The sequence below is a fragment of the Polyangiaceae bacterium genome, assembly GCA_020633235.1.
Taxonomy (GTDB): Bacteria; Myxococcota_A; Polyangia; order Polyangiales; family Polyangiaceae; genus JACKEA01.
In genome coordinates this window covers 1-57671 of record JACKEA010000005.1, presented here as the reverse complement: position 1 = coordinate 57671, position 57671 = coordinate 1, and the positions used below count along the sequence as shown (strand labels likewise).

General features: G+C 68.1%; 49 protein-coding genes (1 of these 49 running past the window's edge). 24 read left to right on the top strand and 25 right to left on the bottom strand.

The window, feature by feature from the left end; all coding sequences use genetic code 11:
* Window positions 1–174: the 5' portion of a signal peptidase II gene (lspA, locus tag H6717_26060; protein MCB9580522.1), read on the bottom strand. Its footprint begins 627 nt before the window's first position; only the first 174 of its 801 coding nucleotides appear in the window; it begins with the start codon at window positions 172–174; its stop codon lies off the left edge, out of view.
* 406 nt (window positions 175–580) lie between these two features.
* On the opposite strand from lspA, the gene H6717_26055 reads away from it, so the two are divergent.
* Both H6717_26055 and H6717_26050 read left to right on the top strand, forming a co-directional pair.
* Window positions 581–3007 (top strand): DEAD/DEAH box helicase, encoded by a 2427-nt coding sequence (locus H6717_26055; GenBank protein MCB9580521.1) that lies wholly within the window; start codon window positions 581–583, stop codon window positions 3005–3007.
* Between the two features lie 45 nt (window positions 3008–3052).
* On the top strand, window positions 3053–3799 hold the full coding sequence (locus H6717_26050) for an FHA domain-containing protein (protein ID MCB9580520.1): 747 nt from the start codon (window positions 3053–3055) through the stop codon (window positions 3797–3799).
* On the opposite strand, the gene H6717_26045 is transcribed toward H6717_26050, so the two are convergent.
* Entirely contained in the window at window positions 3800–4192 is a 393-nt protein-coding gene (locus tag H6717_26045; GenBank protein ID MCB9580519.1) for a DUF4377 domain-containing protein, read from the bottom strand.
* A 234-nt stretch (window positions 4193–4426) separates the two neighbouring features.
* Between H6717_26045 and H6717_26040 the strand changes: the two genes are divergently transcribed.
* The 6 genes from H6717_26040 to H6717_26015 all read left to right on the top strand — a co-directional run bounded on the left by H6717_26040 (window position 4427) and on the right by H6717_26015 (window position 12520).
* The gene (locus tag H6717_26040) at window positions 4427–4882 is read left to right on the top strand and encodes an IS5 family transposase (protein MCB9580518.1); all 456 of its coding nucleotides are present in this window, start codon (window positions 4427–4429) and stop codon (window positions 4880–4882) included.
* Window positions 4843–5199, top strand: coding sequence for a transposase (locus tag H6717_26035; GenBank protein ID MCB9580517.1), 357 nt, complete (start codon window positions 4843–4845; stop codon window positions 5197–5199). The genes H6717_26040 and H6717_26035 overlap by 40 nt, the downstream gene beginning before the upstream one ends.
* Window positions 5196–6590 (top strand): transposase, encoded by a 1395-nt coding sequence (locus H6717_26030; protein MCB9580516.1) that lies wholly within the window; start codon window positions 5196–5198, stop codon window positions 6588–6590. The genes H6717_26035 and H6717_26030 overlap by 4 nt, the downstream gene beginning before the upstream one ends.
* Window positions 6591–6619: 29 nt before the next feature.
* Window positions 6620–8308, top strand: a complete 1689-nt coding sequence (locus H6717_26025) for a M12 family metallopeptidase (protein MCB9580515.1) — start codon at window positions 6620–6622, stop codon at window positions 8306–8308.
* 133 nt (window positions 8309–8441) lie between these two features.
* The gene (locus H6717_26020; protein MCB9580514.1) at window positions 8442–10544 is read left to right on the top strand and encodes an IPT/TIG domain-containing protein; all 2103 of its coding nucleotides are present in this window, start codon (window positions 8442–8444) and stop codon (window positions 10542–10544) included.
* Window positions 10544–12520 carry an IgGFc-binding protein gene (locus tag H6717_26015; protein MCB9580513.1) on the top strand — a complete coding sequence of 659 codons (1977 nt, stop codon included), beginning with the start codon at window positions 10544–10546 and terminating at the stop codon, window positions 12518–12520. The genes H6717_26020 and H6717_26015 overlap by 1 nt, the downstream gene beginning before the upstream one ends.
* Before the next feature lie 19 nt (window positions 12521–12539).
* On the opposite strand, the gene H6717_26010 is transcribed toward H6717_26015, so the two are convergent.
* Both H6717_26010 and H6717_26005 read right to left on the bottom strand, forming a co-directional pair.
* On the bottom strand, window positions 12540–14327 hold the full coding sequence (locus H6717_26010) for a hypothetical protein (protein ID MCB9580512.1): 1788 nt from the start codon (window positions 14325–14327) through the stop codon (window positions 12540–12542).
* Window positions 14315–15514: a hypothetical protein gene (locus H6717_26005; protein MCB9580511.1), complete on the bottom strand. Its 1200-nt coding sequence runs from the start codon at window positions 15512–15514 to the stop codon at window positions 14315–14317. Before H6717_26005 ends, H6717_26010 begins: the two co-directional genes overlap by 13 nt.
* A gap of 198 nt (window positions 15515–15712) precedes the next feature.
* Here H6717_26005 and H6717_26000 point away from each other — a divergent pair, with 198 nt between their 5' ends.
* A complete protein-coding gene (locus H6717_26000; GenBank protein MCB9580510.1) occupies window positions 15713–16132 on the top strand; it encodes a hypothetical protein in 420 nt (139 codons plus the stop codon).
* Complete coding sequence (gene cyaY, locus H6717_25995) at window positions 16129–16458, top strand: iron donor protein CyaY (GenBank protein MCB9580509.1); 330 nt, start codon at window positions 16129–16131, stop codon at window positions 16456–16458. Before H6717_26000 ends, cyaY begins: the two co-directional genes overlap by 4 nt.
* Here the strand turns inward: cyaY and H6717_25990 are convergent.
* Window positions 16434–18053: a hypothetical protein gene (locus H6717_25990; protein MCB9580508.1), complete on the bottom strand. Its 1620-nt coding sequence runs from the start codon at window positions 18051–18053 to the stop codon at window positions 16434–16436. The genes cyaY and H6717_25990 overlap by 25 nt on opposite strands.
* An 18-nt stretch (window positions 18054–18071) precedes the next feature.
* Window positions 18072–18935 carry a hypothetical protein gene (locus tag H6717_25985; GenBank protein MCB9580507.1) on the bottom strand — a complete coding sequence of 288 codons (864 nt, stop codon included), beginning with the start codon at window positions 18933–18935 and terminating at the stop codon, window positions 18072–18074.
* A 160-nt stretch (window positions 18936–19095) separates the two neighbouring features.
* Between H6717_25985 and H6717_25980 the strand changes: the two genes are divergently transcribed.
* A complete protein-coding gene (locus H6717_25980; protein ID MCB9580506.1) occupies window positions 19096–20268 on the top strand; it encodes a class I SAM-dependent methyltransferase in 1173 nt (390 codons plus the stop codon).
* A gap of 92 nt (window positions 20269–20360) precedes the next feature.
* On the opposite strand, the gene H6717_25975 is transcribed toward H6717_25980, so the two are convergent.
* Both H6717_25975 and H6717_25970 read right to left on the bottom strand, forming a co-directional pair.
* A complete protein-coding gene (locus H6717_25975; GenBank protein ID MCB9580505.1) occupies window positions 20361–23000 on the bottom strand; it encodes a PQQ-like beta-propeller repeat protein in 2640 nt (879 codons plus the stop codon).
* Between the two features lie 40 nt (window positions 23001–23040).
* Window positions 23041–26757 (bottom strand): isoleucine--tRNA ligase, encoded by a 3717-nt coding sequence (locus H6717_25970; GenBank protein MCB9580504.1) that lies wholly within the window; start codon window positions 26755–26757, stop codon window positions 23041–23043.
* 200 nt (window positions 26758–26957) lie between these two features.
* On the opposite strand from H6717_25970, the gene H6717_25965 reads away from it, so the two are divergent.
* Window positions 26958–28703, top strand: coding sequence for a Na+/H+ antiporter (locus H6717_25965; protein ID MCB9580503.1), 1746 nt, complete (start codon window positions 26958–26960; stop codon window positions 28701–28703).
* A 9-nt stretch (window positions 28704–28712) separates the two neighbouring features.
* Window positions 28713–29753: a hypothetical protein gene (locus H6717_25960; GenBank protein MCB9580502.1), complete on the top strand. Its 1041-nt coding sequence runs from the start codon at window positions 28713–28715 to the stop codon at window positions 29751–29753.
* 1 nt (window position 29754) lies between these two features.
* Here H6717_25960 and H6717_25955 read toward each other — a convergent pair whose 3' ends face one another.
* The 4 genes from H6717_25955 to H6717_25940 form a co-directional block, all read right to left on the bottom strand.
* Window positions 29755–31248, bottom strand: a complete 1494-nt coding sequence (locus H6717_25955; protein MCB9580501.1) for a hypothetical protein — start codon at window positions 31246–31248, stop codon at window positions 29755–29757.
* Window positions 31249–31344: 96 nt separating this feature from the next.
* Entirely contained in the window at window positions 31345–32718 is a 1374-nt protein-coding gene (locus tag H6717_25950; protein ID MCB9580500.1) for an ATP-binding protein, read from the bottom strand.
* A gap of 65 nt (window positions 32719–32783) precedes the next feature.
* Window positions 32784–34193, bottom strand: coding sequence for a hypothetical protein (locus H6717_25945; GenBank protein MCB9580499.1), 1410 nt, complete (start codon window positions 34191–34193; stop codon window positions 32784–32786).
* A gap of 92 nt (window positions 34194–34285) precedes the next feature.
* Entirely contained in the window at window positions 34286–35986 is a 1701-nt protein-coding gene (locus H6717_25940) for a winged helix-turn-helix transcriptional regulator (GenBank protein MCB9580498.1), read from the bottom strand.
* A 118-nt stretch (window positions 35987–36104) separates the two neighbouring features.
* Here H6717_25940 and H6717_25935 point away from each other — a divergent pair, with 118 nt between their 5' ends.
* Genes H6717_25935 through H6717_25925 form a run of 3 tightly spaced genes read left to right on the top strand, consistent with a single transcriptional unit; the run spans window position 36105 to window position 38024 of the window.
* Window positions 36105–36671, top strand: a complete 567-nt coding sequence (locus tag H6717_25935) for a hypothetical protein (protein MCB9580497.1) — start codon at window positions 36105–36107, stop codon at window positions 36669–36671.
* 60 nt (window positions 36672–36731) lie between these two features.
* Window positions 36732–37340, top strand: coding sequence for a hypothetical protein (locus H6717_25930; GenBank protein ID MCB9580496.1), 609 nt, complete (start codon window positions 36732–36734; stop codon window positions 37338–37340).
* Window positions 37341–37361: 21 nt separating this feature from the next.
* A complete protein-coding gene (locus H6717_25925; protein ID MCB9580495.1) occupies window positions 37362–38024 on the top strand; it encodes a hypothetical protein in 663 nt (220 codons plus the stop codon).
* Here H6717_25925 and H6717_25920 read toward each other — a convergent pair.
* From H6717_25920 to H6717_25875, 10 genes are all read right to left on the bottom strand, one after another.
* Complete coding sequence (locus H6717_25920; protein MCB9580494.1) at window positions 38018–38455, bottom strand: response regulator; 438 nt, start codon at window positions 38453–38455, stop codon at window positions 38018–38020. The two genes, H6717_25925 and H6717_25920, sit on opposite strands and share 7 nt — an antisense overlap.
* The gene (locus H6717_25915) at window positions 38452–39051 is read right to left on the bottom strand and encodes a thiamine phosphate synthase (GenBank protein ID MCB9580493.1); all 600 of its coding nucleotides are present in this window, start codon (window positions 39049–39051) and stop codon (window positions 38452–38454) included. Before H6717_25915 ends, H6717_25920 begins: the two co-directional genes overlap by 4 nt.
* Window positions 39048–39293 (bottom strand): hypothetical protein, encoded by a 246-nt coding sequence (locus H6717_25910; protein MCB9580492.1) that lies wholly within the window; start codon window positions 39291–39293, stop codon window positions 39048–39050. Before H6717_25910 ends, H6717_25915 begins: the two co-directional genes overlap by 4 nt.
* Window positions 39294–40038: 745 nt before the next feature.
* Entirely contained in the window at window positions 40039–40386 is a 348-nt protein-coding gene (vanZ, locus tag H6717_25905; GenBank protein MCB9580491.1) for a VanZ family protein, read from the bottom strand.
* Between the two features lie 239 nt (window positions 40387–40625).
* Entirely contained in the window at window positions 40626–41840 is a 1215-nt protein-coding gene (locus H6717_25900; protein ID MCB9580490.1) for an MFS transporter, read from the bottom strand.
* Entirely contained in the window at window positions 41837–42616 is a 780-nt protein-coding gene (locus H6717_25895; GenBank protein ID MCB9580489.1) for a thiazole synthase, read from the bottom strand. The genes H6717_25900 and H6717_25895 overlap by 4 nt, the downstream gene beginning before the upstream one ends.
* Window positions 42617–42689: 73 nt before the next feature.
* Entirely contained in the window at window positions 42690–43484 is a 795-nt protein-coding gene (locus tag H6717_25890; GenBank protein ID MCB9580488.1) for a chemotaxis protein, read from the bottom strand.
* Window positions 43481–43978 (bottom strand): chemotaxis protein CheW, encoded by a 498-nt coding sequence (locus tag H6717_25885; protein MCB9580487.1) that lies wholly within the window; start codon window positions 43976–43978, stop codon window positions 43481–43483. Before H6717_25885 ends, H6717_25890 begins: the two co-directional genes overlap by 4 nt.
* 575 nt (window positions 43979–44553) lie before the next feature.
* Complete coding sequence (locus H6717_25880) at window positions 44554–45363, bottom strand: hypothetical protein (GenBank protein ID MCB9580486.1); 810 nt, start codon at window positions 45361–45363, stop codon at window positions 44554–44556.
* Between the two features lie 435 nt (window positions 45364–45798).
* Window positions 45799–46737, bottom strand: coding sequence for a toxin-antitoxin system YwqK family antitoxin (locus H6717_25875; GenBank protein MCB9580485.1), 939 nt, complete (start codon window positions 46735–46737; stop codon window positions 45799–45801).
* 164 nt (window positions 46738–46901) lie between these two features.
* Between H6717_25875 and H6717_25870 the strand changes: the two genes are divergently transcribed.
* From H6717_25870 to H6717_25860, 3 genes are all read left to right on the top strand, one after another.
* Window positions 46902–47183 (top strand): hypothetical protein, encoded by a 282-nt coding sequence (locus tag H6717_25870; GenBank protein ID MCB9580484.1) that lies wholly within the window; start codon window positions 46902–46904, stop codon window positions 47181–47183.
* Entirely contained in the window at window positions 47180–48199 is a 1020-nt protein-coding gene (locus H6717_25865; GenBank protein ID MCB9580483.1) for a hypothetical protein, read from the top strand. The genes H6717_25870 and H6717_25865 overlap by 4 nt, the downstream gene beginning before the upstream one ends.
* A gap of 1312 nt (window positions 48200–49511) precedes the next feature.
* Window positions 49512–50309 (top strand): ABC transporter ATP-binding protein, encoded by a 798-nt coding sequence (locus H6717_25860; protein MCB9580482.1) that lies wholly within the window; start codon window positions 49512–49514, stop codon window positions 50307–50309.
* 32 nt (window positions 50310–50341) lie between these two features.
* On the opposite strand, the gene H6717_25855 is transcribed toward H6717_25860, so the two are convergent.
* The gene (locus H6717_25855; protein ID MCB9580481.1) at window positions 50342–51037 is read right to left on the bottom strand and encodes an N-acetyltransferase; all 696 of its coding nucleotides are present in this window, start codon (window positions 51035–51037) and stop codon (window positions 50342–50344) included.
* Between H6717_25855 and H6717_25850 the strand changes: the two genes are divergently transcribed.
* From H6717_25850 to H6717_25840, 3 genes are all read left to right on the top strand, one after another.
* The gene (locus H6717_25850) at window positions 51036–51731 is read left to right on the top strand and encodes a hypothetical protein (protein MCB9580480.1); all 696 of its coding nucleotides are present in this window, start codon (window positions 51036–51038) and stop codon (window positions 51729–51731) included. The genes H6717_25855 and H6717_25850 overlap by 2 nt on opposite strands.
* Before the next feature lie 354 nt (window positions 51732–52085).
* Window positions 52086–52700 (top strand): Uma2 family endonuclease, encoded by a 615-nt coding sequence (locus H6717_25845; GenBank protein MCB9580479.1) that lies wholly within the window; start codon window positions 52086–52088, stop codon window positions 52698–52700.
* 254 nt (window positions 52701–52954) lie between these two features.
* The gene (locus H6717_25840) at window positions 52955–54787 is read left to right on the top strand and encodes a choice-of-anchor L domain-containing protein (protein ID MCB9580478.1); all 1833 of its coding nucleotides are present in this window, start codon (window positions 52955–52957) and stop codon (window positions 54785–54787) included.
* A gap of 211 nt (window positions 54788–54998) precedes the next feature.
* On the opposite strand, the gene H6717_25835 is transcribed toward H6717_25840, so the two are convergent.
* Complete coding sequence (locus H6717_25835; GenBank protein ID MCB9580477.1) at window positions 54999–55916, bottom strand: polysaccharide deacetylase family protein; 918 nt, start codon at window positions 55914–55916, stop codon at window positions 54999–55001.
* A gap of 168 nt (window positions 55917–56084) precedes the next feature.
* On the opposite strand from H6717_25835, the gene H6717_25830 reads away from it, so the two are divergent.
* The gene (locus tag H6717_25830; GenBank protein MCB9580476.1) at window positions 56085–56861 is read left to right on the top strand and encodes a hypothetical protein; all 777 of its coding nucleotides are present in this window, start codon (window positions 56085–56087) and stop codon (window positions 56859–56861) included.
* 152 nt (window positions 56862–57013) lie between these two features.
* Window positions 57014–57394 (top strand): hypothetical protein, encoded by a 381-nt coding sequence (locus tag H6717_25825; protein MCB9580475.1) that lies wholly within the window; start codon window positions 57014–57016, stop codon window positions 57392–57394.
* Here H6717_25825 and H6717_25820 read toward each other — a convergent pair.
* The coding region (locus tag H6717_25820; protein MCB9580474.1) for a hypothetical protein at window positions 57391–57671 on the bottom strand (281 nt) is incomplete at its 5' end. The genes H6717_25825 and H6717_25820 overlap by 4 nt on opposite strands.

Genomic DNA, 57671 nt, shown 5'->3' with positions numbered 1-57671 from the left:
CGGCCGGCGGCGCAGCTCGTCCAGCGTGAGCTCGGGCTCCGCTTTGACGGGTTCCACCGCTAGCGGAGCCGCGGCCTCGGGGGCGGCCACCACGGGATCCGCGGGCTCGGGCTGCGGGGCTTCGGGCTCGACGGCCTCTTCTGCGGGGCGCGCCTCGTCGATCGGGTCGCTCATCGGGGGCGCTTTCCTACGACAGGTCGCGGCCGAGGGCCAGTCGCTCGCGTGCCAGGTCCCGGAATCTCATGCCTTTCGAGCAGCTTCCCGCTCCCGATGCTCGAATGCGCCAGCGAACTGCTCCAACTCCGGTTCGGTCATCCCCACCGCTCTCCAAAGTGCCAACGGATTCACGCAGCGTGCCCACGGGCAACGCCCGATCACCAACGCAGACCCCAACCCGCCGTTTCATAGCGGCGTCGGTTCCTTCTTCGGTCTCACTCGCTGGGGCAAACCGTTCCTCGTCGAGCATGAGTCCCCGCTCGTCTTGCCCAGCATCGGCGAGCTCGCCGAGCGGCTGCCCAAACCCAACCACGATTCTTTGATTCGAGTTGCCGCCAGCTGCGCATCTGTTTAGCCTTTCGCCATGCCGGAGGCTCCCTGGTCGCATCCCGTGGGCATCGACGCCGTGGTGTCAGAGTGGCTGTCGAGCGGCAGCGTGCGCGAGTGCTTCACGGCGGATCACACGTCCCCGGCCCAAGGCGCCACCAGCGCCCCCCTGCCCCAAGACCTCGCGCCATCGCTGCGGCGGGCCCTCGCTCAGCGCGGCATCACCGAGCTGTACTCGCACCAGGCCCAAGCCATCGCCGAAGCGCGAGCCGGGCGCCACGTCGTGCTCGCCACGCCCACGGCCAGCGGCAAGAGCCTGTGCTTCCACCTACCGGTGCTGCAGGCGCTGTCGGAGGACCCGACCGCCAGCGCGCTGTTCCTGTATCCCACCAAGGCGCTGTCGCGCGATCAGGAGCACAGCCTGCGCGAGCTCATCACCGAGGCGGAGCTGGGCGTCGCCGCCACCGTGTACGACGGCGACACGCCGGGGGACGCGCGCCGCGTGGCTCGCGAGCGCTGTCGCATCGTGCTGACCAACCCGGACATGCTCCACGCGGGCATCTTGCCGAATCACGCCAAGTGGGTCGCCACCTTCCAGAACCTGAAGTACGTGGTGCTGGACGAGCTTCACACCTACCGCGGCGTGTTCGGCTCCCACATGGCCCACGTCATCGCGCGCCTCAAGCGTATTGCGCGATTCCACGGCTCGGATCCGGTGTTCATCGCGGCCACGGCGACCATCGGCAATCCCCGCGAGCACGCCGCGCGGCTGTTCGGCGTGGACACCGTGGCGCTGGTCGACCAGAGCGGCGCGCCGCGCTCCAGCCGGCGCTTGTTCGTGTACAACCCACCCGTCGTGAACGCCGAGCTCGGCATTCGCGCCAGCGCCCTCAAGCAAAGCGTGAACCTGGCGGCCACCCTGGTGCGTGCGCGGGTGCCCACCATCGTGTTCGGCCCCAGCCGCAACAGCGTGGAGGTCATGCTCAAGTACCTGCGCGCCAAGTGTGGGGACGTCGCCGGCGCCGACGCCATCATGGCCTACCGCGGCGGCTACTTGCCGGAGACCCGGCGCGCCATCGAGCGGGGCCTGCGCGAAGGCGAGATCTTGTGCGTGGTGGCCACCAACGCTCTCGAGCTCGGTATCGACATCGGTGATCTCGACGCCGTCGTGTGCGCCGGCTACCCGGGCAGCGTCGCCGCGACCTGGCAGCGCTTCGGCCGGGCCGGCCGCCGCGGGGACGGCAGCATCGCGGTGATGGTGTGCGGCAGCTCCGCGCTGGATCAGTACCTGGCGCGGGACCCGAGCTACTTGCTGGGCGCCCCCGCGGAAGAAGCGCGCATCGATCCGGCCAACGTGGAGGTCCTGGTCCAGCACCTGAAGTGCGCGGCCTTCGAAGCGCCCTTCGAGCTCAGCGCCGCGGGCCCGCGCCCCGCGCACCCAGAAGCCGCCCAGGGCGAGGCTTACTTGTCCCTCGACGCCCGCTCCACCCGGAACGCCCTCGACTATTTGGCGAGCCACGGCCTGGTGCACGAGAGCGGCGGCGTCTACCACTGGGCCGGCGAGGCGTTCCCCGCCAATCACGTGTCGCTGCGCAACATCGGCTGGGACAACTTCGTGATCATCGACGTCGCGACGGACAAGAGCATCGCCGAGCTCGATTGGCGCGCGGCGCACACCATGCTGCACGAGCAAGCCATCTACCAGCACGACGCCGAGCAGTTCCAGGTGGAACGGCTGGACTACGAGAACCACAAAGCCTTCGTGCGCAAGGTGGCGCCGGACTACTTCACCACTGCCCTCACCTATCGCACCGTGCAGGTGATCGAAGAGCACGACCTGCGCGCCTTCGGCAACACGCGCATCGGCCTGGGCGACGTGAAAGTGGAGGAGAAGGTCACCGGGTACAAGAAGATCAAATTCTTCACCCACGAGAACGCCGGCTACGGCGACGTGCACTTGCCCGAGATCCAGATGCACACCGTCAGCTTCTGGCTCACCCTGCCGGAAGCCGTGATCGACGCCCTGGGCAAGCCGCGAGCAGCGGTGGTGGATGGCCTTCGCGGTCTGGGCCGCGCCCTGGAAACCGTGAGCACGCTCTCCCTGATGTGCGATCCGCGAGACATCGGTCAGACCCTGGGAGACGGCGGGACCGAGGGCGTGGCTCCAGGACGAGATCCCTTCGGGGGCCGGATCGGCGGCTTCGACCCCACGGTGTTCCTGTTCGACGCGCAGCCCGGCGGCGTGGGCCTCGCGCCGCGCATCTTCGAGCGAGCCGGCGAGCTCTGCGACCGCGCCCGAGCCCTGATCGAGGGCTGCCGCTGCGAAGGCGGTTGCCCAGCCTGCGTGGGGCCGACGGAAGACGGCGGCTCTCGCAAACGCATGGCGCTGGACATCCTGGTGGCTCTCGACCTCCGGGACCGGAGCCCGGCCCCGCCGCGTGCGCTTCAAGGCAGTGGAGCGTGAGGGCCGACACGATGTAGGCTCTCCGGCACAGCCCCGAGGGATGCCATGAACGATCGCCGCCAGCCGCGGCAGTTCTACTGCGACGACAACGTTTGGTACGAGCTCGAGCGTGCGGCCTATAGCCGCCGTGTCGCGGTCGACGACCTCATCAACGACGCGCTCCGCGCCTACGTCTCGCAGTCACTCACGCCAGCGCCACCGCAAGGCGGTTATCCGCCTCCTGGCCCCCACCCGCCTCCCGGTCAACACGCTCCGCCGGGACCGCACCCGCCGCCCGGGGGTCGTGCGGGTCCGCATCCGCCGCCGGGCCAGCACGTGCCGCCGCCGCCGCCACCGCCGCCGCAGTACAGCCGCCCCGCGCCGCCACCGCCGCCGCAGCCGCGCCAGAGCTACGCGCCGCCACCACCGCCACCGCCACCGCCGCCGCCGGCAACGCGTCCGCCGCCCGGTCCACCGCAGCGCGCCTACACGCCGCCACCGCCGCAAGCTCCGCCGCAGGACGCGCCCACCTACGCCCTGTACCTGCACTACAACGGACAGCGTTTCACCGTCGCACAGGCGAAGTTCGTCATCGGCCGCAGCAAGAAGATGGCCGATCTGCCCATCGACGACACCAACGTGTCACGCCAACACGCCAACGTGGAGTGGCACGGCGGCCACTACTACGTGGTGGATCTCGGCTCCACCAACGGCATCGAGTTCCAGGGCCAACGCGTGCAGCGCAAGGCCGTGGCCGAGGGCGACATCTATCGCATCGCCGGCCACGACATCTACTGCTCGTTCCGCGGGTAGCTACTTCTTTTCCTGCGAGACGATCTTCACGAGCTCGTAGCGCACGGACGATCCATCCGCCGGGGGATGGGCGTCGCTCGAGACCCGCACGCGGAGCTCGTAGGCGAAGCCCTCCTGGTAGTCGAAGCCCTTGATGCGCGAGTACAGCAGCGTCCACTCGCCGTCGGCGCTGTCCCGCACCTGCAAGCACTTGCGCGGTCCCTCGCCTTCGCAGTCCGCCTGCGTCTCCTTCACGAACAGCGTCTTCTCCATCGCGCTCGGAGCCGGACCGGCTTCCGCCTCCGCCGGGGTGGAGGCCGTGGGTGGGGGCGGCGTCGGGTCGCTGCTCGCGGGCGGGTCGGGCACCGTGGCCTCCGGGGGCTTCGGGTCACAGGCCAGGGCAGCGAGCCCCATGAGAGCCATCAGCATACTGCGCATCGCAGGCAATCTACCGCACTTCAATGGTCTGTCCCTGTTCTCCGTCTGACGTAGGACCCCGGATTTTCTTTTGTTGGTCCGGCGCGGCCACACCGCGGTCCGGAAGATCCGCTAGAGTCTGTTGACAGTTTCTGGATGGGATTGGTGCTGAAATCCTGCCTCGATGAGAATTGAGCTTGACATGCGTTCAGTTATTGATAGGCTGCGCGAATGGGGGTTCGAGTCGCGCTTTCCGACGCCGAGTGGGCACGCATCGCGCCGTTGGTTTCCGCTCTCACGTCACGTTGTCCAAAGGGCGACGATAATCGTCGCTTCATCGAAGCAACGCTGTGGATCCTACGGACGGGCGCACCGTGGCGAGACTTGCCGGCGGAGTATGGGAAGTGGGGCAGTGTGTATCGGCGCTTTCGGCGCTGGGCGCTGGCGGGTCGCTGGCACCAGCTTCACGAAGTGCTGCAAGTGCGGCCTTCCGATGACCTGTTGATGGACAGCACCATCGTGAAAGCGCATCCACATGCGGCGGGCGCGCTGAAAAAGGGGGCGGGCAATCATCAGAAGGTCTCGGCCGCTCTCGCGGTGGCTTTTCCACAAAGGTTCATGCGCTCGTTTCGGCCGAGGGCGCGCTGGTGCGCTTCATCGTCACGGGAGGCGAGGCGGCTGACGTGACGCAGGTGAATGCACTCGTCGTGGAGCGGGGTACGGGACAGGCTGTCATCGCTGACCGGGCCTACGACAGCAATGCCGCACTGGCGCATATCCAGGCGTCAGGGTTCGAGGCGGTCATCCCCTCGCGCAGGAATCGCAAGGTCCAGCGCGAGCTCGACCGCGACAAGTACCGGCTCCGCAACACGGTGGAGCGCTGGTTCGGGCGAGTGAAGGCGTTTCGCCGCGTGGCCACGCGCTACGAGAAAACCACGCGGAGCTACGCCAGATTCGTGATTCTTGCGGCTGCTCGCGTTGCTCTCACGGTGTGGCCCGGGTGACTCGGCACACCACCTTCAGCTTCACGCTCCAGCCGACGCGCGAGCAGGAAGAGCTGCTCCGGCGTCACGTGGGAGCGGCGCGCTTCGGCTTCAATCAGTGCCTGCGCTTCGTCATCAACGCGCTCGAGGCCGAGGAGAAGCCGCCGTGGTCGGGCTTCGATCTCATCAACGACTTCAATGAATGGAAGCGGTCGGAGCGAGCCGGGGTGGACGAGGACGGGCGCGTGGGGCTCTCCTGGCGTACCGACGTCGTCCAGCAGGTGTTCGAAGAGGCAGCGGTCGACTTGGGGCGGGCGCTGCAAGCCTTCTCGGCGGGTCGCAAGGGAGAGCGCTCGGGTAAGCCTCCCGGCTTTCCCCAGTTCAAGAAGAGGTCGGAAGCGCGGCAGTCGTTCCGCATCCGCAACAAGAAGAACGAAGTCCGCGTTGGCGAGGGCGACCCGCGTTCCGTGCGCCTGCCGAAGCTCGGCAGCATTGCCGTCCGGGAATGCACGCGCCGGCTGCGCCGCATGTTGAAGAGCGGCCGAGCCAAGGTGCTGTTCGCCACGGTCAGCACCCGCGAGGGCGGCCGCTGGCGCGTGACCTTGAACGTCGAGGCCGCCGAGCTGCATCCCGCGCGGCGCCACGGCAGCGCAGAGGCTCCGCCGGTCGGCATCGACCGCGGGCTCAAGACCTTTGCGGTGCTCGCCAGCGAAAGCGGTAGGCAGGTCGAGCACATCGAGAGCCCGCGCCCGCTCCGCGCCGCGCTACCGAAGCTGCGGCGCAAGAGCCGCAGCCTGTCCCGGAAGCAGCCGGGCTCTCGCAATCGGCACAAGGCCCGCGCCCAGCTCGCGCGCGTGCACCAACGCATTCGCAACATCCGACACGATTTCACCCATCGCCAATCGAGCCGACTGGCCCAGACCCACGGTCACTTGGTCATCGAGAAGCTGAGTATCTCGGGGCTCATCAAAACCCGACTCGCCCGTGCCATCGCGGACAGCGCCTGGGCGCTGTTCGGAGCGCAGCTCGCCTACAAGGCGAAGTGGTACGGCGCAACGCTCACCGTGGCTGACCGCTTCTACCCCAGCACGCGCCGATGCAGCGCGTGCGGGACCATCGGCGAGCGGCTCGACCTCGGAGAGCGCATCTTTCACTGCAGTAGTTGCGGTCACGAGGCCGACCGCGATGAGAACGCTGCCGTGTGCTTGGCTCAGTACCCTCGCGTACTCGGCCAAGGAGACTGGCCTCCCGTCGCCGCGAAGCACGCGGAGACGCAAAACGCCTGTGGAGAGGGAAGCTCTGGCGAACCACCGCTCTTGGTGGTCCGTGAAACTACCCTCGTCGAAGCAGGAAGGGCCTATGCCCAACGCCCGAGAAGGGCGGTGTTGGCCAAAACTGTCAACACGCTTTAGTCTTCCGCGTAATATCCAGGAGACCAAAAATGAAGCCCCTCGCCCGCGGCGCTGCGCTGCTCACCCTGCCCCTCCTGTTCGCCGCTTGCACCATCAATACTGGCCAGACCAACCAGCGCGCACAGTACGCACCCACGGCGCCCCCTCCTGACAGTTCCCCACCTGGCCCCCGCTCCCCCCTCTCGGCCGAGGGCTATCAGCTCCAGGCCCCGCGCCAGGTGGTCACGGCGCCGCTGTTCCTGCCCGGCAGCGCGGTTCGCCAGCTGGTGAGCTACCAGGTGGTCAACGGTATGGCGGTGATGGAGGGCGACATCTTGCTGGGCCCCGCTCAGAACGTCGCCATGCTCTACGCCATGCCACGCACCTCCCCCTTCGGGGTGAAGGGTGCGGTCACCTTGAAGGACAGCTCCAGCCTGTGGCCCAAGGGGGACATCCCCTACGTGATCGACGCGAGCGTCTCGCAGTCCCAGTCGCAGAACATCGCCTGGGCCATCGGCCAGGTGAACGAGACCGAGCTCAACGTCCGCCCCCGTACCAGCGCGGACAAGGACTACGTGCTGTTCAAGGACTCCGGCAGCGACTGCAGCTCGTACATCGGTCGCATCGGCGGCGCCCAGCCGATCCAGGTCGCGGACTGCGGACGCGGCAGCATCATCCACGAGATGCTGCACGCCGCGGGCTTCTATCACGAGCAATCGCGCGGCGATCGCGACGACTTCATCACCATCGCGTGGGACGAGATCAGCCCGGCGTACAAGTCGAACTTCGAGAAGCGTGACGGCCGTGGTCAGGACATCGGCGCCTACGACTACTCCAGCATCATGCACTACTCGTCCAAGGCCTTCAGCAAGTCGGGCAAGGCCACGATCATCCCGAAGCAATCTGGCGCGACCATCGGTCAGCGCGACGGTCTCTCGAACGGCGACCGCGCCGCCATCAGCACGCTGTACGGCACCGGCACGCCCACCACCACCACGCCGCCCACGACGACCCCGCCGCCCACCACCACGCCACCCACGACCACCCCGCCGCCGACCACCACACCGCAGCCTTGGAACGGTTCCTTCGCTGGTGACTACACGTCGGACCGCGGCAACGTCAGCTGCAAGCAGAGCGGCGCCACGGTGAGCTGCCAGTACCCGGGCGGCATGTTGCTCTGCTCCGCCAACGGCACGAACCTCGACTGCGGTTGGAGCGGCGGCGGCCAAGGCCGCGCCCAGTTCGTGCGCCAAGACAGCGGCGTCCTCGCCGGCACCTGGGGCGACTTCTTCTCCTCCAACAGCCGCGGCAAGTGGGATCTGGTCCCCGCTGGGGCGCCAACCACGACGACGCCACCGCCCACGACCACCACCCCGCCCACGACCACGCCGCCCCCCACGACCACGCCGCCGCCGACCACCACGCCGCCACCAGCGACGGGCGCGGTCTCCCTCTCGGGCAACTACTCGAGCACCCGCGGCCCCATGGCCTGCACCGAGGCCGCCACCACCCTGACCTGCAACTTCACGCCGGCGCAGGGGGTGAGCGGACGGCTCGACTGCAACAAGGACGGCAGCGGCCTCAACTTCAACTGCAGCTGGAGCACGTTCTTCCCGCAGCCGGGGGCCGGCCGCGCGGTGCTCAGCCGCAAGAGCACGTCCGACAAGAACCTCACCGGCACCTGGGGCTACCTGTACTCGCCCACGGGTGGCGGGCAGTGGAACGCCTCGCCGCAATAGCGCGCGACGGCCGCTCCGTTCCGGGACTCGCGCCGGACCAACAATCCCTCGGCCCTGGGGCTGGTACAAAAGCCCCGGTTCGATGGGGCATCGAGTTGCACCCTGGGGGGCCTGGCCCTAGCCTTCACGGGCTGTGGGGCGCTCGAGCGACAACCTGATCCGCGTGGCGCTCCTGGCCCTGGCCGGCGGCGCGGTGCTGGCCCCGGGGTGCATCGCTCGGGACACCGGCAAGTTCGAGAAGCAGTACCTGGACGACGCCGGATCGCCACCGCCGAACCTGGTCGACTCCGGCGTGGGTTTCGGGGACGCCAAGGGCGACGTGCCGGTGAGCGATCCCCACGCGGTGCTGGGCGTGGAGCCACCTCACGGTCCCTGGAACGGCGGGCAGCTGGCGTTGGTGCGCGGCAACGGCTTTTCGAGCGACGTGCGTGTGTGGTTCGGGGACAAGGAGATCCCGCAAACGGACGTCGTCCCGGTCGATCCCAAGCGCGTGCAGGTGGTGGTGCCTCAGGGAGACGCGGGGGCCGTGGACGTGCGGGTGCGAAACGGCAACGACGGCTCCACCGAGCGGACGCTGACCGGCGGCTACACCTACGATGAGTTCTATGCCGAGCCGGCGAGCGGGCCGACCAGCGGGGGCACCATCATCACGCTCCACGGGCAGGCCACCCAGTGGACGGCGGGCACCGAGGTGTTCGTCGATCTGAAGCCCTGCGCCACCACCACCGTGCTCGGCCCCACGGAGATCGAGTGCACCACGCCGCCTGGCACCCCGGGCGTCAAGTCGTTGCGGGTGAAGACGCCGGATCTGGTGAACGTGGACGTGCTCGACGCCTTCACCTACGGCGACAGTGAGAACGGCTACAAGGGCGGCCTGAGCGGCCAGCCGTTGAAAGACCAGATCAAGGTCTTGGCGTTGGACTCCTACGAAGGCGCCGCCCTGGAAGGCGCAACGGTGATCGTGGGGGACGACCTTTCGACCGCCGCCGTGAAGAAGACGGACAGCGGCGGCGTCGCGGTGGTGCAGCAAAAAGGCCTCGGGCCGAAGCGCACGGTGACGGTGGCCATGAAGTGCTTCTCGCCCATCACCTTCGTGGACGTCCCGGTGGACACCGTCACCGCGTACCTCGATCCCGTGCTCAGCCCCAAGTGCGCGTCCGAAGGCGATCCACCGCCGGTGGGCGGCTCCGGGTCGCTCTCCGGGGCCGTCACCGGACAGCTCTTGTGGGACGGCAACAAGGAGTTCGAGCGCGCGGGCTGGACCAACGTCCCCGCCCCGCAGAGCGAAGACGAAAAGCGCGTGGCGTACGTGTTCCGCCTGGCCAGCGATCCCACCAACGAGTTCCAGCTGCCGAGCGCCGGCGCCGCCGTGACACCGGAGTCGACGGGCAACGTGGGCTTCGACTACCAGCTCACCGTCGGCGGCGGCAACGTCACGCTGTACGCGCTGGCCGGCCTCGAGAACCGCAAGCTGTCGCCCCCCAAGTTCATCGCCTACGCCATGGGCATCGCCAAAGGCGTGTCCTCCAAGCCCGGCCAAGTCACCAGCGACGTCTTCATCAAGGTCGACATTCCCCTCGATCACGCGGTGGCGCTCGACGTCACCGGTCCCACGCCCACGACCAAGGGCCCGGACCGCATCGTGGCGTCGACGGCGGTGCGCGTGGGCGAGCAGGGCTACGCCATCTTCCCGGTCGGCAAGCAAACGAAGCTCTTGCCCATCTCCGGGAACATCAACTTCATCGGCTTGCCGCCCCTCACGGAAGCGCTGAACGGCAGCCAGTACGTCGTCTCCGCCGAGGCCGTCACCGGCGTGGCGGAGAGCACGCCGCGGTCCGTCACCGCGGCGCTGGCCACCACGGTGTCCGGCCCCGCCATTCCCATTAGCGACTTCGTCGAGGTGCCCAAGCTCTTGATCCCCGCGGACAACGGCGCTTGGACGGGCACCGAGCTCGCCTGGGCCTGGCTCCCCGGCGGCGAGAGCGTGGACCTCTCCGTGCTCACGCTGTCCACCGGCGGCGGCCTCGTGAACTGGACCGTGGCGGCGCCCCCCGGCGTCACTCAAACCAAGCTTCCGGATCTGTCCCAGCTCGGCCTCGGCCTCAGCGGCCCCATCACCATCGGCGTGAGCGTGGCGCACATCGTGGACTTCGACTACGGCTCCCTGCGCTACCGCCAGCTGGGGGATCGCGGCTGGAACGCCTACGCCACCGACGTCTTCTACGCGCACCTCTGATGCAGAAGCTCTCGTCCGTCGCCCTGTTCGGCTTGGCGCTCGCCGCGAGCTGCAGCTTCGACCGTGGAGATCGCTGGCTGGTGCAGGAAGTGAAGCCGCCGCCGCCGCTGTGTACCGTCGGCGATCAGCGGTGCTCCGGCGGCCTGCAGGAATGCCAGAAGCTCGGCGGCAAGCTGACCTGGGTCACCCTGGACGACTGCAAGGCCCAGGGCCTGGTGTGCGTGCCGGGGCTGTTCCAGTGCAAGACCTGCGTGCCGAACGCCGGCTCCTGTGACGGCCAGACCACCCAGCAGTGCGACGCCAACGGTGACGTGATCACGCCCGGCAAGACCTGCGACCCGACGACGGGCAGCGCCTGCCGCTCGGGCAGCTGCATCGATCTGTGCAGCCAGGCGCTACAACAGCGCAGCAACGTGGGCTGCGAGTACTGGGCGGTGGATCTCGACAACGCCAACGTCAGCGCCTCGCTCAACGCGGCCGCGCAACAGTTTGCCGTGGTGGTGAGCAACCCGCAGCCGGACGTGACCGCCAAAGTGAGCATCGAGCAGGACGACTCGTTGCCGGGGGACGCAAACGCTCCCTTCGAGGTCGCCAACGCGAGCATCCCGCCGCTGTCCCTGCGCGTGTTCAAGCTCGGCCCCCGCGAGGTCGATGGCTCTCCGGAGGGCAGCTACGACCATGGCACCCACACCGCCCTCACGCGCCACGCCTACCGGCTGACCAGCGATTTTCCCGTCGTGGCCTACCAGTTCAATCCTTTGGAGAACGTGAACGTGTTCTCCAACGACGCCTCCCTGCTCAAGCCCGTGGAGGCCCTGGGCGGCGCCTCGGGAGCGGTGGTTCCGTCCTACGTGGTGCTCGGCTGGCCGCAGACCATCGCCAGCACCGACGACCCCAAGACCAACTTCAACCCCAACGACCCCACGGATCTGCGCGCCTTCCTCACCATCGTGGGCACCCGGCCGAACACCACCGTGCGCGTCAAGAGCAGCACGGGCATCATCGCCGGCGGGCCGGTGCAGACCACGCTCCCAGGGGGCGACGTAGAAGTGAGCCTGGGTCCCTTCGACGTGCTGAACCTGGAGACGGACGACTTCAACGCGGACTTCACGGGCTCTCTGGTGAGCGCGGATCAACCCGTCGTGGTGTTCAGCGGCAGCGAGGCCAGCGACGCGCCGTTCTTCTCGGAGCTGTCGCTGCGGCGCTGCTGTGCGGATCACCTGGAAGAGCAGCTGGATCCGCTGCGCACGGCGGGCAAGCGCTTCGTGGCTTCGGTGTCCGCCAATCGCACGCGCGCCGTCCAAGCCGCCGGCGCCACCATCGGCGTCATCGATCAGCCGGAATACTTCCGCGTGATCGCCGCCACGGAGGCCGGCGCACGGATCACCACCACGCTGCCGGGCAAGGACGGAAACATCGTTCTCAGTGGGCGCGGAGACTTCGCCAACATCACCAGCATCCACGACTTCATGCTCGAGAGCGACGCCCCGATCATGCTGTCCAGCGTGTCGCCGAGTCAGGAAGCCGCCGGCATTCCCCGCGGGTTGCCGGGCGGGGATCCGAGTCTGCTCATCATTCCGCCCATCGAGCAGTTCCGCTCCTCGTACGTGTTCCTCACGCCGGACAAGTACAGCTTCGACTTCATCCGCATCGTCTCTCCGCCGGGGGCCACCATCGTGCTCGACGGCCAGGACATCTCCACGCTCGATTCCTGCGTGAGCGCGCCGGGCGACGGCCTCACCGAAGCCGAGCGCGGCAGCGCCGTGCCGCCCTTCATCGTGCATCGCTGTCAGCTGTCGTTCCCCGTCATCGACCCCGACAAGACCGACGACAACCTGTCCCCCGGCTTCCAAGACGACGGCGTGCACCGCATCGACTCCGACGCCAAGATCGGCGTGCTGGTCGACGGCTTCGACGCCTACGTGAGCTACGCCTACGCCGCCGGCACCGAGCTCACTCAGATCGTTCCAGAATGATGCTGTCGGTCCGCCGCGGTCACGGCGCGTAGAGCGGCCACGCGCTGAGCAGCGGAACCGGCGCGCTCGGGCCGCTCTGCCGCAGCGCGCGCTCGCACTCCGACACCGACAGCCGGCGCGGTCCGAAGATCGTCGGATCCGCGGCGTCAGCGTCCATCAACGACGACGGGCTGTCGACGCCGTAGTCGTCGGGGTGCCCCGGCATATCGAGCAAGATGTGCCCGATTTCGTGGGCCAGGGCGAAGGAGCGCGCGCCGGCGCGGATGCCGGCGCGATCGATGATCACGGCGTTGCGAACGCTGCCGCCGTCCGCGTAGATGAACGACTCGCCGATACGCCCGGTGCGGGAGAAGCTCGGGATCACGAGCACCTCGATGGTCGTCGGATCGCCATCGTCGAAGGCCTTGATCAGGCTGCGTTCCTCCACCGTCCCCGCCACCGCGTCGAAGTCGGTGAAGTGCGTCAGGCCGTCGGAGAGATCCACCTCGCCGAGGCACACGTCGAGGGTCGGATCGTCGCTCAGGTCGGCACCCGCGGAGATCGTCGCCCAGCGACCATCGGCGTGGCGCACCAACACGTCCGCCGTGCGCAGCGCTCCCGGCGCGATGCGCGCGTTCGCGCTCACCGCCACGGTAAAGCCCGCGCGGCGCACGGCGGCCGCCACGCTGTCGGCCACCTGCGTGGGCGTCTGCCCCGCCTTCGTCTTCACCTCCAGACGTTTCTTGTCGACGGAGAAGCGCAGCCGCCCGCCGCTGGCCGGCAGTCCGAGATCGCAGCCCACGGCCAACAGGTAGGGCGGCGGTGGGTCCACGACCTGCACGTCGAGATCCTTCGCGGCGCCGAAGTGCACGCCGCACTGGCCCCACAAGCCGCTCGTGGTGCGGATCTCGTCCTTGCCCAGCTCCACCGCCGCGCTGTCCGTCCCACCGATGGGCGGCGAGCCGCCCGGGGACAGCCGCACGAGGCGCATCCTGAGCCGCCCGCGGTAACGACCAATGGGCCCGAGCGCGCTGTGGCGCGGTCCGCCCACCCGCAGGCCCTGGCCGGCACCGTCGCCCAGGGACACCACGATGCGTCCGCCCACTTCCGCCCTCAGCGAGCGGGCGGCGGAGTCCGGATGGCTGCGGTCGATGATGTCCCCCGTGGCTCGGATCGGCGGCGTGGCGCGACACTCGAGACCCGCCGCCACGAAGCTCGGGCACTTCGCCGGCGCCAGGGCGACCTCTCCGAGCTGGTCGAGGGGCTCGCCCTCCACGGTGGTCGATGCGATCTCGATGCGCTCGGGAACGGCGCCCTCGGGCCCCGCCACTACCCAGCTCAGGGCGTCGTCGTCGGGGACGTCCTGCGCTTTGAGCGCGATCGCCGCGGGCAGGCTGCGGCTGATGGACGCATGCGACGTCGCGAAATCGACGCGGCGTCCCTGCCCGTCCACGGCGGCGACCTCGAGCACCGTCGCGCTCACCCGCGCGCTGCCCACACTGAGCTCGGCGCGCCCCGCGTGCACGCCCTGAAGCCCGAAGGCGCGGACGGCCCTGCCCTTCACCGCGGACAGCGCCACGGGCCGCGAGCCCAGCACCACCCGCAGCGCGTCGCCCTTCACGGCCGTCACGCGTTTTCCGCCCCCGTCGAGCCACAGCGCGTCAGTTGCCGTCGCCTCGCGCGCGTCGGAAATGCCGTTCGCGTCGGAGTCGTCCTGGTCCGCCAGCAGCGTGAGCGTCACGTCCCCCTCCAGGGGCCGAGGCTTCGCGCTCGCGCCGGTGGCGACGAACGCGGCCAGCACGAACGCGCTGCGGGCTACTCGGGCCATCCGAGCTGGATGCGTCGAAAGCGCTGCTCACTGATCAGCGCGTCGTCATCCGCCGCAGCCTCGAGCAAGGCGCCCCAGGCCGCGGTGCAGAGTTGCTTGCTCTCGCACAGCTCCGGCGCGAGGGAGCGCGCCAGCTCTCGTCGCCCGGCGTCGTAAAGGCCCGCCGCGGCCAACCCCCGAAGGGCCTCGCGCCGGCGATTCTTGGCCGCCAGCGTGAGCCCGTTCTCCAGATCTTCGCGATCGTACGAGCGCAGCAAGTACGCCGCCGAACGGACCGCCGTCTCGTTCGCCAAGGACGAGCCCTTCACCAGCCCCTCGAGCATGGCGCGCGCCGCGGGGGCGCCGGCCGAGCCCAAGCGATGCAGGAACGTCATGTCGCGATCCGAGCTCGGCCGATCACTGAGCCGCGCGACGAGCTCGACGGTGGGACGCACGTCCGGTGGTGGGTTCGCCTCGGTGAGGGCCCACGCCACCATCGCCCACGCCGCTCGGGCGCTGCCGGGTCCTTCACTGGCGCGCTCCTCGGCTTCCGAGAGCGGCTTCGGATCCCCCGCCCGGGAGGCGATGGCGCCCAGCACCAGCCAGCGGCCCAGGTGTCGCTCGGCGTCCCGCAGCACCGCCAAGGCGGGCGCGATGGCCAAGGGCAGCGCGTCCTCCCACAACAAGGGCACGAACATCTCGGCGCACAGGGCGATGCGATGGCTCTCCTTGATCTTGGGCGCCACGGAGGCGATGTGCGCCCCGTTGGATTCCCCCCGCGCCACCCGGGCAACCTCGGCGGCGAAGGCGAGGTGCGGATGGCGATTGGTCGCCACCCGCGCCAGAGCCTCGCTCAGGCCTTCGTCCGGAACGAAGCACGCCGCCGACAGCGTCGCGAGCCCGCCCGCCTCGTCCGTGGCCAGCGCCTGCTTCAGCAGAGGGACGGCGCGGCGTGGCTCCGTCTGGGCCAACCCCCGCATGCAGCCGGCGTACAGCGGACGCCCGAAGGAGCCTCGCTTCACCAGCGTCGAGAGCCCCTCGTCCACCACCTGCCGGAGGTCCGAGGACAGGGGCAGGAGGCAGCGAACCGCGCCGGCGCACTTGCCCTCGTGGGCCGGCTTGCGGCGCAGCGCCTGGGCGAGATCGCCCTTCAGCCGGTCTACCAGTCCAGACCGCAGTTGATCCCCCCGAACCGCCCTCGTCGCCATCAGGCCAGATCTGTAAGGGTACCACTCTTTCTGCCAGGCCCTCACCCAAATGGCGATTTCTCGGGTTTGCATCGCAAAAAAATGGGCGTAAGCCCGGCCAAGGGCCCGGCGTTTGATGAGTTGACCCGTGCCTTTCGTCCAAGTACTAAACCCGTGATCTCGCGCTAGCGACACTTACAAGGATCCAGGAGCATACCCATGCGGAGAGCATTCTTTGCACTCATCGTCTCGGCCGTAGTGCCCGCCCTCGTGGCCACGGCGTGCAAGAAGAAGGAGGAGGAAGCTCCGCCCCAGCAAGGTGGCTACGGCCAGCCCGCGTACGGCCAGCCGGGTTACACCGACCCGAACTACGGCGCGCAGCCGGGCTACGGCACGCAGCCGGGCTACGGAACGCAGCCGGGTTACGGCACCCAGCCCACCGCGACGGCCACCGGCGAGATGAGCACCCCGGCGCCGATGGCATTCCCCTGCCAGACGGACGCGCAGTGCCTCACTCATCGCTGCAACACGGCGGTCGGCAAGTGCGCGTGGCCGTGCCAGACGAACAACGACTGCGCGCCCGGCAACACCTGCATGCCGCCGGCCTGCGTGCCCGCCATGGGCGCGCCGACGCAGTGATCAGCGAAGAAGAATACGCACAACGCGCTGGGGTCGAGCTCCGCGCTCTGGTCGACGCTCTCGACGCGGTCGAGGACGACGAGGTGGAGGCGGAGCTCGCCAGCGACATCCTCACCGTGGAGTTTTCCGACGACAGCAAGTACGTCGTGAACTCCCACAGTGCGGCCCGACAAATCTGGATGGCCGCCGAGCGCAACGCGTGGCACTTCGACTGGGTGCCCGAAAAGAGCGCGTGGATCGCCGCGAAAACCGGGGACGAGCTATGGGACACGCTCGCCCGCGTGCTCGGCGAAAAGCTCGGTCACGCCGTGCGCTTGCGGCGCTGACGTAGCGCCCACAAGAGCGCCAGCGCTGCCGCCCACAGTCCCTCCGCGTTCGACCTGGGCACGGCGCGACAGCCGCAGCCGCCGTCGTCTCCGCCGCCGCTCGGGCTCTTGCCCGCGGCGCCCGCGTTCCCTGCCGCGCCACCCGCCGCGCCGGAGCCCGCCGCGCCGCCGCCACTGCCGCCGCCGGCCGGCGCTCCACCACTCGCCCCACCGCCCGTCCCTGCGCCGCCGCCACTGCCGCCACTGCTGCTGCCGTCCAGCGGCTTCTTGGCGTCGGAGAGCGGCCAACCCGGGTTCGTCCCCTCGCCTTCGTAAGCACCTCGATAGGCGAAGGTCTTCTGCGTTCCGTTGAAGTCGCGGTCGTAATCCTGGTCGCCGCTCACGGCCGACAGATCGACGGTCGAGCCGGACAGCGCGCTGCCGCTCTTCGGGTAGAAGTCCATGGTGCCGAGCAGCTTGCTCGGCATCACCACGTAGTTGCCCGCGTTTGCCACGGAATCCGTGACGTTGTCGGCCTGGTTCGGCATCGTGCCGCTCAGCGGGGTCGGCGAAAAGATCGCGTTGCCCGCGACCAGACTCTGGCCGCTCGGCGCGGACGAAAACGCGATGCCCGTGGCGGTGTCGTAGATCGTGTTGTCGTACACGAAGGCGTCGATCACGCTCTTGCCCGAGTGGTTGGTGAGCCGCACTGCCGGATTCAGCGAATCGACGAACACGTTGTCGTGAATGTGCAGCCGGCCGTTGCCCTGAAACAGCGCGTCGTCGTCGTTGTGGACGAACAGGTTCCCGTAGATTTCGACCTGGTCTTGGCTGCCCGGGCCGCTGTCCGGCGGGCCGTCCACCAACACGTTCGGCCGCGCTCCGTCGGGGCTCGGGTTATTGCTCTTCAAGAACACGTTGTGGCGAATGACGGTCACCCGCGGATCCGTCGGCACGCTGGGCACGTCCGCTTGACCGCGATCGAGCTGGTGCTTGATCTGCATGTTGTAGCCCAGCGTGTCGCGAAACAGGTTGCCCTCGATCAGCCCGCCGATGAACGCGCGGGTGCCGTCGGAGTTGCCGAAGTAGGCCCCCGTGCCGGCGCCGTCGATCACGTTGCCGCGCACGATCCAGTCCCAGGCCACGATCTTGGTGCTGATGCCCACCGTCTGCTGGCTGGTGCCGCCGCCGTCGTGCCCGGTAATCGTGCAGTTCTGAATCGTGATGTGATGAGCGAAGCTCGACGCGGGTCCGCCGGCCTTGATGGCGTCGATGCCCGCGATGTCCTGACCGTCCAGCGTGAGGTTTTCGATCACGAGGTAGCTCGCGTCGCGGATGTCGATGGTGTTCTTGCCGCTCTTGCCCAAGAACACCGCCGGCGCGCCGCTGGCAGGACCGGAGATCACGATCGGGTTCTGCGCATCGCCGGAGAGGTCGAACAGGTTCAGTCCTTCGCTGTAGTCGCCCGCCGCGAGCTTCAGGGTGTCGCCGGGCGACAGCGTCGCGACGAGCCCCTGGTACGTGGAGGGATCCGCCGGGACGTCCGCCGCGCGGGCGCTCAACGGGAGCGAGCTCAGAATCAGTGCCGTGATCGAAGCGAGTCGTGACCGCGCCATACCGACATCATAAACCCCTCACTCGGGACGGCGCCGCAAGCGAAGCGCGAAGTACAGAACGGCCAGCGCCCCCGCGATGATCAACACCGTCAAACCGCGCTTTTCCGGCTGTGGCATGCCCCTCTCGGGCGGCGGTCCGGGGCGCACGGCGTCGCTCGAAGCGGCCGGCGCCGCCGAGGGCTCGGGAGGCAACATCACGTTGGGCTGGCTGGGCTCGGGCCGCGTGGTGCCGGAGTACATCACCGTCTCGTCCGGTTGGTCGTCGAAGCCGTAGGTGATCTTCACCGGCACCACTTCGATCTCCGTGGGCGTCACCTTCGTGATGCGCAGCACGTCGTGCGCCTTGCGCAGCGGGGAAGGATCCGTCACCCAACCGATGGCTTTGAAGCGATACTTGGAGCGGCGCACTTTCTCGTTCTTCTCGAAGAACGGGATGCGCTCGATCCAGGACATGGAGTCGAGCTTGTCCGACGCCCAGAACTTGTCGCCCTTCTTCAGGGACAAGGTCCAGTCGTCTTCCTCGCTCACGTGCTCCTTCACCGGAAAGGCGCGAGCGTCCAGGCCGTACAGGCTGGCGCGCCCACCACAGAACTTGCCGACCTCGTAGCTGCCCTCGGGGCGGACTATCTCGTAGTCCATGTCGTGTATCCGGCCCTCCAGCTGAGGGTTCAGATCCAGATCCATGTCGCCCAGGGGATGTCCGTCGGGGCCGCACGATCGCGGCCATGCCACCAGCGTGAGCTCCGGATGCTCGGCGAGGTTCTCGACGGAGTAGCTGTAGTCGACCAGGTGCGCGTTGCCGCCCGCCACGTCGGCTCCCGCCGGCGTAGCGAAAAGCAGCAAAAGCCCCGCCAGAGCGAGACTCGAGAGCCAACGAGCCACGGCCGCCATCCTACGAGAAAGCCCCGAACCTGTTGGGATTTTCCAGTGCAAACTGCGTTTCGCAGCGGCATTTCGTTGAGTCGGCTGTCCGATCGTGCTCGGGTGCGCCCCGAATACGGGCCGGCCCCCTGGCCCGACAGACGAAACGAGAGAAGCCCGAATGTCCCGACTCACTGACCACGTCGTTTTCAACGACAAGAAGCTCGCCCAGCGCTACGCCCACAAGCGAATCCCGATGGCCACCCTGTACGAGGCGTACTTCGATGGTGACATCGACATCCCGGGGGACATCTTCGCGTTTTTGCGGAATCGCAATCTGTTCGTCAAATACTCGCTCACGCCGATGCATTTGAAGTGGGCGGTCACCAACTTCGTGCCCGAGGTGGCGATCCACTCCAAGGCCCAGGACGAGCGCATCGTTCGCGAGCACTACGATCGCGGCAACGACTTCTTCGGCTGGTTCCTCGGCGAGCGCATGGTCTACACCTCCGGTTTCTTCGAGAACCCGGGGCAGAGCCTGGAAGAGGCTCAAGACAACAAGATGAACCTGGTGTGCCAGAAGCTGCAGCTCCAGCCCGGCGAGCGCCTGCTCGACATCGGCTGCGGCTGGGGCACTTTGACCCGCCACGCCGCCAAGTACTTCGGTGCGGACGCCACCGGCGTGACCATCGCGGAGCGCCAGACCGAGTTCGGCAACAAGCGCATCGCCGACTGGAACCTGAGCGATCGCGCCCGCATCCTGTGCAAGGACTACCGCGACATCCCGTCCCAGAGCTTCGACAAGATCTCCAGCCTCGAGATGGTCGAGCACGTGGGCGTGAAGAACCTGGACGGCTTCTACGAGCAGGTCCGCGACCTGCTCACGGACGACGGCCTGTTCCTCCTGCAGTGGACCGGCCTGCGCCGCGGCCTGCGCCCGGAGGATCTGATCTGGGGCTTGTTCATGAACAAGTACATCTTCCCCGGCGCCGACGCGAGCCTGTGCCCCGCCCCCATGCTCAAGAGCATGGAGAAGGCCGGCTTCGAGATGCACAGCACCGAGAACATCAGCGCCCACTACGGCATGACCATCAAGAAGTGGCACGACAACTGGCTCAGCAACAAGGACGCGGTGGTCGCGGCCTACGGCGAGCGCTGGTACCGCATCTGGAACTTCTTCCTGGCGTGGAGCGTGATCATCGCCGAGCAGGGCAACGCCGCCTGCTTCCAGGTGGTGCTGCACAAGAACCTGGACGGCTACGACCGCATGCGCTGGATCCAGAAGAAGGCCACCATCCTCGGGGATCGCCTGGGCAGCGGCGCCCTCGAGTCCCCCACCCCGCCCATGAACTGAGGCGCATCCGCCCCGTCGAAAGGCGTCGCTCCCCTCGGGGACGGCGCCTTTCGCGTTTTGTGCATCTGGATGTCGGTCCGGCGCGATCCCCGTCACTCGGAGACTACGGCACTGCTCACGCCAACCGCCGTCGCAGTCACGTCCATGTCTCGGAGCTCCGCGGGCAGCGTCGGGGCCTGCGTGGATCGAGGCTGCTGACTGGCGTCGAAGCTCGCCGGGGCGGCCGTCAGATCCGCGACCTCGCCGCCAGATGATGGCTCGAACGCCACGACGCCGTCCTGCGCGCGAAGCTTGGCCGCCAAGACGCCGCGCTCTGCCAGTGAGTCCGTGTACGCCGTGAGCAGCACTCCTCCGTCCCGCGTCAGCGTGAGGGACGGGTGGGTATCGGAGTCGTAGGCGCCGCCCGCGGCGACGCCGGTGCCACCGTAGCGACGCATCCAGCTGGTGTGACCGTTGCCGTCGAGGCTCGCCAGCATGACGTCCTGACGCCCCTGTGCGCCGGTGTAGTCTCCGGCAACGAGGTATCCCGTGGAGGGCAGCGCCACGATCGACGTGATGGCCGGCCCCACGACGAAGCTCTGCACGCCTTCTGCGGTGAGCCACGCGAGCTTCCCCTCTGGCGTCAGCTTCACCACGAGCCCGCGTCGCGGGGCGGTCTCCACGGCTCCCCCCAGGACCATGTCGCCCTTGGCGGTCGTAGCTCCGGCGGTAAAGAATGCCCGTTGCGGTCCGCTGGCATCGGAGATCGTCAACTCCGTCGCCCACTTCAAGGTGCCGTCCGGCGTGACTCGCAGGGCGAACGGGATGAAGTCACCGTTAGCAAGGTGCGTCGAGCCGGCGACGATGGTGTCTTCGCCCGATGCAAAGGCGGTCCACGCCACCTCGCCCTGGCCTGACTTCCCCCAACGCTTCGACCACAGCACCTCACCCGACGCGCTTACCGCCACGAGCCACACGTCGCCATCCAACTTGGAGAGCTCGTTCGGAGCCCGGTTGCCCACCAGCAGCACGCCACCGTCCGCCCGAGCCACGGCGGCGGTGAAGCGCAGCCACTGACTCTGGAAGGGCGCCTCGAAGCGCTTCGCCCACTGCAACGTTCCATCTGCTGAGACGCTCAAGAGCGACCACGGGTACGCCACTACGAACATTCCAGCGTCGCCTCGCGGCACGACTCTGCTGGGCAGCAGGGGGTGCTCCGCACCGTCCGGGAACGGATCCGCCGAGCGAAAGCTGCGCGCCCAAACCGGCGCGCCATCGGGATCCAACTTGCTGAGCACCTCGCTCGCCGAACCGGCCACCATGAAGCGACCGTCGATCGTCCCCGTGCTCTCGATCCAGGACGGCCCAGCGCCGGTAGCTTCCGCCGGGTGAGACGCGGACATGTCCGAGTAGCTTCGAACCCAAGGTGCAACGCTCGGATGCGCAAAGGCATCCTCCGACGGCACTCCCGCCGTCGGCGTCATGGTCTGCTCAGCGCCCAGCGGCTCACATTCTCCCGACGCGACGATCTCGTCCACGACGGTGAACTCCTTGCCCGCGCTCGCGATGTTCACCTCGCCCAGCTTGGGGAAATGCACGCTGGCGTCGAAGCCGACTTCTCCGGAGACTCCACCGTGCACCGTCCAACATGTTGCCGACGTCTGATCGGCCTTCAGCTCGCTGAACACGCGGAGGCCGGCATACGGCCCCATCAAGCCGAACGCGCGGGCCGTGAGCCGAGGGCCGATGGCGATTCGGGCGTCGGCGCCGAGCTTGGCGTTCACCTTCGGCGCAGCGAAGTCGAAGCTGCCCTGCGGTGGCGTGAAGGTGGCGCCTTCTGCCGTGGAGTACGCCACGGCGGATTGCACACTGGCAGCGGATCTGCCGTGAAACTCGAACGCGCTCGATGCACTACCGTCAATCTCAGCACGGACCTCGAGCTCCGGAACCACCAGCACCGGACCCACCATGAACGGCATCAAATCCTCGGACAGCACTTCGTGCTCGGTGGCGTAGCTCAGGAACGCCGAACCCTTCAGCGACAGGTCCGCCTCCGCTCCCGCGTCCAGCTTCATACCGGCCTGCACCGGCGGCAACAGCGACTGGACTGAGCAATCCCCTCCGCCAAACAGCTCGTGCAAGCAGTCGTACACGGCCTTCGGCAAGTTCATGACCTCGCCCCAGTCCGTGTCGACGTTGAACTCGTAGAAGAGCGAGCCGCTGAGCGTGCCGTTCACCCGGACCTGGTCGTCCTCCGTGTCGGGATTGCCATCTCCGTTGAACGCAAACACGTCCAGGTAGTCCGTATCTTGGTCGCCTGCGCTGGCCAGCGGCTGGCTGTGCGGTGTGTTCGCCCTCAGCCGGGACACCTGGCGTCGCTTCGTTCGCAGGTGGAGCTTCCGAAAGGCCACCTGCAGCGGCACGTCCTCCGTGTCCAGCACCAGGGCTTCGCTGCTGGCTTCGACGTTCGTCACCATGCGACACAGCCCGCGGGGCGCCGCAGCGGCTTGCCCTCCGACGAGCACGGTGTCGACGTCGATGTTCGCCAACTGGGGCGGCGTTCCCGAGAACGTGAGCCGGCCCGCGTGGTCCGAGACCAGGGCATCGAGGGTTGCCTGCGACAAGATGGTGGTGGTCTCGAAGGCAACGGCCTCCACCTCGTCCGTTTCGGGGTGCGGCGCTTCGGCGCCACCGCAACCCAGGTTCCAAAGGACCAGAACCGAACATAACAGCAGTACGCGAGGGACGAGCATTGCCGCCCCTCGGCCCCGGCGCGGGCCGGTTTCGTGCCCGCTACGCTTTTTCTACCCCGAGCACGACGCTCTCTTCGCCCAGGGTGTACTCCGTACCCTTGGCGTCGTCGCCCACCGTCACGGCCGTAGCCAAGCACTCCCGGGCAATGTGCTCGCTGTTCGCCTCGGCGATGCGGCGCACCCGCTCGCTCCCGCCCACGGCGAGCTGGATGCGATCGGTGAACTCGAGCTGCTGCTCCTTCCGGGTCGCCTGCACGCGGCTGACGATCTCGCGCAGGATGCCTTCGTCCACCAGCACGTCGGTGAGCGTGGTGTGCAGCACGACGACACCGACACCGCCGGTCTGCGCCGCGAAGCCGTCCGCGGCCTCCACCGCCACGTCGATCTCTTCCGGCGAGAACTCGAGGGCCTCGCCCTCCACGCTGAGGGTGATCTTGCCGGTCTTGCTCAGCTCCGCGTGGAGCGCCTCGCCGTTTGCGCCTTCCAGCGCCTTCTTCACGGCCTGCACCTGCTTGCCGAGGCGCGGCCCCAGGGCGCGGAAGTTCGGCTTCAGCTTGAAGCTCACGGCGCCGTCCTCGTGGCCCGGAAACATGAAGTGCACCGCGTGCACGTTCAGCTCTTCGGCGATCAGCCCTTCGTGACGCGCCAGGCGGTCCCGCGTGGCGCCGTCGTTGAACACCACGTCGGCACGGGAAAGAGGCTGTCGCACCTTCAGCTTGTTGGCCGTCCGCACCGAGAGCCCCAGGCTCACCACCTCGCGCACCGCCGCCATCTCGCGGCTCAACGCCTCGTCGATCACCGCGGCGTCCGCCTCCGGGTAGCTCTCGAGGTGGACGCTCTCCTTGGCGCTCGCGAGCTTCGGACCCACCACCAGATTCTGGTACATCTCTTCGCTGAAGAAGGGGATGAACGGCGCGGCGAGCTTCGCGATGGTCGTCAGGGCTTCGTACAGCGTGGCGTAGGCGTCCAGCTTGTCTGCTGGGAGGCCCGGCGCCCAAAAGCGCGCGCGGCTCCGGCGCACGTACCAGTTGGAGAGCCCCTCCACGAGCTCCACCAAGCGCTGGGCGGCGTCGTACACCATGTACACGTCCAAGCTCTTCCGCACGCTCTGCACCGCGAGCGACAGCTCCGACAGCATCCAGCGATCGAGCTCGCTGCGCTCCTTCGCGCTGCGCGCCTCCGACAGCCGAGCCGGTGCCCAGCCGTCGATGTTCGCGTAGATGGTGAAGAACGAGTACACGTTGCGGAGCTTGACCTGGAAGTCCTTCTGCAGGAGCCGCACGTTGGACAAGCTGTGGCGCGTGTTCGACCAGGGCGGGCTCGCCGCGTAGAAGAACCAGCGGAACGCGTCGGCCCCTGGAGCCGGCGTCTTCTCGTCCTCGATCACCACGCGAGTGCCCGCGGCGGCCCGAGGCACCTCCACTGGCATGGTGGACAGGCCCGTCTTGATGGGAGAGAGCCCGAGCGCCGCGCGGTCTTCCTCCGCCAGCAGCACCACCCGGCGGGGTAGCTTCTTCTTCGCCCGCAGCGTGAGCTCACGCTTCTCTTCCGGCGCCTCGGCCCGATACAGCACCACCTGAGCGCCGTCGGCCAGATCCATGCCCTCGAGATCCTCGCGGGCGATCTGCGCTTCCCCGGGCTTGCCGGCGTCGCCGTGGGCTTCACTCAGCACGCCGAACTCCATGCGCACGCGATCCAGGATGATCTCCGGCGGCGTGTAGTTCCCGCGGCTCTTGCTCTCCTTCTTGCCCTCCTTGTCGCACACGTGACCGAGCACGATGCAGTTCTTGTAGGGGTGCGGATACGCCCGCTCCGCGGAGAGCCCGAGCTTCTTCTGAGTCTCCGGGTCGAACACCAGCGTGGAGATCATGAGCAGCGAGTAGAACCAGCCACGCGTCTGGTCGATGGCCTCGCTGATGAAGTCCGCTGGGAAGGACTTGTCGAAGCTCTCCTTCGAGCCCTCCGCGTGGGGAAAGCCCCACTGCGCAAAGGGCATGCAGCCGGAGTCGAACCAGCAGTCGATCACCTCCGGCACCCGCTTCATGGTGGCGCCGCAGCTGGGGCACGGGAACGTGACGTGATCGATCCACGGCTTGTGGACGATGAGATGCTCCGAAAGACTCGGGTCCTTCTGCTTCGCCTGGTGGAAGTAGGCGAAAGCTTCGGGATTGAGCTTTTCGATCTCCGCCACGCTGGCCGGCGCGTGCTTGTGCTCCTCGTCTTTCTCGCACACCCACACGTTCAGCGGCGTGCCCCAGAAGCGCTCGCGGGAGAGCGCCCAATCCACGTTGTTGCGCAGGAAATCGCCGAAACGGCCCTCTTTGATGTGCTCCGGCAGCCAGCCCACGGACTGGTTATTGGCCAGGGCGCCCTCGAGCCGTTCGGTGGTGCGGATGAACCACGCCGGGCGCGCCATTTGGATCAGCGGGTCCTCTTCCGCGCGCCAGCAGTACGGATACTCGTGGCGATAGAGCTCCTCGAACACGAGCAGGTGACGACCGCCGAGCTCCGCCAGGATCTCCTTGTCGCAGTCCTTCACCCAGCGGCCGGCGTACTTGCCCGCTTCCGCGCGGAAGGTGCCGTCCGGCTTCACCGCGCAGATGAGCTCCACGGAGTCCGGATCCGCGTAGCGCGTGAGCTGCTTCTTGTGGGCCTTGTTGTCGTCCTCGCCGAAGGCGGGCGCGATGTGCACGATGCCCGTGCCGGTATCCAACGTGACGAAGTCTTCCGCGACCACGCGCCAGTACATGGCGTCGTCCCCGCCCTTCTTCAGCGCGACGCGCGCGTCCCCCAGGCGGTCGTAGTAGGTGTCGAAGGGCGGCACGTAGCGCACGCCCACCAACTCCTCGCCGGTGAGCGTCTCGACCACCTCCAGGGCATGGCCGAGCTTGTGGGACAAATCCTCCCGCAGGGCGCTGGCGACGATCAGCTCCTTGGCGGAAAACTCGAGCTTCTTGGGGGCCTTCTTGCCCTTGGTCTCGAGCGCCTCCCCCACCCGCACCACCTGGTATTCGGTGCTCGGGCGCACCGCCGCGTAGCCGTTCGAGGGCAGCGTCCAGGGCGTGGTCGTCCACACCACCAGCGCCCGCTCCGACTGCCCCACCAGTGGGAACGCAACGTACACGCTGGGGTCGTCCACGGTCTTGTAGCCGAGACCCACCTCGGCGCTCGAGAGCGCCGTGCCGCCCTGGGCCCACCACCACACCACCTTGTGGCCTTGATACAGGAGCCCCTTGTCGAACAGATTCGAGAGCGCCCACCACACACTCTCCACGTAGCTCCGATGGTAGGTGACGTACGCGTCTTCCAGGCTCACCCAGAAGCCGATGCGCTCCGTCAGGCGCTCCCACTCCGTGGTGTAGCGGAACACGCTCTCGATACAGCGCGCCACGAAGGGCTCCACGCCGTACTCTTCGATGGCCGCCTTGCCGTGGATGCGCAGCTCCTTCTCGACCTCCACCTCCACCGGCAAGCCGTGGGTGTCCCAGCCGCCCTTGCGCAGCACCTTGGAGCCCGTCATCGAGTGGTAGCGCGGGAACAAGTCCTTCATCACCCGCGTCAGCACGTGACCGTTGTGGGGCACACCATTGGCGGTAGGCGGCCCTTCGTAGAACACGTAGTTCTTCGCCTCGGCTCCGTGCTGTTCGATGGACTTCTCGAAGATGCGGCGCTCTTTCCACAGCTCGAGGATGCCGCGCTCGTAACGGGGAAAGTCGAGCTCGGGGGCAACGGGCGAAAACACAGGTCGATCGGTCATGGCTCGGAGCCCGAGCGTATAGCTCGATTTGCCCCCTTCCGCGACTGTCCCCGCAGGATGTTGGTTCGCCGCGGAACCTCCCGGCCCGCCTTCTTTTCCTTGAAATCTCGGAGGTCGCCCGCAATGTTCCAAGCGCCGAGGGCGGGGATTCACGCTCCAGGTACGTCGTCACGTAAGCTGCGGCCGACCTTTCACTCGTCATGCATACTGAAGTCGTCTTTGTCGCTCTGTTCGGTGTCGCCGCGGCCGTCGCGCTCATGGCACGACGGCTGCGCATGCCCTACACGGTGGCCCTGGTCGCCGCCGGCTTGCTCCTCGGCCACTACAAGACCATCGGCGCGCCGCACCTCACCAAGTCGCTGCTGTACGCGATCTTCCTACCAGGGCTCTTGTTCGAAGCCGCGTACCACCTCGAGTTCGACGACTTCTGGCGCAACAAAGTCGCCATCCACGCGCTGGCGATCCCGGGGCTCCTCGCCGCCATTGGCCTCACCGCCGTGATCCTGACGCCGGTGGCGAACGCGCTGCATTTCGTCCAAGACTTCGAGCTGATGGACGCCGCCATCTTCGCGTCCCTCATCGCCGCCACCGATCCCATCGCCGTGGTGGGCTTGTTCAAGACCATGGGCGCTCCCCGGCGCCTCAGCGTGCTGGTGGAGGGCGAGAGCCTCTTGAACGACGGCACCGCCGTGGTGGTGTTCGCCATGGTCCTGTCCGTGGCCACCGGCACGAGCCTCACCGTCTCGAGCGCCCTGCTCGAGTTCGCCCGCGTAGCCGGCCTCGGGCTCTTCGTGGGAGCGCTCTCGGGCTACGGCATCTCGAAGATCATCCAGCGCGTGGACGACCCGATGATCGAGATCACGCTCACGTCCATCGCCGCCTACGGCTCGTTCCTGGTGGCGGAAGAGCTGCACGTCTCCGGCGTGATCGCGACGGTGGTGGCCGGCATGCTGTGCGGCAACTACGCCGCGCGCACCGGCATGAGCCCGACCACGCGCATCGCCGTGGAGAGCTTCTGGGAGTACGTCGCCTTCGCGCTGAACTCGATCGTGTTCCTGCTCGTCGGCCTCGAGGTCCACATCGACTCGCTGCTCGCGTCGTGGAAGGCCATCATCGTCGCCTGGCTGGCGGTGATGGTGGCCCGGGCCGTCGTCATGGGCATCGTTGGGGCGGCCCTCAGCCGCACCCGCGAGCGGGTGCCCCCGCGCTGGGCCGCCGTGCTCACCTGGGGCGGCCTGCGCGGCGCGCTGAGCATGGTGCTCGTGCTCAGCCTGCCGCAGGACTTCGAGCATCGCGAGCTGCTGGTGAACATGACCTTCGGCGTGGTTCTGATCAGCATCCTGGTCCAGGGCGTGACCATGTCGCCGCTCCTCACGCGTCTCGGGCTGGTCGAAAAGCGACACGATCGCCACGAGTACGAGACCCGCAAGGGCGCCTTGCTCGCCGCCAACGCCGCCCTCGCCGCCATCGAGCAGCTCAGTCGCGAGCACTTCGCTCCGGAGGACGTGCTGGATCCGCTGCGCAAGGAGTACGAGGATCGCGTCGCGCAGGCGGACGCGAACCTGCACGACCTGCGGCTGAACCACGGGCAGCTCCACGAAGAAGAGCTGGAAGCGGCGAAGCGACGACTCTTGCTGGTGGAGAAGGACGAGCTGCTCCGTAGCCGTCGCCAAGGGGTGCTCACGGAAGAAGCCTTCGAGCGCCTGATCGGCGACGTGGACGCGCGGCTCCACGGCTTGGAAATGTCGAGCGACGCGCCCGCGCCGCAAAGCCGAAACGAGCCGGCGCCCGCGCCGGCCTCGGACGACGCGACACGAGGTTCCGCGCCGGCCTCGGACGACGCGGCGCGAGGTTCCGCGCCGCCCTCGGACGACGCGACACGAGGTTCCGCGCCGGCCACGGACGACGCGGCGCGAGGTTCCGCGCCGGACCGACAATCGGAGTAGTCTCCCGGCGTGGCCACTCGAAGATCAGCGAAGAAGAGCCCGGAAGTCCCGCATTTCGCCGACCCGGGAACCACGCGGCAGCTCCGGCACCCGGATGGCCGCAACTACTCCCTCGAGGTCGACGGCTGCCGCGTCTACGAAAGCTGGACGCTGGCGAGCGGCAAGGGGCAAGCGAACCGCGCGACGCGCGACGACGCCCCCAGCGCCCATGCGCACGCCCTGCAAAAGCTCCGCGGCCTGGTGAAGAAGGGCTACGTGGAAGGCGCGCCCGTCGTGCGGCACCGCTACGACCGCGACGCCGACGTCGTCGACACCTTCCATACCGACCTCGACTACGCGGGGAAGCGCCGCTCCGACTTCCAGCCGGTCGCCGGTCGCCCTCAGGTGTACTCGTTCTCGAACATCTCCGTCGCCGAGTGGCTCGTGACGCGGGACGACCGCAAGCGTGGAGTCCGATTCCGCGCGGGGCTCTTCAACAGTGCGATGGACCCTGCGGTGCGGCAGGCCTACGCGGATCGGATCCTCAGCGAGCTCTCGACGCGGCGCAGCGAGATCTTCGACGACGAGGCGACGCCGCTCCGGAAGCTCCCGCTCGCGGATCCCATCGGGCGCTTCACGCACCTCGTCGTGCTCTCGCCCGAGGTCGCCAACGTCAGCATTTCACGGGACGTGAACATCGCGAATCCAATCCTGGGGCGCAGCGTGTTCGTCGCCTTCCCGGCCTTCGTCTCCGAGGCCGTTGGGGACGAGACCGTGGCCGTGGCCGAGGCGCGCACGGCGGGACGCGGCGCCATCCCGATGGCCGCTTGGGATCGCGATCCACATCCCGTCGTCGATCTCGCCTACCCCAAGAAGCCCAGCGAGACGCCGAACTTCTTGGTCTACGACCCGGACGACGTGGAGCGGCGCTTCGGAGCAAAGGCGTGGAGCAAGCTCGGCAGCTCCGCGCTGCATGCGAGAAACCACGCCAGGGAAGTGCGCGTCTTCACGGGAGACAGCCCGGCCCCCGACATCGCCGACGTTCGCGCGTTCTTCGGCTTCGATTGCTGAATCAGTACAGATCGCGCAGGTAGAACGTGCGCTCCGCAGCGATGCGCTCGGCCAAGGCCTTGGCCCAGGGCGCAACGCGATCGTCCTCGGCCTTGATCAGGTAGTTGTGGGCCTGGAAGGTCCACAGCGGCACGCCGGTCTTGGACCCGAGCAGCGTCTCTTCCAGCGCGTTCATCACGGCGCCGGTGACGCAGGCGTTCTTGGGCAGCTCGTAGAGCAGCGTCTGGCGCTCGGATGCCGACGCCAACGGGAACGCCTTGCAGGCGAAGGCCGGGTAGTCGACGTGCTTTTGGTGACCCTTGGCCCAGTGCAGCAGGCTGGCGCGGGCGTCGGGATATGGATTGCTGCGAAAGACCTCCGCCAACGCGGCAGTAGGAGCCTTGCCCAAGAGGCCGAGGCGGTCGATGAGCTGCACCAGGAGATAGCCGTCGCGCACGTCCTTGGCGGCGTGCGCGAGCTTGTCGCGGTCGCCGCCGGGAAGGGGCGTCGTCCTGGCCAAGAGATCGATGGCGTCCATCCCCCACACCGGTGCCCGGGTCCAGCGCGGGAGCTCCCGAATCACCGTACTGCGCACCCGCGGCACGGCGCACGCGAGCGCTTCGGGCGTGTCCTTCTTGGCGCGGCGGCCCAACTCGGTCGCCAGATCGATCATGGCGACCTGGATTTCGGGCTTCGCGGCGTCGAAGCCTCGGCAGAACACGGCGAGCTTGGTGTCGAAGTCGAGATAGCCGAGCGCCCGCACCGTCTCCCTGCCCCGGGCGACGTCCGTCTCGCTGGCCAGGGCGTGGGCCAACGTACGTGCCATGACCTCATCGGCGCCGACTCGAGCCGCCTCCACGTCTTCGTACAGATCGCTGTGGATCTTCTTGGCAACCACCCTGCGGCGCGCCTCGGTGATCACTCCGGCGAGCTCCGGCCGGAAGCCGGGCTTGTCTTCGATCTCGCGATAGAGCCGGGGCAATACCCGCGGACCGAGACGCATCAGCGAGTACGCCGCGCTCGGGCGTCCGCCTTCGAGCTTCCACAGGTAGTAGTCCGCCGCGAACAGGTGGTAGCCGACGCCGAAGAGCAGCGCGACGCCCACCAGCGGGCCCAGCACCCAGCGGTACCGCCACGCCCGCGTTTGCCGAAGCGGCGTCGGGCCCCCCACCCATCCCTCCGTCAGCGCGATGACGAACAGGACCGCGGGTAGCCACCAGAAATAGTCGAGCCACTCGCGGAAGGGCGCGTCGGAACGCACGTCGGCGTAGCTCATGGCCAGAGACGCGAGCCCGCGCGGGGCGAACCAGAAGAACGCGGCGAGCTTGGCGGCAGGCGCCGCGAGCAGCATTGCCCAGTAGCGCCGTCCGAGCCACAGCAGCACGGACGACGCGAAGGCGAGGATCACGGCCGCGCTGTGAAGGCGAGCAGCGACGCCGTCCATGCCCACGACGGCAGCCATGTACGCCAGGGCGCCCGTGACGAAGGTCACCAGCGCCGGTCCCCACGCCATCATCGCGCAGGGCTCAGGCGCAGGTGAGCGTCACGTCGCTTCATCTCTTCCCTCCGAGTCAGAGCGGAAACGGTAAGCGAAGGCTCGGAGTGGAGCAACCTACGTTCGGTACAGGTTCTCGAGATCGTGCCAGCCGTTGTCGGCGCGCTTTCCCTTGGGTAGCTCGCGCACGAAGAAGCGCCGGCCGATGGTAGCGTTGCGACGGTTCGGGTACTTCTCCACGCGCGCTTCGAGCTCCGCTTCGAGCGCCGTGTGCGAGCGCACGCTTCCCCATTTGCACTCGCCGAGATCCGTCCAGCCATCGTCCCTCAGGCCCACCACGTCGATCTGTACCTCTCGGCTCCAGTACTCACCGATCTCGAACGCCGCGTTCACGCCCTCCCGCGCGTAGAGCCGAGGCAACGCTTCGCGGCAGAGCCGTTCGAAACAGGTACCAAAGTAGGCGTCGAGGTCCGGCTTGATGCGATCGCGAAAGGCCCGCGCCGGACCCATCTGCTGGATGTAGCTGCCGTTCGGAAACACGAAGCGAAACCAGAAGCGGAGCAGCGGATCTTCCAGCACGAAGCGCACGCTGCGGGCAGTGGGCTTCGCTCCCGTGAGCGGGTAGCGGCGCGCCACGTAGCCGAGCTCCGCCAGCTGCCCCAGGTAGTAGTGCAAGCTGCGCTCTTCGATGCCGCTCTGGCGCGCGATGTCCCGCGCGCTGTTGGTGCCCGCAGCGATGGCGCGCAGTACGGCGTGGTAATTATGAACGTCCCGCAGTTCTTCCCGCAGCAAGAACTCCGGCTCGCGATACAGCGGCGCGTACTCGTCGAGCAGCTGCCGCTCGATGTTCTTCTCCAGGGACGCGTTGGCGTCGAAAAGCCGCAGGTAGAAGGGCACTCCCCCACACACGAAGCGCGCCCGCGCTTGGTCCACGCGAGACCAGCGCGGGTGGAAGTGCGCGGCCTCCACGTAGTCGAAAGGTCGAAGCAGGATCTGCGCGGTGCGCCGGCCGAACAGCGGGCTCTTCTTGCCCAGCACCTCGCGCTCCATGAAGCCGATGAGCGACCCGCACAAGATCAACATCACCTTGCCCGAGCCCTTCCAGCGCCGGTCCCACAGCTCTTGCAACACCGACGGCAGCTCCGGGCTGCTCTCGACGATCCACTGCAGCTCGTCCAGCACCACCACGAGCTTGTCCGGCCCGCGGTGCTGGTCCTCGATGGCCACGAGCAGCTCCTTCCAGGAGCCCGTGACGTGCTCGAGGAGGGGCTGGCCGAGGGTGCGGGCCGCTTCCCGCGCCAGCTCCGCGAGCTGCAGCGCGGCCGGCGCCTTCTTGCCCAGATAGTAGATGCCCGGCTTGCCCTTGAGATGCTCCAGGACCAGCTCGCTCTTGCCCACCCGGCGGCGCCCATAGACGGGGATCAGCGCTCCGCCCGGCGCTGACCAAGCGTCGTTCAGCACGGCCAGCTCACGGTGTCTGCCGACAAACACGCAGCGAAGCTAGCCCGCCAACAGCTTTTGTCAAGTCTCAACTTGCCGAGTCTACACTTGTCAAGTCACGGCTCGTCAATGCAGGCCAGCCGGGCTAGCCACGTCACGTCGCTGCCAGCGGTAGCGCGGCCTCCCCAGGACAGCAGCGCTCCGAGGGCGGGATCCAACGCGGCGAAGCTGGGCGGCAAACCGTAGGCGAAGGCGGTGGCGGGCAGCAGCAAGGGCTCCTGCAGCGGCTCCCCCGCCCCGCTGAAGTGATGCACGACCATGCGCGCGCTTCCGGGCGCGCTCTCCGGCAATCCCGGATCTCCGGGTTCGCCCCACCACACCACCACACCATACGCCCCGACGTCGATGGACACCGCATGGGACGGATGCGCGTCGGTGGCCAACACGATGGGCTCGCCGAGCTGCGCTCCGGTCGCATCGAGCCGCACCATGCGAACCGTACGCGGCGCGTCGCTCGGATCCGCTGCGGCTTCCGACCACGCCATCCACGTGGCCGTGCCGTTGGACGCGATCACCGACCGCCGCGGCAGCTCCCCCGCGACGAGAGGCAACACCTCCGCGGTCTGGGTCAGCTGCCCCTGGGCACCGAGCCGCTGGACCTGCACGCGAAACGGTGCACACGGGTCCTCTAGGGGATCACACTCCGCAATGGACGTCGCCACCAGGTAGCTCTGCCCCGTCCACGCCAGATCGCAGGAGCTGCCGGGATATGCCGTGGAGAACGACGCCGCCAGCGGCCCCGCCTTGAGCTTCCCGTCTTTGGCCAGGATCGCGACCCGCGGCTCCGCGGCGCTGCCCGGCAGGATGCCGCGGTAGCAGACGGCATAATCGGACGCACCCGGGACCAGATCGTAAGCAACCGTGCCGTCGCCGTCGACGTTCACCTCGGGTCCGGGCGACCAGCTCGAAGGGTCGAAGCTCCGGAAGTGAAACCCGGGCGTCACGTTCGGATTGGCTTCGTCCGAATGCAGGAACGCGAGGGCTACCCCGGGCGCGTTCCCCACGGCCGGCGCCATGCGGCCCCAGGCGTGTGCGTCGAAGCCGTACAGCACGGGAGGCTTGGACAGGGTCGCAGCCGACGGCGACAGGGACAGCTCGGCAATGCGGAGCTCCGGGTGCCAGAAGTTGGCGTCCTCGCTGATGGCACCGTAGGCGACCTTCGCGTTCTTCGAGCTCGACCCGGCGTCGAGCACCACCATCATCGGGGTGTCCGCGTCGCCCTCCGGGAACGAGAGCAGCTCCGACGCCTCCCCCATCGGCGATAGCACGCACTGCTGCTCCAGCGTGCCGCCGGTCCCCCCGCTGGGACTGCCGGCACTGCCGCCCGCGCCGCCACTGCCGCCCGCACCGCCGCTACTCGTTCCGCCGCCGCTGCCCACCGACGCCACGCCATCCGGCGACAGCAATCCGCTCTTCGAGCCGCAGCCCAGGAGCAGCACGGAAATCGCCATCCATCCACGCTTCATGGCGCGCCCCCGTGCAACTCGCGGACCAGCGGCAATCCCCCGCGAATGCACGTGTGCCAGCCACCGCCGTGGCACACACCCGGGTATTCGTTTCAGGGTCTTGCCAAGCTGTAACGGGTGGACCGTCCGCCGCCTTCGCGGGCGACATCGCCAAGCTCCGTGAGCCGCCGCAGCAAGCGCAAGGCGGCGGAGGCGCTGATGCCCAAGGCGCTCGCGACATCGCTCGAGCTGCAACTGCCCTGCGCGCGCAAGAGCTCCACTACCCGATCGCTGTCGCTGGGAGGTGGGGGAACCGTGGCGGGTGTCGGGCCCTGCAGCCCGGCAAGATCCACGACCTCGACATCTGGTGCCAAAGAGTAGCCATCGTCATGGGTCAGCACCCATTCCCCAGGACCCAGCGCGACGCGCAATCGCGATACGGCGGTATGAAGCACCGGCACATGGCGCTGCGGCACGAAGCGACTGATGCCCCAAATGGACTCCAGCAGCCGCTCTCGCGACTGGTAGCCGTTCTGCAGCGCAAAGAGCACACGCACGGACGGTCGACTCGGGAGCTCCGCCACGTTGATGCCGTCGCTCGTCTCACTGACCAACCGCGTGGCGGCGACCACGACGCGCTGTTTCGGCGGGCGGCCCAGCGCCCACGGCAGCAGACCCAATAGCCCCGCGTCGACGATGCACTCGATGCGAAGAGCGGGATCCCCCTGCTCCCTGCACTGCAACAGCGTGCGGCTCAATCCGTCTTCCACGCTCAGCGCATTCGAGGTCGCAGCGTCCGTGACGAACGTCGCGGCTATCTTCGCGCGTTGGATGCCCGTATGAAGTGCCAATCGGATGATGTCGTCGCGATGCTGGCGCGCGGAATCCGGGAAGAAGACGGCTTCGATGAACGCCAGCTCCGCCAGCAGCATCAGCTCCTCGCTAGCCTCCGCCCGAGCCGCGTCCAAGTCACCACCACCGCGTGCAAGCGCGGTATGCAGCGCCATGGCGAGAGCCCAGCGGATCTTCCCTCGGCGGTCGTTCCCCGGCAGGGCGATGCGCCGGGCAGCGTCCAGAGTCTCCCGAGCCGCCGCGAAGTGACCGCGCAACGTCTGCATGTTTCCCAGCTCGATCAATCCGTTGCGGCGGCCGAAGTAGCTGACGCCTTCCGCGTCCAACGTTCGGGACGCAAGGGCGATGGCTTCATCCACGGGCCGAACCAGAAAGCGAAGCTCGTACACGGTCCGCATGACCTTCAGGGTCGCCGCGTTGGCCTCGTAGCCCAGCGCACGGGCCAATGCCTCGGCCTGCTCCATCAGCCGCAGTCCGGCGAACACCTCGCCCGTCTGAACCGAGATATGTCCACACAGATCGAGGGCGAGGAAGCGAGCGTAGGGAAACGCGCACTCGATCGCTGCGTTCAACGCCCGGCGGGCGAACCGGCGCGCCAGATGAAACCTCCCCTGGAAGTAGCGGATGAGCGCGAAACCCTGGCACGCCCAGAACGTGCGCCGCGAGCTGGGCGCTCGGACCTCGCGGTGTACCTCGCGAGCGAGCCGCAGAGCGCGCGGGACCCGGCCTGCGTGACAAAGACCGGCAACCACGAAGAATCGCGCCTGGGCCAAGGCTTCCGGCTCGGCCTCGCCGGCAAGGCGGGCGAAGGCGCTCTCGGCCTCGTCCAAGCGGCCGCTCAGGGCCAAAGCACCCACCATCGCGGGCATGTCGGCGGCGGCCTGCGACGCGGCGGTGAGCTCCAGAACGGCGTCGTAGTCGCCCGAAAAGAGCAAGGACTCCAAGGTGTTAGCGGCAGCCACCCGCCTCCTCTTCTGTCATTCGCGTCGATTCCCGTCAACCCGGACAGCGGGGGTCAGCCCCCAGACGGATTCTTGGTCGCATCTTCTGCATCACAGGTTGTCAGGAGGTCGATGATTCATGAACAGCAAGATCCTTTTCTCGGCACTCACCCTTGGCGCGCTCTTGATCGGATGCGGCTCCGCCGGCCCCGAGCCCAGTGGCAAGAGCATGGAAGGCGTGACGTGCAGCACCAAGGACGACTGCGGCATCGGTTACGAATGTGAGCCCGAGCACGGCGCGAAGGTGTGCAAGAGCAGCGCCTCGGGCGCAGGTGGCAGCGGTGGTGACGATTCCACCGGCGGTGCGGGGGGGGACGACTCGAGCGGAGGAAGCGCCGGTGATGACTCCTCAGGTGGCGCCAGCGCCGGAGGCACTGGTGGCGACGACTCGTCCGGCGGCGGAACGGGTGGCGACGATTCCTCGGGTGGTGCCAGCGCCGGCGGAACGGGTGGCGACGATTCCTCGGGTGGTGCCAGCGCCGGCGGTACCGGTGGCACCGGCGGGGATGACTCGGCGGGCGGCAGCAGCGGGAGCGCGCAGTGCAAGACGAACGCCGACTGCGCAGCGGGGGAGGAGTGCCAGCTGGAAGGCGTCGACTACGTATGCAAGGCTTCTGGCAAAGGCAAAGGCGGCTCGGGGAATTGAGTGAGCGGTGGCGGAGGTGGCCGCCGGCTGCCTCCGCCAATGCCAAACCCAGGATTCTCGATGAAGGCAAATCCGATTCTTGTGAGCATTCTGGTGTGCGCAACGCTGGGCCTCGGGTGCAGCAGCTCCGCGGACTCCACTGCCTCGACGGGAAGCGGGGGCAGCGGGCAGCACGATGGCGCGGCCGACGACGCGGCGAGCCCGGTTTCGAAGCCGACCCTCGCGGCTTGCCCACCGGATGTGCTCAACGAGCTCGCTCACGTCGACATCCCTTCGGGAATGTACTCCGTTCCGGTACCCGCCGAGCTCGCGCCTTACGCCAGCTATTCCATCACGGACATCACGTTCTGCGAGACGGCCGGCGTCGCGACGCTGGCCTACAAACTGCCGGCGCTCCTGGTGGGTGCGGAACAGCGGGTGGCGTTTCAGGGCACCTGGAGTGCTGCCAGCGCGTCCTTCGAGCTGAGCTCGAAGGACGGCAACGCCAGCTGCTCGCGTTCGGGCACGCTCTACACCTGCACCGAGCATTTCACGAATCTCGAGATCGACTCCGACAAGCTCACCAAGGAGCTCGCGCTCCTGCCCGCCGCCGACGCCGCCAACAAAGCAGAGGTCGCCGCCGTGTTTGGCCAGGATCCGATCGGTATCTTGACCTTCACGGGACCATGATTGCGGTATGCTCCTCGGGAGGTGGCACTGCGGCTCACACCCATCGTCGTCACGTTGCTGCTCGGCGCCTGCTCGCTGTCGAGCCTGGACGACCTGAAGCAGAACGCCGACGCGGGCGGCGCCGCCGTGGGCGGCAGCGGCGCCGTGGGCGGCAGCGGCGCCGTGAGTGGCGCTGGGGGCAACGGGGGCAACGGGGGCAACGTCGCCGACAGCGGCCCGGCTTGTGATCCGAAGATCAACTGTCAGGGCTGCATCGGCTGTCTCGACTTCTGCTCCTGCAGCACGTCGTCGCAGGCAGACTACGAGCAATGCATCGCGCTCTCCTGCGGCGCGGCCGGCGGCGCCGGCGGCAGTTCGGGATCGGATTCCGGCAGCGGCGGCACGGACGCCGGCACCTGTACCTCGCAGGTGCTGGGCGCGTCCTGCAACGTCCTCTACGATCCGAGCACGGCGTGTGGAGCGTGCGTGAGCCAAAACTGCTGCACGAAGGTCGAAGCGTGCTTCGCCTCGCTGGAGTGCAGCGGCTTGGTGCAGTGTCTCAGCCAGAACTGCGCGAGCGCCAGCGATCCGAACGCTTGCGCCCAGCAGCAGTGCGGCGCCTGTCTGACCGACGAAGGCCTCGCGACCTACAACACGATGGCGCAGTGCTTCGTGGATAGCTGCGCGGCGCCCTGCGGCTACTGATCCGAGTCTTTCTTGGGCAGATCGAGCCGGAAAGCGCCGCTGGCGTGGGGGTTCGACATCTTGAGCGAGCGGACCGCCGCCGCCACCAACGCCGTGGGGCCATCGCCCTTGCTCACGAAGGTGGAGTGGGGCACGTGCTTCGTTGCCTCGTAGAGCAGCGCCTCGTCCATGCCGGAGTGAAAGATGATGGGCAGATCTTGCACCTCGGGCAGCTGTCCCAGAACCTGCGCCAGGCGCTGACCGTCCATGGCCGGCATGTTGAAGTCGAGCACGATGAGCGCCGGCTTGTGCTTGCGGATGAGAATGGACACGCCGATGGGCGAGTCACTGGTTTCCACCTGAAAGCCGCTCGCCTCCAGCACGCGCTTCGCCGCTCGCAGCGCGAGGGGATCGTCGTCCACGATCAGGACGGTGGGCGGCCCAGAGCTCATGACGTCAGTGTACCCAGCGCAGCGAGCAACGGCCCATCGTCTTGTCCATCCAGCACCGCCCCGATCACGGCGACACCGTCGGCTCCTGCGTCCAAACAGGCCCGAGCGCTGCCTGCGTCCACGCCGCCCAGGGCAAAAAGCCTCACCCGCCCGAGGGCCGAACGCGCCTTTTGGAGGGCTGCGAGACCCAGCGCGGGGGCCCCGTGCCGCGGGGCGATGATGGGCGAGAGCACCACGCCGTCCGCACCCCCGGCGCCCGCGCTCGGGTCGTGGCTCGCCCGGAGCACGCTGCGCTCGCCCCACAGCTTGCGGGCGTCATCCACGCCCACACTCTGCTCCCCGAGATGGAGCGCGTCAGCGTCGAGCAGGTCGGCGAGGTCGATGCGATCGTTCACCGCCAGGAGCTGTCCGGTGCGCCGGGTGATGGCGCGAAGCTCCCGACCGAGCTCGAGCCGCTGGCGCGCTCCCAGCTCCTTGTCCCGCAGCTGCACCAGCACCGTGCCGCCCCGCGCCCGCACACACACCTCCGTGATGCGTCGAACCATGTCCCCGCCCCGGGTGGTGTCGGTAACGACGATGAGCCGCGGAGCGATCACTTCTTCGCCGCGTCCAAGTCCTCGCGGGCCATCCCGGCAAAGCGGCTGTTGGGGTAGCGCGCCACCAAGTACTCCAACGTGGAGCGCCAAGCGTCCTTGTCGCCCTTGGCCTTGAACTGCGTAGCGAGCCCATACAACGCTTCCCCGGGCGTCTCCTCGCGCCGCAGCGACGGATCCTCCGACCCCGAGCACTGCAGCGGAGCGTTCAAGGCCAACGCGGCCAGCAAGAAGTAGAAGCGCACAGCCGAGAGGATAGGCAGAAAAGCTCGTTCTCCTCACACATTAGTGGCTGCCTTCTTGTGGGTGCGGCGCGATGCCCGTCGTTTTCAGGCCGTCGCCCCAAGAAACCGCAGGGTCGCCGAGGGCGAACCGGCTTCCCGCTCGAGCACGGCTCCCGCACGGTCGCCCCCTCTCTCGCCTGCAGTTTCCGCACCGCCCCTCTCACGCCTCGAAACTCGTTCGGATCCGAACGGTTCTTCCGCCGCGCTACCCCCTTCTCACGCTTGCAGTTTCCGCACCGCCCCTCTCACGCCTCGAAACTCGTTCGGATCCGAACGGTTCCTCCGCCGCGCTACCCCCTTCTCACGCTTGCAGTTTCCGCACCGCCCCTCTCACGCCTCGAAACTCGTTCGGATCCGAACGGTTCTTCCGCCGCGCTACCCCCGAACCCTGTTCGAAGCCGAGCCGTCGTTGCGCTCCCTTCTTCCAACCTCGCACCTTCAGCGAAGCGTTCGAGTCCGAACGATTCCCTCGAAGCGCGAGGGGCAACGGACCGCGCGGACCGTTCGAGTCCGAACGATTCCCTCGAAGCGCGAGGGGGCAGAGACCTGGAGAACGCGGAAATCCGTTCGAGTCCGAACGATTCCCTCGAAGCGCGCGGGGGCAACGAACCGCGCGGACCGTTCGAGTCCGAACGATTCCCTCGAAGCGCGAGGGGGCAGAGACCTGGAGTGCGCGGAAGCAGCGTTGGCCGAAACCGTCCACACTTCAGGATTGTTGGCTAGCCGCGGGATCGCCGCGGCGCGCAACGCCGCCCTGCACCGCGAACACCAGCGCGGCACCGACTGTGTCGGCGAGCCAATCCGCGAGCTCCGCGGAGCGGTGCGGCAGACCGAGCTGGTACAGCTCGAGCAAGCCGCCCACGGCGACGACCAGCGCCAGGGAGAGCAGCCGCTGCTTCGCCGGAGAAAGCTCCGGCGCGCCGAAGCGTACGGCGCGCAGCATCGCGATCTGCATGCCCGCGAAGGCCAGGGCGTGTAACGCTTTGTCCCCCCAGCGAAACTCCGCCAGGGGCACCGCGCTGCCGCGCATGGCACCGCCGTAGAACACCGCCATCACGTACAGGGCGGCGGGCACCACGTTCAGGAAGAAGCCGCCCCGGCGCTTCTTCTCCGGTGCGTCGTTCAGGGTGTCGCCGTCGTGCTCGTCGCTCACGGTGTGGCCGTCGCGCTCGTCGCTCACGGCGTCGCGCTCGTCGCTCGCGGCGTCGCCGTCGCGCTCGTCGCTCACGGCGTCGCGCTCGTCGCTCACGGCGTCGCGCTCGGCGCTCACGGCGTCGCCGTTGCGCTCGTCGCTCACAGCGTGGCCGTCTCTTCCAGCTCGCGTTGCTTGGTCTCCGGCAGCAGCACGAAGATGAGCAGCACGGCGATCAGCGGAAACACCGTGGTCACCCGCACCGCGGTCCCCCACCCCACGCTCTCCGCCGCCCAGCCCACTGCCGCCGGTGACAGCACGTAGCCGATGCGGCCGATGAGATTGTTGGACCACGCGAAGGCGTCCCCGCGGTACTTCGTGGGGAACAGCTCCGCGTTGTAGGCGTTCAGCACCGGCAGCACCGCGCTGGCGCCGAAGATGCCGAACACCAGCGCCCCGGTCAGCGGCCAGCGGCCGTGCAGCGTGTAGCTCAGGAACACGCCGGCGGCGCCCAAGGTGAAGATGATCAGCGCGCCGATGTGACGGCCCACCACATCGATGAGCCTCCCGGCGTAGAACACCAACGGCATGCTGGCCACCGCGGCCAGGGCGATGGCGCCGCCCACTTCGCCATCGCTCATGTGCCGCTCGTGCACCGCGAACTCTTTCCAGAACGTGACGGCGTTCTGGGTGCAGATGTAGGTCAGAAACCAGATGGCGCCGAGCTCCAGGATGCGGCGGCGATACGGCGTGCGCATCACCTCGAATATCGAGCGGCTCTCTGCCTCGCCCACCTGTTCCTGGAAGCGTTGCGTCTCCTTCAAATCCTTGCGCGCCCGGGCCAGGATGATGAGCGGCAAGATGCCCACGAAGTATACGGTGCGCCAACCCCACGGTGTCTTCAGAAGCAGGGGCACCACGCCGGCACACACGATCGATCCCAAGCTGCTGAAGGCGCCGACCACGCCGATCACCATGCCGCGACGGTCCGCGGGGTACTCCTCCGCCGCCATCACCGTGCTGGTCGCCCACTCGCCGATCAAGAACACCCGCGCCGCCATCTGGAACAGCGCGAAGGCCCACACGTTGGGGGACAGGCCCGTGAGAAAGGTGCAAATGGTGTAGCCGACGATGGTCGCCTTCAGGACGCGCCGGCGTCCCCAGCGGTCAGCGCGCCGGACCAACAAATAAGCCAGCACGGTCCCGGTGTTGATCCCGGCGACGAGCAATCCCGCGGAGGCCTCGCTGATGTGCATCTCCTCCCGCAAGTTCGGGAGGATCTGGGTGAGCGCGAGGTAGTCGTAGCCTTCGAAGAACGTGGCGACGCTGAGAAAGACGAACAGCCGCTTCTGGTACGCCGAAAGCGGCGTGCTCACTCGATCACGCCTTGTTCCGGGCTGGAAGCGGTGGCGTACAGCTTCTTGGGCATGCGCCCGGCGAGGAACGCCTTGCGACCGGCGCTCACTGCCTCACACATGGCCTTGGCCATGAGCACCGGCTCCTTGGCAGCGGCGATGGCGGTGTTCATCAGCACGCCGTGACAGCCGAGCTCCATGGCCACGGCCGCGTCACTGGCGGTGCCCACGCCGGCGTCCACGATCACCGGCACCTTCGCCTGCTCCAGGATGATGCGCAGGTTGTAGGGATTGCGAATGCCCAGCCCCGAACCGATGGGCGCCGCCAGCGGCATCACCGCGGCGCAGCCGATGTCCTCGAGCTTCTTGCACACGATGGGATCGTCCATGCAGTAGGGCAGCACGGTGAAGCCTTCCTTCACCAGGATCTTGGCGGCCTCCAGCGTCTGCTCGTTGTCCGGATACAGCGTCTTGGCGTCGCCGATGACCTCGAGCTTGACCAGATCCGCGATGCCCAGCTCGCGGGCGAGGCGCAGCGTGCGTACGGCCTCTTCCGCGCTGAAGCAGCCCGCGGTGTTGGGCAAGATCGTCCAACGCTTGCTGGTCACGAGCTCCATCATCGAGCCCGCGCTGCGGTCTTTCAGGTCCACCCGGCGAAGGGCCACGGTGACGATCTCCGCGCCGGAGGCCTCCAGCGCCTCGCGCGTCTCGTCCACGCTCTTGTACTTGCCGGTGCCCACGAACAAGCGCGAGCGAAACGTGAGGTCTCCGATGTGAAGCAGGTCTTCCGTGGTCATGAGCCCACCGGGCTTACCGCCGCCCCCACGGCCCCGCAAGCAGGGTGTTGGTCCGGCGCGATGCCCGCCGGGGCTAACTGCGAAACACCGTCACCCCGGGCGCCAGCTCTTCGGCGCGATGCCCCAGGGCGCGGACCCGCGGCACCTCGCTCTTGGCGACCATCAGCACGCCGCCTTCGGCCAAGCCGCGCAGCATGAGCTGCACCGCGCGCTCCGCGGCTTCGTCCCCGAAGTAGATGAGCACGTTCTTGCACAGGATGATCTCCCAGTGCCCCGGAGGCGGACCGACCATGGCGTCGCGCACGGTGAAGCTCACGCTTTCCCGCAATGCGGCCTTCACCCGCACGGCGTCGGCGTGAGGCTCGAGGTAGCGCTCGGCGAGGTCCGACGGAAGATGTCGCGCGTCCTCTCGCGGGTAGGCGCCGCTGTCGGCGCTCTCCACCGCCACCTCGCTGCGGTCCATGCCCACCACGCGGTAGCCCTTGCCGCGCGCCCTATCGAGCACCATCCCGAGGGTCCACGCCTCTTCCCCCGTGGAGCAACCGACGGACACCGCGCGCACCCGCTCGCCCAAGCTCGGCAGCACGCGCTCCTCCAGGGCGCGCCACTGCGGCGGGTCGCGATAGAAGCGCGTCTCGCCCACGCGCAGCACTTCCGCCAGCTCCGCGAGGCGCCCGGGATCGCGCCGCAGGATGTCCACGGCGCCGTCCAGCGTGCCGCCGCCCTCCGGCGCGAGGGCGTCCAAGGCGCGATCCAGCCGCGCGCTCACCCACGCCGGACAGCCCGACCCGCGCACGCCGAAGCCGTGACGGCGTTCCAAGAGCTCGAGCACGTCGCCGTGCGCGCGGCGGCGCACCGGGTCGCTCACGGCGCGTCCGCCTCGCCCCCCGCCAGCGCCGCCAGCTCCGGCGCGTCGAACAACGCCGAGACGCCGAGCACCGTGCAGGGCGGCGGCGACGCGATCACACCGATGGCGAGATCGCGCACCCGCTCCGCGGCGGTGGTGGGCACCGGCGCGAGGCCCTCCGGCGGCAAATCGCGCAGGCCGCCCAGGGCGTCGACGCGCAAGCCGGCGCGCCGGCGCGCCCCCGCCTTCTCGCGCACCACGACGATGCGCACTTCCGGCGTGGACGCCAAGCCGCCGTCGCCCCCCAGCAGCACCCCGAGGTCGAGCACCGGCAGCACGTCACCGCGCAGGCTCGTGACGCCGGCAAGAGCCGCCGGCGCGTGGAACACCCGCGTGATGGGCCGCGTGCCGATCACTTCCTGCACTTCCTCCACGCGCAGGCCGTACAGCGCGCCGGCGACCCGCACGCTGATACAGCGATCGAGACTCTCCGCGGGCTCTGGCTGCGCCGTCATTGCGCCGCCATCCTGCTTCGATCCGCCCAAAGTATCAGCCACAAAATGTGCGACCGACGGCGCGCCGCAAAATGCCGTCCTTCGTGCCCGCGCACTGCCGTCCGACTGCGACGGCGCCCCGACGCCCTCTTCCGTCCGCTCCGCGACGGCGCCCCGACGCCCACTTCCGTCCGACCCGCGACGGCAGCGCGACGCCCTCTTCCGTCCGCTCCGCGACGGCAGCGCGACGCCCTCTTCCGTCCGCTCCGCGACGGCAGCGCGACGCCCTCTGCCTTGCACACCGCGACGCGCAGCGCGACGCCCTCTTCCGTCCGCTCCGCGACGGCAGCGCGGCGCCCCAACGAATCTATCCCCCTTCTGATGTTCCCCACGCGAACATCGACGTTCTCAGGAGCCTCTATCCCCCTTCTCATGTTCCCCTCACGAACATCTACGGGGGGATAGATTTGGCTGCCGTCCTCACCGCGACGGCCTTCGCGACGCGCTGTGCCTTGCACACCGCGGTGGGATTCGCGACGGCCCAACACCATCCATGAACCGAAGGCGCCAGACGCACCTGGGCCCCGACATGAGCGTCAGAGCCGGCGGGATGCTCCTGGCACATGACGAAGACGCGGGTCGCCCAGATACAATCGCCCCACTTGCAGCAGCATGGGCTCGGCGCACCGTGATAGCCGACGAACTTGTTGTGGGGTGATCTCCAACGCTTCCGCGAGAAGACTCGTGTCTCGCCAACCCTGGTCTCGCGCCAATGTCACGGAAAGCCGGTTTCGTGTAGCGCGGTCGAATGGAGCCGCCGCCGCCGCGGCCGCGATGACGGCATCCAACGGGACCTTCGCGATCGACGATGGAGCGGCCGCAACTGGAGGCGGTGTTCCAGCGACCGCAACTTCAGGATCGCCCGAAACGTAGCCGTGAAACCTCTCGACGAACCCCTGGGAGTCGTACCCCAGGAACTGGGCCATCCGCTCGGGCGCCACCCATGGCGCGAGCTCCGCTCCGACGGCCCCACGGTGCGTGCTCCAAGGCCAAGCCAAGGGATCGGCCACCAACTTCCGACGCCTGCGGCACGGGTTCAGATGAACGTAGCGCACCTCGCGACGCAGCCGGGTCAATCCGACAATCTGCCGTGGCTCGGGAACCTTGCGCCATAGCCGCCGATAGCCGAGCTTGCGCGCGTAGGCTCCGAGCTTGCCCGCGAACTTCCGCAACGCCGCTTTCGGATCTCGGACGTCCACGATCTGATGCACGTGGTTCGGCATTACGCACGCCGCTACGGTCTCCAGCGGCTCGGTTTGCAGCAGCGACCACAGCGCCCAGGCGCGGCGGGGGTCTCCGAGAACATCCGCGTCCATGAGCACGTGCCCCACGAGATGGAGAATCATCCCGGCCGTTCGGCGCGGCGCCCAAAGAGTTTCCCCCATCCGCAAGTCTATCCCCCTTCTGATGTTCCCCACGCGAACATCGACGCCCTCAGGAGCCTCTATCCCCCTTCTCATGTTCCCCTCACGAACATCTACCGGGGGATAGATTCTCGAGCACACGCCCCGACGCCGTCAGCCCAGCGACGCCGGCGCGCCGCCCTCTTCCGTCCGACCCGCGACGCCCATCGCGACGCACCAACAAATCTATCCCCCTTCTGATGTTCCCCACGCGAACATCGACGTTCTCAGGAGCCTCTATCCCCCTTCTCATGTTCCCCTCACGAACATCTACCGGGGGATAGACTCTCGAGCACACGCCCCGACGCCGTCAGCCCAGCGACGCCCTCTTTCGTCCGCCGCGCGACGGGCATCGCGACGCACCAACAATAGGATCGTCTATTTCTTCTTCTTCTTGTTGGCGCCGGGCAGCTTCTTGGTGCTGAGCTTCTTGTCGTTCTTGAACAGCTCTTTCTTGACGGGCTCGCCCTCTTCTTCGTCGTAATAGGTCCAGGTGCCGTCCTTCTTGCCGTTCTTGAACTGACCTTCGAACTCGATGACGCCGTTCGGGAACCAGCGCGTGACCTTGCCCTCGCGCTTGCCGTCCACCAGCGTGCTCGCCTCCTGCTTGGAGCCGTCCTTGCGATAGAACGTCCAGGCGCCCACCATGCGATCTTCGGCGTACTTTCCTTCACGCTCGAGCTTGCCGTTCTCGTGGAAGGCTTTGTACATGCCGTGCTTCATGCCATTGCGGTACTCCGCCTGGCTCTTGAGCTCGCCGCTGTCGTAGTACTCCTTGATGGTGCCGTAGGGCTTGCCCTCACGGTAATCCCCTTCGTAGATCTTCACGCCGTCGGCGTTGAAGCGAACGCAGGGGCCCACCTGCTTGCCGCCCACGTAGCCGCAGTCGCTCTGCTTCTGACCGCCGGGGAAATAGGTGACGACGTTTCCCTCCAGGTCGCCCCCGCGGTAGCGCGCCTCTTCGGCGACCTGTCCGCTCTCGTGCCACTTCTCCGAGCGGCCCTCGAGCTTGCCGTCGCGATAGGTCTGCTCGAGCTTCTTCTTGCCGCTGTCGTACCACTCCGTCACGGCGCCATGCGGCGTGCCGTCGGGCTTCTCGCACCACACCTTGTTGCCCCCGGGTGGCGCGCTGCCCTTGAGCGTGGCCCCCGCAGGACACGGCGTCTTCGTGGTCCACCAATCCACCGGAGCCTGATCCAGGGCCGAGCTGCCGGCCGCCTCCCCCGTGGGCTCCTCCGAGTGAACCTGAGCGGCGGTCGCGGGCGTGCAGCCCCAAGCCAGAAACAGCGACAAAAGCAGCGAAGTGCGAAGGGCCATGAGTACCTCCAAACCCCAGGGATCAGCCTAACTCCATCGCCGAGCACAAGAATAAACGCAAGTATTCCGCTGACTTGTCTTCGAGATTGGGGTCTTGCCGAGCTTGTCGGTCCGCCGCGGAACCAACCTTGACGCCGGCGCCCTTTGGAGGAATCTCACCCGCCATGACCGAGGACCATCTCGCATCGCTCTTGTCCCTCGCCGAGGCGGCCAAGAAGGACAAGGAAGGCTTTCAGGCGCTGCCCGATGGCCGGCACATGACGCTGTACGCGGCCTTCAACGGCGCGAGCCTCACCGTCAGCCGCGTATCCGCCATCAAGCGCGACGGCGAGCTGGTGCAGGCGCGAACGGTCAAGGGCGAGGTGTACTTGCTGGCCGTCGCCGATCTGTTCGCCGGAGCGGTGGAGTCTGCCACCGTGTCGGCGCGCAAGGCCGGCTTCGTGTGATCCGTCGCGGCCTCGCGCTGCTCGGCGCGCTGGCCGCGTTCGTCGTGGGTCGTGTACTGCGGATACGGCGCGCCCACGCGGTGCGTGCCATGCGCCGTGCGGGCGTCGAGGATCCCGAAGCGACGGTCACGGCGATGTATCGAAATCTGGGGCGCGGCCTCGCGGAGCTCTTCGCGCTGCCCCCGGAGCTGCCCCTCGAGATCGTGAACGAAGCGACGCTCAGCGCTGCCCTCGCCCCGGGACGCGGCGCCGTGCTGTGCGTGGCCCACACCGGCAACTGGGACTACGTCGCCTGCGCTGCCGCCGCGCGCCGTCCGCTCACGGTGGTCACCAAGCATCTCAGTGTCGGAGTGCTCGACCGCGTGTGGCAGCGCATCCGGACGCGGCGCGGCGTGCGCCTGGTCGCAGCCGGAAGTGCCGCCCGCGCCGCGCAGCGTGCCCTCGCGCGGGGGGAGTGCGTCGCGATGATGATCGATCAAGCGCCGGAGCGGACGCGCGGGACCACCGTCGCCCCGTTCCTGAACGCGCCGGCCCGGGTGGATCTCGCCCCCGCGCTGCTCGCGCTCCGTGCTGGCGCGCCGCTCGTGACGGTGTTTCCGCGCCGCCGCGCCGACGGCCGTCACCAGGCCGTAGTGGGCGTCGTGCACACGCCCCCGCCGCGCGCGCGCAGTGCCAGTGAGCGAGCGCCCTTGCACGCGCAGCCAGCACGCGCGCGCAGTGCCAGTGAGGGAGCGCCCTTGCACACGCAGCCAGCGCGCGCGCGCAGTGCCAGTGAGGGAGCGCCCTTGCACGCGCAGCCAGCGCGCGCGCGCAGTGCCAGTGAGGGGGCGCCCTTGCACACGCAGCCAGCACGCGCGCGCCGCGAGTGGGCCGTCCGCACCTTGCACGACGTCACCGCCGAGCTCGACGCCTTCGTGCGCGCAAATCCCGATCAATGGCTGTGGATGCACCGCCGTTGGAAAGACGCCCCGGATCCCGCCGCACCCCTCGGCGCCACACCCGCCGACGCGACCTGACCGCGCCGTCCCCGTCAGCTCCTGCCTGAAGCCCACGCTCGTGCCCACGCGGGAGTGCGAACCAACGCACCTACCGCGCTTTGCCCCTTCTCGCGCGTCCAAATTCGTTCGGAGCCGAACGGTTCCCTCGCCGCGCTCTCCCCCTCGCGTTTGCAGTTCGCGTTTTGCCCCCTTCTCACGCGTCGAAATTCGTTCGGAGCCGAACGGTTCCCTCGCCGCGCTTTGTCCCCCAACCTCGTAGGCAACCCGCGGACATTTGGCTCCGAACGGTTCTAGCGTTCTTGCGCCGCGCCTTCGCCTCTCGCGGTTGCAGTCCTGCACTGCCCCTCGCACGCCGCGAAATTCGTTCGGAGCCGAACGGTTCCCTCGCCGCGCTTTCGCCTCTCGCGGTTGCAGCTCGCGTTTTGCCCCCTCTCACGCCGAGAAATTCGTTCGGAGCCGAACGGTTCCCTCGCCCCGCTCTCCCCCTCGCGTTTGCAGCTCGCGTTTTGCCCCCCTCGCACGCCGCGAAATTCGTTCGGATCCGAACAGTTCCCTCGCTGCGCTTTGCCCCTCGCACGCCGCGAAATTCGTTCGGATCCGAACGGTTCCCTCGCGCTTTGCCCCTCGCACGCCGCGAAACTCGTTCGGATCCGAACGGTTCCCTCGCGCTTTGCCCCTCGCACGCCGCGAAACTCGTTCGGATCCGAACGGTTTTCCCACTGCGCCACCCCGTGCTCACGCCGGTAGTTCCGCACCCCGGGCTCTGCACCCAGGCTCTGCACCCGGCTCTGCACCCCGGGCTCTACACCCCAGGCTCTGCACCCGGGCTCTGCACCTGGCTCTGCACCAGGCTCTGCACCCCAGGCTCTGCACCCGGGCTCTGCACCCAGGTCTGCACCTGGCTCTGCCTGCACCCGTGCTCTGCACCAGGCTCTGCACCCCAGGCTCTGCACCTGGCTCTGCACCCTGGCTCTGCACACCCCCAGGCTCTGCACCCTGTGCTCTGCTCTGCACCCCAGGCTCTGCACCCGTGCTCTGCACCCAGGCTCTGCACCCAGGCTCTGCACCCGGGCTCTGCACCCTGGCTCTGCACCAGGCTCTGCACCCGGGCTCTGCACCCGGGCTCTGCACCCCGGGCTCTGCACCCCGGGCTCTGCACCCCGGGCTCTGCACCCCCGTGCTCTGCACCCGGGCTCTGCACCCGTGCTCTGCACCCGTGCTCTGCACCCGTGCTCTGCACCCGTGCTCTGCACCCGGGCTCTGCCCGCCGGAACCGCGGCGAACCAACATCCCCTGGAAAGGGCTCCTGGCGGGCTGGCAAACCTCGGCTATGGTGCTGGCGTTGCCTCAGTATGACGACGAACCCGGCGTGCACATCGTGGTCGACCAGGTGTGCAAGCGCTTCGGCGATTTCTACGCGCTGAAGAACGTCGACATGACCATCCATCGCGGTCACATCGCGGTGATCATCGGCGGGTCGGGTGCGGGCAAGACCACCCTGCTCAAGATCCTGATCGGCCTCGACAAGCCCACCAGCGGCCACGTGCTGGTGGACGGCACCGACATCGCACCCATGGGAGAACGGGCGTTGAACGAGGTGCGGCAGAAGTTCGGGATGGTGTTCCAGTACTCGGCGCTGCTCGACTCCATGAACGTGATGGAGAACGTGGCGTTTCCGCTGCGCGAGCACACCAAGCTCCGCGACAAGGAGATCCGCCAGCGGGTAAAGGACAAGCTCGCCATCCTCAAGCTCGAGGGCACCGAGAACCGCTTTCCCAGCCAGCTATCCGGCGGCATGCGCAAGCGCGTCGGGCTGGCCCGGGCCCTGATGCTCGAGCCCGAAGTGCTCATGTACGACGAGCCCACCAGCGGCCTCGACCCGATTTCGAGTCGCATGGTGGACGACCTCATTCTCGAGACACGGGATCGTTTCGGCGTGACCAGCGTCGTCATCAGCCACGACATGGCCGGCGCCCTGCGCATCGCCGACAGCATCACCCTGCTCGACAAGGGTCAGGTCGTCGCCGGCGGCACACCGCGACAAATCGTAGACAGCTCCCACGAAATGGTGCGCCGCTTCCTCGACTCCAGCGGCATCGCCGCCGAGCGTCTCGTCAGCCACAGCTGACGTCTTCTCTTGTTGGCCCGGCGCGATGCCCGTCACGCCGCGGACACGCGTTCGCCGTCGAGGCGATAGCTCTCGCCGGACTCGGGGCACGTCGCGCTGCCCTGGGCGTCGAAGGTCAGCCGCACGCCGCGGCGGCTCACCCAGCCAATGCGACGCGCCGGCACGCCCGCCACCAGTGCAAAGTCGGGGACGTCCGCCGTGACCGTCGCGCCCGCGGCCACGAAGGAATACGACCCCACGGTCAGTCCCGGTAGCACCGTCGCGTTGGCGCCAATGGTGGCGCCGCGGCGCACGCGCGTCGCGGCGTACGCGTCCTTCTGCGACACGAAGGCGCGGGGCCGCAGCACGTTGGTGAAGACGGCGCTGGGCCCCACGAACACGTCGTCTTCGAGCTCCACACCCTGATACAAGCTCACGTTGTTCTGCACGCGGCATCCGCGCCCCACGCGCACGCCCTTGGCGACGAAGCAGTTCTGTCCGAAAGAGCAGTCGGCGCCGATCTCGGCTTCGCTCATCACGTGACAGAAATGCCAGACCGCGGTGTTGGCTCCAATGTAGGCAGCGTCGTCGATGACGGCCGTCTCGTGAATGCGCGCCGAGGGATCAATCACGCCGTTTCGATGCCATGGCACCGCTTTTGCGTCGAGCGGCGAAGTTGACGGGCCGCGCCAGGTTGAGGAGGCTCGGATGCGAGCGGCAGGTGCCGCGGAAAGTAGGGAGAACGACATGCGATCGACGTTGATCACGCTGTGCGCTCTGGGCGGCTTGCTCGTCACCCTTCCGGCCAAGGCTCAGGACTTCCCGGCGCAGGGCACCTTCGCCGTGGGCGCCGAACGGCTTTTCGGATTCGCGCACACCACCATCAAGACAGAGATCGACACCCCAGCGGGCACTGCAAAGAGCGACGAAACCAGCGACACCTTCTTCTTCCTCGGTTCCGTGGGCCGTACCCCGTGGGTCGCCCCGCGCATCGGCTTCGACTACTTCATCATCGATTCCCTGAGCTTGGGCGGGTCCCTCGCCTACGTGAGCGACTCGCGAGAAACCGAGAACACGCTCCCCAACGGCAACACCAACCAAGGCGCGGACGTCGACGATAGCGCCATCTTGTTCGCCCCTCGCGTGGGCTACGCCTACATGTTCAGCGACGTCGTCGGCATCTGGCCGCGCGGCGGCTTCAGCTACGTGAGCGGCAAGCACAAGGTCGGCGACAACGAGGACACCTTCCACAACCTCGCGCTGTCCCTCGAGGCCATGCTCACCATCACGCCGGTGCCCCACGCGGGCTTCCTCGTGGGCCCGACGCTCGACTTCCCCTTCATCGGCTCCGGCGAGACCGACAACGGCCAGCAGAAGACGGACATCGACAAGTACCGCATCACGACCATCGGCCTACAAGCCGGCATCTTCGTCTGGTTCTGACCGCCGCGACGTAAACCATCGGCGAGCGCGTTCGTCTGACCGCCGCGACGTTAACCATCGGCGATCGCGTTCGTCTGACCGCCGCAACGTTAACCATCGGCGAGCGCGTTCGTCTGACCGCCGCGACGTAAACCACCGGCGAGCGATCGCGTTCGCCGGGCTCTGACCGCCGCGACGTTAACCATCCCCCCTCCGAGGTTCGTGAGGCGAACATGAGAGGGGGGATGGCGGCCCATGGGCTCCACCCCGTTCGTGTGAGGAACATCTGGAGGGGGATGGATTTGCTGGTGCGGCGCGATGCCCGGCCCGAGGCGCGCCGCAATGCCCGTCGCGCGGCGGAACGTTTCCCCGCCGATGAGTCAAGCTACGAAGGTGGTCGCAGCACCGTACTTCCCCATCCACGCCCGCTCCGCGCAGGAGGAGCAGCGCGTTCTGCTCGAAGGCGTGCCGTGGTCCACCTACGTGGTGCTTCGGGACTCGATAGACAGCCCGGGCGTCCGCATGACCTACCTGAAGGGGGCGCTCGAGATCATGAGCGCGTCGCGTGCGCACGAGGTATCGAAGAAGCAGATCGCTCGCTTGCTCGAGCTATTCTGCCTGGAGCGCGACATTCCCCTGTTCGGATACGGCTCCACTACCTTTCGGCGGGAAGAGAAGGAGCGCGGCCTCGAGCCCGACGAGTGCTATTGCCGGGGGGAGGACAAGGACGTTCCCGACATCGCGCTCGAGGTCGTGGTCAGCCACGGCAGCATCGACAAGCTGGAGGTGTATCGGGAGCTGGGGGTGCGCGAGATCTGGGTGTTCGAAGCGGGGGCGTTCTCGCTCTTCTCCCTGCAGGGCGCGCGCTACCAGCCCATCGCCGCGAGCGAGGTGCTGCCCGAGGTGGATCTCGCCGAGCTCGCGTCGTTTGCGGTGGCGGAAGATCAGCACGCGGCGTTGAAGGCCTACCAGCGGGCTGTGCGCGGCTGAGGCGTAAGAGCGTGCGTGCCGGGGGGCACCGCCGCGAGAAAACGTGCGTGCCGGGGGGCTCCGCCGCGAGAACGCGTGCGTGCCGGGGGGTTCCGCGGCGGACCAACATGATCTTGCAGCATGCGCTGCACATGACGTGAAGGCCTGCCCGGAGCGGCGCGGCTCCGCCGACATCATGGCGTCGATGTAGGTATTGCGCGTCTCTTGTAAAGCCGCCCGCGTTCCGCGATTCTTTGCTTGGGAGAGTGCGGCAAATGAACAAGTGGCTTGTCTTCGTGGGTGGCGCGTTGATGGCAGTGGCGTGCGGTGGGTCCGGCAGCAATGCCGGCCTGGGCAGCGGCGGCGGTTCCGGCTCGGGCTCGGGCGGCAGCGGCGCGACGGCGGGCGGCGACGGCGGCACCAGCTGCAGCCCCGCGTGCGGCGCCGGGCAATACTGCAGCGCCGCGGGGGTGTGCGTCTCGGGCTGCAATGGAGACAGCGACTGCAGCGGCGCCACGCCGAAGTGCAATCCCACGTCGCACCAGTGCAGCGAGTGCGCCACCGAGAGCGACTGCAGCGCGGGCAAGATCTGCAGCGGCGGCAGTTGCGTGGAGGGCTGCTCGCCGACCCAGCCGTGCGCCGACGCGAGCAAGACCTGCTGCAACAACACGTGCTTGGCGCTGGACGCGGATCCGCAAAACTGCGGTGCGTGTGGCAACGCCTGCTCGGGGTTCGCCAACGCCGTGGGCGCCTGCGAGAACGGCGCGTGCAAGATCGGTGCGTGCAACACCGGCTACGCGGACTGCGACGGCAACGGCGCCAACGGCTGCGAGACTACCGGAGGATGCGTGTGCAACCCGGGGGAGACGCAGAGCTGCTACCAGGGCGCCGCGGGCACCGAGGGTGTCGGCACTTGCGTGGGCGGCACGCAGACGTGCAAGGACGACGGCTCCGGCTACGGTCCGTGCGTGGGCCAGGTGCTACCCGTGAAGGAGATCTGCGCCAACGGTCTGGACGAAGACTGCAACGGCACGCCGGACGACGTGGCGGATGTGGACGGTGACGGCTGGACCGAGTGCGACGGCGATTGCTGCGAGACGCCCGCCCAGTGCTCCAAGCCCGAGGCCGTGAACCCCGGCGCCTACGAATACCCGGGAAATCTGGTGGACGACGACTGCGACCCGGGCACCCCGGACACCGCGCCCACGGCCTGCAGCACGGCAGCGAAGTTCACCGGGGTCACGCCGGAAGACGTCGCCAAGGCCATCGACCTGTGTCAGTTCGCGGATGCGAACGCGCCGCTCGGCCAAAAGAAATGGGGCGTCGTCAAAGCCGAGTTCTTGCTGGCCAACGGCAGCACGCCGAGCGCCGCGCAGCTCACCAACCTCCAAAACTGGCAGTCCGCCGTGATGACGGACTACGGCACCGGCGGCATCGTGCCCAAGAACGGCCCCACCTTCGCGGGCATCTCGTCGGGCCGCATGCGGGACATGAACGATCCCGGCTACCCCGGCAGCCCGAGCACGTCGATCGGCGTCAACAGCCAACCGCCAGCGGCCTACCTCGCCGCCCATGGCAACGCGCTGCCCGCCTCCCAAGGATGCTCCGGCACCTGTCCTTCCGGTAGCGGCGCCAACGACCCCGTCAACGTACGCCTCACCATTCGCGTGCCCACCAACGCCAAGAGCTTCAGCTACCAGTTCCGCTTCTTCAGCTACGAGTACTGGACGTACCAGTGCACCAGCTACAACGACTTCTACCTGGCTCTGCTGCAAACCGGCGCCGCGGGCATACCGGCGGACAAGAACATCTCCTTCGATTCACTGACCAACCCGGTGAGCGTGAACAACGGCTTCTTCGACGTATGCCAGGTGAAGGGCTGCAACACCTGTCCCGGCGGCACCGGGGAGCTCGCCGGCACCGGCATGGGCACCACCGGCGGCGGCACCGTGTGGCTCACGACCACCGCGCCGGTCGTCCCCGGCGAGACCATGCAGATCGAGTTCATGATCTTCGACGTGAGCGACACCATCCTCGACTCCCTCACGATCCTCGACAATTTCCAGTGGAGCATCGACCCCAGCAGCGTCGGCACCCACAGCGGCTGATCACGCCGCGTCGCCTCCCACAGCGGCTGATTGCATTTCATGTCGGCCCGCCGCGGTAACCGCGCGGTGCGCGCACGCCCACGCTCAGCGCGCCAGTGCCGGCGCGTCCGAAATCCGGACATTTCACCCCGCTCACTCGCGACACCCTCCTCCCATGTCCGCTTTTCGGACATCCCCCGCGCGGACCAGCAACGCGCCCTGGGCGGCGCATTTACGCGAAGGCGCGGGCGGCTTCGTCGAGGCGCACGAAGTGGTAGCCCTCGCGCCGCAGGAGCGTGAGCACGGCGCCCAGGGCGTCGAGCTTGACGGGCGTCGCCACGCGGACGTCGGGTTGGTGCGGTCGCAACGCGGTGAGGCCGTCGCTCTCGTCCAGCACGTCGATGCCGTGCAGCTCGAGGTTCACCAAGGGTTCGCCCAACACCATGCGCGTGAGCCACCGTGCGCGATCCGCACCGGCCAGCGTGAGCGTCGTCCCGATGAACGGAAGTCGCGGTCCCCGCGTCACTTGGATGGGCAGCTCCAACACGCCGCGGCCGCGCTGCCAGTAGGGGCGCCCGACGCGATACGGACGTCGCGGCGCCCGCAGCACCTGGGGCGTATCCAAGATGGACCGGGACGCGCGCCCGCGCAGGCGGATGGCCGTCATCGCCGCAGCCTTCGCCAGATAGTACGGCGGGCACGGGAACACGCTGGAGTCGTACAGCACGCCCTCGGCGGAGAGCACGCTGAACAGGTCGTCCGTCACCGTGTAGCCCGGGGCGCGAAAGCCCGCGGGGCGCTGCCCCGTCGCGCCTTCGAGCACGTCCGCCGCGGCGCGCACTTGCCGCGCCATCTCCGCACGGGAGAGCCGTGTGAGATCGTAGCGGTGGTCCAAAGTGTGGCTCGCGATCTCGTGTCCACTCTCCGCCATGGCGCGCAGGGCCGCCGCGTTCTGTTTCCGCGCCGTATCGGCACCAATGGCAAACAACGTCAGGGGTAGCTCATGAGCGCGGGCCAACGCGTCCAGGCGCGAGAGGGCCACGTCGTACACCGCGTGCGCGGCGTCGCCCTGCGGCGGCGGGAGACCGTGGATCGCGAAGTAATTCGGGATCTCGTCGAGGTCCACGCTGACGGCGGCCAGACGCACCATGGGCGGACGATAGCGCGACGGAGTGACTTCCGCGAAGGAGCGTGTGTACACTGTGGCCCATGAAAGCGACCATTGCCGTCGGCCTCCTCCTGACCATCGGCTGCTCTGCGAGCGGCGGCACTGACGGCAACGGCGGCGGGAGCTCGGGCTTCAGCGGCTTCAGCGGCTTTGCCGGGACCAGCGGCTTCGACGGCGGCGGCAACGGCGGCTTCGGCGGCACGGCCGCAAGCGGCGGCAGCGGCGGCTTCGGCGGCACTGGGGCACCGCCGCCGCGGCGGCAGCACCGCGGGCGTTGGCGGCAGCGCGGGCGCGGGCGGCATGGCCGGCAGCGCGGGCACCGGCGGCCTCGCGGGCAGCGGCGGCACCGGCGCGACCGGCGGCACCGCGGGCACCGGCGCAACCGGCGGCACCGCGGGCACCGGCGGCCTGGCGGCACTGCGGGCACGGGCGGGCTCGGCGGCACCGCGGGCACCGGCGCAACCGGCGGCACCACGCAGGCACTGGCGGGGCTCGGCGGCACCGCGGGCACCAGGCGGGCTCGGCGGCAGCGGCGGCCTCGCCGGCTCGGGGGGCACCGGCGGCGCGGGCGGCTGTCCCGGGGCCGTGGTCAACGGCACCTGCGTCTACGCCGCGAGCTTGGACGGCCTGTCCAAGACCGCCGCCCAGAGCGCGTGCACGGGCCTCGGTGCGGGCTGGGATCTGTGTCCCTCCACCATCATCTGCGACGACCAGACCAAGACGTACCTGGGCGTCGCCGGCTGCGACTGCAACGGGGGCGCGACCCAATGCGCCTGCGGCACCACGAACAACCTCTACGTGCACACCTCCTCCGGCACGGCGCCGTACTACATCCGCACCAATCTCGTGCCCAACTGCGACTGGGGCAGCGACGCCTGCACGTCGTCCGTGAGCGAGAGCTGCGGCATCCCGCTGTGCTGTAACTGAGAGCGGTTTACGGTTGGCTGTTGGTGCGGCGCGATCCCCGTCCCGGGAAGATCCGCGGCGCGTGACGTGTTGACCCGACAACGAACGATTCGAGGACGCTCCCCGCGGCCCGTCCGCCCCGAGCTCCCCCCATCGCCCGAAAGGAGCATCTCATGTCCACCATGACGAGCACCTTGGGCGCATTCCATGGGCCCAAGCCGAATCATCCCCGAGTCATGCTGGCGCCGGTGCGCGCCATCTTCGGCGCCGTCCCGCCGCTCGACGTGCGCGCGGCCCGCGCGCTGATCCCCATCTTTGGGAGCATTGCAACGGGCGTGGCCATCGCCACCATCACCTTCGCGTCACCGCTGCCCGCCTACGCGCAGCGCGTGGATCAAGCGGACCACACGCAAACCCTCGCGTCCGCGCTGGAGCCGCCCGTGAGCGACGGCTGGAAGGCGCCGCTGGTGCTGCCGGACACCGCGCGCAGCACCCCGGCGGAGGTGCCGGTGATCTGCGAGGTCGACCGCACCGGCGACATCCTCGCCTGCTAGAACGATCCGCGGAGCGCGCCGCCCAGTCCGTAGGGCACGAGCTCGAACCGCGCCGTCGTGGTCTCGATGGACAGCACCCGCTCGTGGTGCGCCAAGAAGAACGCGTCGCACAGGGCGAAGCTGGCGTGACCGATCGCTCCACCGACGAGAGCGCCGGTGCCCTTGTCGCCATCCTTTGCAACCAAGTAACCGACCAGGGAACCCGTTCCGAAGGCGCCCACCTGCCCGCCAAGGGAAATCAGGCCGCTGCCGACCTCGTCGTGACTCCAGTGCACGA

Excerpts from the sequence above, each read along its gene's own strand:
- H6717_26055 (MCB9580521.1), top strand. The coding sequence starts at position 581 with ATGCCGGAGGCTCCCTGGTCGCATCCCGTGGGCATCGACGCCGTGGTG.
- H6717_26050 (MCB9580520.1), top strand. The coding sequence starts at position 3,053 with ATGAACGATCGCCGCCAGCCGCGGCAGTTCTACTGCGACGACAACGTT.
- H6717_26045 (MCB9580519.1), bottom strand. The coding sequence starts at position 4,192 with ATGGGGCTCGCTGCCCTGGCCTGTGACCCGAAGCCCCCGGAGGCCACG.
- H6717_26040 (MCB9580518.1), top strand. The coding sequence starts at position 4,427 with ATGGGGGTTCGAGTCGCGCTTTCCGACGCCGAGTGGGCACGCATCGCG.
- H6717_26025 (MCB9580515.1), top strand. The coding sequence starts at position 6,620 with ATGAAGCCCCTCGCCCGCGGCGCTGCGCTGCTCACCCTGCCCCTCCTG.
- H6717_26015 (MCB9580513.1), top strand. The coding sequence starts at position 10,544 with ATGCAGAAGCTCTCGTCCGTCGCCCTGTTCGGCTTGGCGCTCGCCGCG.
- H6717_26010 (MCB9580512.1), bottom strand. The coding sequence starts at position 14,327 with ATGGCCCGAGTAGCCCGCAGCGCGTTCGTGCTGGCCGCGTTCGTCGCC.
- H6717_26005 (MCB9580511.1), bottom strand. The coding sequence starts at position 15,514 with ATGGCGACGAGGGCGGTTCGGGGGGATCAACTGCGGTCTGGACTGGTA.
- H6717_26000 (MCB9580510.1), top strand. The coding sequence starts at position 15,713 with ATGCGGAGAGCATTCTTTGCACTCATCGTCTCGGCCGTAGTGCCCGCC.
- H6717_25990 (MCB9580508.1), bottom strand. The coding sequence starts at position 18,053 with ATGGCGCGGTCACGACTCGCTTCGATCACGGCACTGATTCTGAGCTCG.
- H6717_25980 (MCB9580506.1), top strand. The coding sequence starts at position 19,096 with ATGTCCCGACTCACTGACCACGTCGTTTTCAACGACAAGAAGCTCGCC.
- H6717_25975 (MCB9580505.1), bottom strand. The coding sequence starts at position 23,000 with ATGCTCGTCCCTCGCGTACTGCTGTTATGTTCGGTTCTGGTCCTTTGG.
- H6717_25970 (MCB9580504.1), bottom strand. The coding sequence starts at position 26,757 with ATGACCGATCGACCTGTGTTTTCGCCCGTTGCCCCCGAGCTCGACTTT.
- H6717_25965 (MCB9580503.1), top strand. The coding sequence starts at position 26,958 with ATGCATACTGAAGTCGTCTTTGTCGCTCTGTTCGGTGTCGCCGCGGCC.
- H6717_25955 (MCB9580501.1), bottom strand. The coding sequence starts at position 31,248 with ATGATGGCGTGGGGACCGGCGCTGGTGACCTTCGTCACGGGCGCCCTG.
- H6717_25945 (MCB9580499.1), bottom strand. The coding sequence starts at position 34,193 with ATGAAGCGTGGATGGATGGCGATTTCCGTGCTGCTCCTGGGCTGCGGC.
- H6717_25935 (MCB9580497.1), top strand. The coding sequence starts at position 36,105 with ATGAACAGCAAGATCCTTTTCTCGGCACTCACCCTTGGCGCGCTCTTG.
- H6717_25930 (MCB9580496.1), top strand. The coding sequence starts at position 36,732 with ATGAAGGCAAATCCGATTCTTGTGAGCATTCTGGTGTGCGCAACGCTG.
- H6717_25920 (MCB9580494.1), bottom strand. The coding sequence starts at position 38,455 with ATGAGCTCTGGGCCGCCCACCGTCCTGATCGTGGACGACGATCCCCTC.
- vanZ (MCB9580491.1), bottom strand. The coding sequence starts at position 40,386 with ATGGCGGTGTTCTACGGCGGTGCCATGCGCGGCAGCGCGGTGCCCCTG.
- H6717_25895 (MCB9580489.1), bottom strand. The coding sequence starts at position 42,616 with ATGACCACGGAAGACCTGCTTCACATCGGAGACCTCACGTTTCGCTCG.
- H6717_25885 (MCB9580487.1), bottom strand. The coding sequence starts at position 43,978 with ATGACGGCGCAGCCAGAGCCCGCGGAGAGTCTCGATCGCTGTATCAGC.
- H6717_25880 (MCB9580486.1), bottom strand. The coding sequence starts at position 45,363 with ATGATTCTCCATCTCGTGGGGCACGTGCTCATGGACGCGGATGTTCTC.
- H6717_25875 (MCB9580485.1), bottom strand. The coding sequence starts at position 46,737 with ATGGCCCTTCGCACTTCGCTGCTTTTGTCGCTGTTTCTGGCTTGGGGC.
- H6717_25870 (MCB9580484.1), top strand. The coding sequence starts at position 46,902 with ATGACCGAGGACCATCTCGCATCGCTCTTGTCCCTCGCCGAGGCGGCC.
- H6717_25860 (MCB9580482.1), top strand. The coding sequence starts at position 49,512 with ATGGTGCTGGCGTTGCCTCAGTATGACGACGAACCCGGCGTGCACATC.
- H6717_25850 (MCB9580480.1), top strand. The coding sequence starts at position 51,036 with ATGCGATCGACGTTGATCACGCTGTGCGCTCTGGGCGGCTTGCTCGTC.
- H6717_25855 (MCB9580481.1), bottom strand. The coding sequence starts at position 51,037 with ATGTCGTTCTCCCTACTTTCCGCGGCACCTGCCGCTCGCATCCGAGCC.
- H6717_25845 (MCB9580479.1), top strand. The coding sequence starts at position 52,086 with ATGAGTCAAGCTACGAAGGTGGTCGCAGCACCGTACTTCCCCATCCAC.
- H6717_25840 (MCB9580478.1), top strand. The coding sequence starts at position 52,955 with ATGAACAAGTGGCTTGTCTTCGTGGGTGGCGCGTTGATGGCAGTGGCG.
- H6717_25835 (MCB9580477.1), bottom strand. The coding sequence starts at position 55,916 with ATGGTGCGTCTGGCCGCCGTCAGCGTGGACCTCGACGAGATCCCGAAT.
- H6717_25825 (MCB9580475.1), top strand. The coding sequence starts at position 57,014 with ATGTCCACCATGACGAGCACCTTGGGCGCATTCCATGGGCCCAAGCCG.